The organism is Gemmata sp., assembly GCF_051859125.1.
Classification (GTDB): Bacteria; Planctomycetota; Planctomycetia; order Gemmatales; family Gemmataceae; genus Gemmata.
The window spans coordinates 1-47658 of the sequence record NZ_JBHYGG010000256.1; the positions used below are offsets into that span (position 1 = coordinate 1).

The 47658-nt window shown below is 70.6% G+C and carries 46 protein-coding genes and 3 pseudogenes; 30 read left to right on the top strand and 19 right to left on the bottom strand.

All coding sequences use genetic code 11. The annotated features are described in order from the left end of the window. Positions 1 to 264: 264 nt before the first annotated feature. Both ACTIGN_RS23205 and ACTIGN_RS23210 read left to right on the top strand, forming a co-directional pair. The gene (locus tag ACTIGN_RS23205) at positions 265 to 675 is read left to right on the top strand and encodes a hypothetical protein (RefSeq protein ID WP_439628292.1); all 411 of its coding nucleotides are present in this window, start codon (positions 265 to 267) and stop codon (positions 673 to 675) included. 138 nt (positions 676 to 813) lie between these two features. Then, entirely contained in the window at positions 814 to 1086 is a 273-nt protein-coding gene (locus tag ACTIGN_RS23210) for a hypothetical protein (protein ID WP_439628294.1), read from the top strand. A gap of 407 nt (positions 1087 to 1493) precedes the next feature. Here the strand turns inward: ACTIGN_RS23210 and ACTIGN_RS23215 are convergent, their stop codons facing one another. Then, positions 1494 to 2567: a WD40 repeat domain-containing protein gene (locus tag ACTIGN_RS23215; protein ID WP_439628296.1), complete on the bottom strand. Its 1074-nt coding sequence runs from the start codon at positions 2565 to 2567 to the stop codon at positions 1494 to 1496. 586 nt (positions 2568 to 3153) lie between these two features. Here ACTIGN_RS23215 and ACTIGN_RS23220 point away from each other — a divergent pair. Both ACTIGN_RS23220 and ACTIGN_RS23225 read left to right on the top strand, forming a co-directional pair. Then, positions 3154 to 3363 (top strand): hypothetical protein, encoded by a 210-nt coding sequence (locus ACTIGN_RS23220; protein WP_439628298.1) that lies wholly within the window; start codon positions 3154 to 3156, stop codon positions 3361 to 3363. A gap of 39 nt (positions 3364 to 3402) precedes the next feature. After that, on the top strand, positions 3403 to 3594 hold the full coding sequence (locus ACTIGN_RS23225; protein ID WP_439628300.1) for a hypothetical protein: 192 nt from the start codon (positions 3403 to 3405) through the stop codon (positions 3592 to 3594). 444 nt (positions 3595 to 4038) lie between these two features. Here the strand turns inward: ACTIGN_RS23225 and ACTIGN_RS23230 are convergent, their stop codons facing one another. The 3 genes from ACTIGN_RS23230 to ACTIGN_RS23240 all read right to left on the bottom strand — a co-directional run bounded on the left by ACTIGN_RS23230 (position 4039) and on the right by ACTIGN_RS23240 (position 7392). Then, the gene (locus ACTIGN_RS23230; RefSeq protein ID WP_439628302.1) at positions 4039 to 4407 is read right to left on the bottom strand and encodes a hypothetical protein; all 369 of its coding nucleotides are present in this window, start codon (positions 4405 to 4407) and stop codon (positions 4039 to 4041) included. 335 nt (positions 4408 to 4742) lie between these two features. Further along, positions 4743 to 6593 (bottom strand): response regulator, encoded by a 1851-nt coding sequence (locus ACTIGN_RS23235; protein WP_439628304.1) that lies wholly within the window; start codon positions 6591 to 6593, stop codon positions 4743 to 4745. Between the two features lie 199 nt (positions 6594 to 6792). Then, positions 6793 to 7392, bottom strand: coding sequence for a hypothetical protein (locus ACTIGN_RS23240; RefSeq protein ID WP_439628306.1), 600 nt, complete (start codon positions 7390 to 7392; stop codon positions 6793 to 6795). Between the two features lie 1337 nt (positions 7393 to 8729). Here ACTIGN_RS23240 and ACTIGN_RS23245 point away from each other — a divergent pair. Then, on the top strand, positions 8730 to 9104 hold the full coding sequence (locus ACTIGN_RS23245; RefSeq protein WP_439628308.1) for a hypothetical protein: 375 nt from the start codon (positions 8730 to 8732) through the stop codon (positions 9102 to 9104). Positions 9105 to 9261: 157 nt separating this feature from the next. On the opposite strand, the gene ACTIGN_RS23250 is transcribed toward ACTIGN_RS23245, so the two are convergent. The 3 genes from ACTIGN_RS23250 to ACTIGN_RS23260 form a co-directional block, all read right to left on the bottom strand. Next, positions 9262 to 12489 carry a PAS domain S-box protein gene (locus ACTIGN_RS23250; RefSeq protein WP_439628310.1) on the bottom strand — a complete coding sequence of 1076 codons (3228 nt, stop codon included), beginning with the start codon at positions 12487 to 12489 and terminating at the stop codon, positions 9262 to 9264. A 731-nt stretch (positions 12490 to 13220) separates the two neighbouring features. After that, positions 13221 to 13514, bottom strand: coding sequence for a DNA alkylation repair protein (locus ACTIGN_RS23255; RefSeq protein ID WP_439628376.1), 294 nt, complete (start codon positions 13512 to 13514; stop codon positions 13221 to 13223). 53 nt (positions 13515 to 13567) lie between these two features. Continuing rightward, positions 13568 to 13825 (bottom strand): hypothetical protein, encoded by a 258-nt coding sequence (locus tag ACTIGN_RS23260; RefSeq protein WP_439628312.1) that lies wholly within the window; start codon positions 13823 to 13825, stop codon positions 13568 to 13570. Positions 13826 to 14557: 732 nt separating this feature from the next. Between ACTIGN_RS23260 and ACTIGN_RS23265 the strand changes: the two genes are divergently transcribed. After that, on the top strand, positions 14558 to 15148 hold the full coding sequence (locus tag ACTIGN_RS23265) for a hypothetical protein (protein WP_439628314.1): 591 nt from the start codon (positions 14558 to 14560) through the stop codon (positions 15146 to 15148). A 303-nt stretch (positions 15149 to 15451) separates the two neighbouring features. Here ACTIGN_RS23265 and ACTIGN_RS23270 read toward each other — a convergent pair whose 3' ends face one another. The 5 genes and pseudogenes from ACTIGN_RS23270 to ACTIGN_RS23290 all read right to left on the bottom strand — a co-directional run bounded on the left by ACTIGN_RS23270 (position 15452) and on the right by ACTIGN_RS23290 (position 18360). Next, positions 15452 to 15985: a hypothetical protein gene (locus ACTIGN_RS23270; RefSeq protein ID WP_439628316.1), complete on the bottom strand. Its 534-nt coding sequence runs from the start codon at positions 15983 to 15985 to the stop codon at positions 15452 to 15454. 1 nt (position 15986) lies between these two features. Further along, a complete protein-coding gene (locus tag ACTIGN_RS23275) occupies positions 15987 to 16118 on the bottom strand; it encodes a hypothetical protein (RefSeq protein ID WP_439628318.1) in 132 nt (43 codons plus the stop codon). An 86-nt stretch (positions 16119 to 16204) separates the two neighbouring features. Continuing rightward, positions 16205 to 16279: pseudogene (locus ACTIGN_RS23280) on the bottom strand (hypothetical protein); the annotation flags it as partial. A 225-nt stretch (positions 16280 to 16504) separates the two neighbouring features. Beyond that, entirely contained in the window at positions 16505 to 17791 is a 1287-nt protein-coding gene (locus tag ACTIGN_RS23285; RefSeq protein WP_439628320.1) for a hypothetical protein, read from the bottom strand. After that, a complete protein-coding gene (locus ACTIGN_RS23290) occupies positions 17788 to 18360 on the bottom strand; it encodes a hypothetical protein (RefSeq protein WP_439628322.1) in 573 nt (190 codons plus the stop codon). Before ACTIGN_RS23290 ends, ACTIGN_RS23285 begins: the two co-directional genes overlap by 4 nt. A gap of 285 nt (positions 18361 to 18645) precedes the next feature. Here ACTIGN_RS23290 and ACTIGN_RS23295 point away from each other — a divergent pair, with 285 nt between their 5' ends. The 19 genes and pseudogenes from ACTIGN_RS23295 (at position 18646) to ACTIGN_RS23385 (ending at position 34541) form a co-directional block, all read left to right on the top strand. Continuing rightward, a complete protein-coding gene (locus ACTIGN_RS23295) occupies positions 18646 to 19161 on the top strand; it encodes a hypothetical protein (protein WP_439628324.1) in 516 nt (171 codons plus the stop codon). Next, positions 19158 to 19733, top strand: a complete 576-nt coding sequence (locus ACTIGN_RS23300) for a hypothetical protein (RefSeq protein ID WP_439628326.1) — start codon at positions 19158 to 19160, stop codon at positions 19731 to 19733. Before ACTIGN_RS23295 ends, ACTIGN_RS23300 begins: the two co-directional genes overlap by 4 nt. Positions 19734 to 19926: 193 nt before the next feature. Then, positions 19927 to 20523, top strand: a complete 597-nt coding sequence (locus ACTIGN_RS23305; RefSeq protein ID WP_439628328.1) for a hypothetical protein — start codon at positions 19927 to 19929, stop codon at positions 20521 to 20523. Between the two features lie 186 nt (positions 20524 to 20709). Continuing rightward, positions 20710 to 21003, top strand: a complete 294-nt coding sequence (locus ACTIGN_RS23310) for a hypothetical protein (RefSeq protein WP_439628330.1) — start codon at positions 20710 to 20712, stop codon at positions 21001 to 21003. Between the two features lie 690 nt (positions 21004 to 21693). After that, positions 21694 to 22131, top strand: a complete 438-nt coding sequence (locus tag ACTIGN_RS23315) for a hypothetical protein (protein ID WP_439628332.1) — start codon at positions 21694 to 21696, stop codon at positions 22129 to 22131. A gap of 111 nt (positions 22132 to 22242) precedes the next feature. After that, on the top strand, positions 22243 to 22641 hold the full coding sequence (locus tag ACTIGN_RS23320; protein ID WP_439628334.1) for a response regulator: 399 nt from the start codon (positions 22243 to 22245) through the stop codon (positions 22639 to 22641). Between the two features lie 33 nt (positions 22642 to 22674). Continuing rightward, positions 22675 to 22932 (top strand): annotated as a pseudogene (locus tag ACTIGN_RS23325) (class I SAM-dependent methyltransferase); the annotation flags it as partial. A gap of 121 nt (positions 22933 to 23053) precedes the next feature. Further along, entirely contained in the window at positions 23054 to 23290 is a 237-nt protein-coding gene (locus ACTIGN_RS23330; protein WP_439628380.1) for a hypothetical protein, read from the top strand. A 286-nt stretch (positions 23291 to 23576) separates the two neighbouring features. Then, complete coding sequence (locus ACTIGN_RS23335; RefSeq protein WP_439628336.1) at positions 23577 to 26813, top strand: efflux RND transporter permease subunit; 3237 nt, start codon at positions 23577 to 23579, stop codon at positions 26811 to 26813. A 35-nt stretch (positions 26814 to 26848) separates the two neighbouring features. Beyond that, a complete protein-coding gene (locus ACTIGN_RS23340; protein WP_439628338.1) occupies positions 26849 to 28528 on the top strand; it encodes an efflux RND transporter periplasmic adaptor subunit in 1680 nt (559 codons plus the stop codon). Between the two features lie 54 nt (positions 28529 to 28582). Further along, positions 28583 to 30145 carry a TolC family protein gene (locus ACTIGN_RS23345; protein WP_439628340.1) on the top strand — a complete coding sequence of 521 codons (1563 nt, stop codon included), beginning with the start codon at positions 28583 to 28585 and terminating at the stop codon, positions 30143 to 30145. Positions 30146 to 30188: 43 nt separating this feature from the next. Then, entirely contained in the window at positions 30189 to 30578 is a 390-nt protein-coding gene (locus ACTIGN_RS23350) for a hypothetical protein (protein WP_439628342.1), read from the top strand. Beyond that, positions 30578 to 30841, top strand: coding sequence for a DUF5985 family protein (locus ACTIGN_RS23355; protein ID WP_439628344.1), 264 nt, complete (start codon positions 30578 to 30580; stop codon positions 30839 to 30841). Before ACTIGN_RS23350 ends, ACTIGN_RS23355 begins: the two co-directional genes overlap by 1 nt. A gap of 49 nt (positions 30842 to 30890) precedes the next feature. Continuing rightward, a complete protein-coding gene (locus ACTIGN_RS23360; protein ID WP_439628346.1) occupies positions 30891 to 31166 on the top strand; it encodes a DUF5985 family protein in 276 nt (91 codons plus the stop codon). 32 nt (positions 31167 to 31198) lie between these two features. Next, positions 31199 to 31474, top strand: a pseudogene (locus tag ACTIGN_RS23365) (hypothetical protein); the annotation flags it as partial. Between the two features lie 298 nt (positions 31475 to 31772). Next, positions 31773 to 32849 (top strand): AI-2E family transporter, encoded by a 1077-nt coding sequence (locus ACTIGN_RS23370; RefSeq protein ID WP_439628348.1) that lies wholly within the window; start codon positions 31773 to 31775, stop codon positions 32847 to 32849. Further along, the gene (locus ACTIGN_RS23375; RefSeq protein ID WP_439628350.1) at positions 32821 to 33243 is read left to right on the top strand and encodes a YidH family protein; all 423 of its coding nucleotides are present in this window, start codon (positions 32821 to 32823) and stop codon (positions 33241 to 33243) included. Before ACTIGN_RS23370 ends, ACTIGN_RS23375 begins: the two co-directional genes overlap by 29 nt. 305 nt (positions 33244 to 33548) lie before the next feature. After that, positions 33549 to 34202: a hypothetical protein gene (locus tag ACTIGN_RS23380; RefSeq protein WP_439628352.1), complete on the top strand. Its 654-nt coding sequence runs from the start codon at positions 33549 to 33551 to the stop codon at positions 34200 to 34202. A gap of 162 nt (positions 34203 to 34364) precedes the next feature. Continuing rightward, positions 34365 to 34541 (top strand): hypothetical protein, encoded by a 177-nt coding sequence (locus ACTIGN_RS23385; RefSeq protein WP_439628354.1) that lies wholly within the window; start codon positions 34365 to 34367, stop codon positions 34539 to 34541. A gap of 242 nt (positions 34542 to 34783) precedes the next feature. Here the strand turns inward: ACTIGN_RS23385 and ACTIGN_RS23390 are convergent, their stop codons facing one another. The 6 genes from ACTIGN_RS23390 to ACTIGN_RS23415 form a co-directional block, all read right to left on the bottom strand. Continuing rightward, positions 34784 to 36271, bottom strand: coding sequence for a hypothetical protein (locus ACTIGN_RS23390; protein ID WP_439628378.1), 1488 nt, complete (start codon positions 36269 to 36271; stop codon positions 34784 to 34786). 5 nt (positions 36272 to 36276) lie between these two features. After that, positions 36277 to 37599, bottom strand: coding sequence for a DUF1501 domain-containing protein (locus tag ACTIGN_RS23395; protein ID WP_439628356.1), 1323 nt, complete (start codon positions 37597 to 37599; stop codon positions 36277 to 36279). A gap of 92 nt (positions 37600 to 37691) precedes the next feature. Next, complete coding sequence (locus ACTIGN_RS23400; RefSeq protein ID WP_439628358.1) at positions 37692 to 39230, bottom strand: DUF1549 and DUF1553 domain-containing protein; 1539 nt, start codon at positions 39228 to 39230, stop codon at positions 37692 to 37694. 39 nt (positions 39231 to 39269) lie between these two features. Then, complete coding sequence (locus ACTIGN_RS23405; RefSeq protein ID WP_439628360.1) at positions 39270 to 40253, bottom strand: DUF1559 family PulG-like putative transporter; 984 nt, start codon at positions 40251 to 40253, stop codon at positions 39270 to 39272. A gap of 10 nt (positions 40254 to 40263) precedes the next feature. Beyond that, positions 40264 to 40692 carry a hypothetical protein gene (locus tag ACTIGN_RS23410; RefSeq protein ID WP_439628362.1) on the bottom strand — a complete coding sequence of 143 codons (429 nt, stop codon included), beginning with the start codon at positions 40690 to 40692 and terminating at the stop codon, positions 40264 to 40266. A gap of 38 nt (positions 40693 to 40730) precedes the next feature. After that, positions 40731 to 41744, bottom strand: a complete 1014-nt coding sequence (locus tag ACTIGN_RS23415) for a DUF1559 family PulG-like putative transporter (protein WP_439628364.1) — start codon at positions 41742 to 41744, stop codon at positions 40731 to 40733. Between the two features lie 275 nt (positions 41745 to 42019). On the opposite strand from ACTIGN_RS23415, the gene ACTIGN_RS23420 reads away from it, so the two are divergent. From ACTIGN_RS23420 to ACTIGN_RS23440, 5 genes are all read left to right on the top strand, one after another. Next, positions 42020 to 42634 (top strand): DinB/UmuC family translesion DNA polymerase, encoded by a 615-nt coding sequence (locus ACTIGN_RS23420; protein WP_439628366.1) that lies wholly within the window; start codon positions 42020 to 42022, stop codon positions 42632 to 42634. A gap of 187 nt (positions 42635 to 42821) precedes the next feature. Next, a complete protein-coding gene (locus ACTIGN_RS23425) occupies positions 42822 to 43124 on the top strand; it encodes a hypothetical protein (protein ID WP_439628367.1) in 303 nt (100 codons plus the stop codon). Positions 43125 to 43327: 203 nt separating this feature from the next. Next, positions 43328 to 44140 carry a hypothetical protein gene (locus ACTIGN_RS23430; protein ID WP_439628368.1) on the top strand — a complete coding sequence of 271 codons (813 nt, stop codon included), beginning with the start codon at positions 43328 to 43330 and terminating at the stop codon, positions 44138 to 44140. Continuing rightward, on the top strand, positions 44121 to 46217 hold the full coding sequence (locus ACTIGN_RS23435) for a hypothetical protein (RefSeq protein ID WP_439628370.1): 2097 nt from the start codon (positions 44121 to 44123) through the stop codon (positions 46215 to 46217). The genes ACTIGN_RS23430 and ACTIGN_RS23435 overlap by 20 nt, the downstream gene beginning before the upstream one ends. Further along, positions 46214 to 46843: a hypothetical protein gene (locus tag ACTIGN_RS23440; protein ID WP_439628372.1), complete on the top strand. Its 630-nt coding sequence runs from the start codon at positions 46214 to 46216 to the stop codon at positions 46841 to 46843. The genes ACTIGN_RS23435 and ACTIGN_RS23440 overlap by 4 nt, the downstream gene beginning before the upstream one ends. Before the next feature lie 299 nt (positions 46844 to 47142). Here the strand turns inward: ACTIGN_RS23440 and ACTIGN_RS23445 are convergent, their stop codons facing one another. After that, a complete protein-coding gene (locus ACTIGN_RS23445; protein ID WP_439628374.1) occupies positions 47143 to 47397 on the bottom strand; it encodes a hypothetical protein in 255 nt (84 codons plus the stop codon). Positions 47398 to 47658: the final 261 nt, after the last annotated feature.

Sequence of the window (47658 nt, forward strand, 5' to 3'; positions counted from 1 at the left end):
AACCTGTCGCCGCGAACCCGGGCGGTCGCCCTGTGGGGACTTGAGGGGCTCGACCCCCGAGCCGCCCTGGGGGGCTCGCGGCCGCCGGTCTCCTCCCGATGCCGGTGGGCGGGGCCTACGAGGCCGGTCGCAAGTTCCAGCACCAAGAGACGGGTCCACTCGACCCGACCCTGGCTCGGTCCGCTGCGCCCTGGACGCCGCCGGCCTCCTGGTCTCGTTCGACGCCGGGTCCGACGGGCGGCCGAGCCCCCACGACCAGTTGTGGTGCGGTTCGGCCGGGACTCCCGCGGCGGGTTCGCGCCCGACTGCGCGATCCGGACCCCCGGCGAGGAAGCGGCCAACGAGGACGAGGACCGGGACGGCGGAGAAGGCGAAGACCCGGAGGCGGATTCTGGAGCCGACGACGGGTTCGACCCCGACGGCTCGCTGCGGGTGCAGATCGTTCACGCCGGGCGGGTGTGCGAGTTCGACCCGGAGAACCTCGGGGACTGGTACAACATGGCTGCTGCGGCGGCGGTGAACCTCGCGGTGGCGGACGGCGGCCGGCCGGAGCGGTTCCTGGGCATCGAGACCGGCGGCCAGGCGGCGGAGTTCCTCTTCGCCGACCCGGCCCGGTTCCTGCCGGTGGCCCGCCGCCTCGCGCTCCCGGTCCGGCGGGACGCAGTCGTGGAGTAGTCGGCCCCCGGTGGGGTGCGGGACGTGAGGCAATCTCACCGGAATCCCGGGATCGTCATTGACCCCCGCCGCGGCACCTGCAATCTTACCCCGGTCGCCAGGACGGCGACGCCTGCACCAGCCACGGAGGGTACCGCGATGCTCATCACCACCGAGTCCAAGGCCCAGAACTGGCGCGCCGTGGTCGTGTTCGACGACCGCCCGGACGCCCTCATCTTCGTCGGCCGCTCGTCCACCCAGGTCCGCCAGGAGTACGTCGAGTCCTTCCTCGAGTTGCTCGACGACGAGGAGCGGGGCCACGCGTCCACGATTCAGATGCAGCAGTGGTCGGGTTCGCCCGACGCCGGCCGGCGGCTGTTCAAGTCGGAACTGAAGGTGCCGGCCCCGGCCCGGGTCCGGCTGGCGGCCTGACCCCGACGGACGCGCCGGGCGCGGTACACGGGCCAACAGGAGCACCCCGGGCAACCGGGTGCCGTCGGAGACGCCCACCCGATGGCGGACGGGCGGGCTGTGGCGAACCGGGCACCCGGGTTGGCCCGCGGTCCCTCCCCGGCATGCCGCGGCGGGTCGGGCCGGCGGTGCTGACTGGCCGTCGAAGACCGCGGGGGTGGTGCCCGCTGCCGCGGCCGTGCCCGGACGACATCTGCCACCTCGACGGCCGGGACCGGTCCGTCACCCCGGGGCGGCCCGCGAGCGGCAACCACTTGCGGTCGCGCCCTCCGCTGCCCGGGTGGTGCCTTGAGGACGCCGGCCGTCGTGCAAGGCCCCTGGGGGCCTGCATTCGGGACACCGCGAAGGGATGCGGCGCGACCGTTCCACTACCGCATCACGTTCTCGCTCCCCGCGGCCAGCAACTGCTTCGCGTCCGGCGAGAACGCCAGCCACTGGAACCGCACGTTCCCGACCTCTGCCGACGCCCCCTCCTTGCCCGTGGCCGCGTCCCGGACCGTGACGACCTGGGCCACCTGTGACGGCGAGATGCCGTACGTGACCTCACCCGGCGGAACCTTTAGCGGGCCGGCGGTCGCCACCTTCTTCCCGTCGGCGGAGATGCCCACCGCCGTCAGTTCGGCGTGCCGGTGCCTGAGCACGGCCCTCGTCCGGGCGACCGGGTTCCAGACGACCACCTCGGCCGGGTCCGTGCCCCGAAGCACGACCACCGCGTCGTTCCCCGCCACCGGGGGTGCCCCCTCGATCTCGGCGACCGCCCTACCGTCCTGGCCCCACACCCGGACGGTCCAGACGCCGCCCGCTTTCGCCGGCCACTTGCCCCCCACGACCCGGCCGCCCGCGACCGCGAACACGGTGCTGGCGTGGGGGACGCGGAAGACCTCCGTGCCGTCCGCAACGGACAGCACCAGGGTGGCGGCGTCCCGCTTGCTCGGGAAGGTCGGCCCGGCCAGGAACCGGCCGTCCGCACTGAACACGACCCGCTCCAGGCGGAACGTGAACAACTCGGCCGGCTCCTTCCGCCCGAGCGTCCACGCGACGCACGCCCCGCGCGAGGAGGGGTCCGAGTTCCCGACGTCGGCCGTCACCACCTCGCCCGTCGGCCGGAACGCGAGGGCCGCAGCCTCCCCGAGCTTGATCGCCGGCTTCCCCGCCGCGACATCCCACACTGCGGCGAAGGCGTGGCTTCCGCCGACGGCGGCGAGCTTCCCGTCCGGGGAGAACGCGACCCCGTTCGCCGGGCTCCCCTCCCGGAACCCGTTGGTTCGCTCGACCAACGTGTGGACGCGCGTGAGGTCGGCGGAGGTGAGGAGTACGGCCGAGGTGTGCTTCGACGCCACCGGGGGCGGGATCGCGGCGGCCGGAACGGCGACGAGCGAGGCGGCCGCGACCGGGCCGAGGGCCAGCGCCTCCCGGCGGGTCAGGTGACGACTGTGGGGCATGCCTTCGGCTCTGGGACGGGGTCGGACACCGCGCCGACCATACCCCCGAAGTGGCGGGCGCACCACCCGAGCCGGTGCCGGTGCCGCCCGGCTCCCGCCCGTGCGCCGAGACAGGGTGGAGGGCGTGGGCGGCGAACTGCTTCCGGCGTCGAACGCAGCCCGGAAGGCGTCGGACCGCCTGCCGAGCGAGCTCCCGAGTCGCCACTTGTGCCGGCTGAAGGCGGACTCGGCCTCCGATCGCTGGCCGCACACCCCCGTGTGCCGGCCCCCGTCCGCCCTGGCACCGGAGTGAACAGCGCGTGCCCATTCCGGTGAACCCGACCCGGAGCGGTGATAGATTGGACGGGAGCCATTTCAGTACGCGTTCGACTCCCAAGGAGGACCGGTGCGACGAGCCGCCCTGCGCCTGTCGCTGGCAGCGGCGGTGGCCGCCGGGTGCGGTCGAGGCAGCCGTGACGAGACGCCCGCCCCACAGGTACCCGTCCCGGCCGCCGCCGGAACGGTGACACCGCCGCCAGTTTCGGCGGCACCCCCGCCCCGGGCGGCCGGCCCCCGTCGGGAGACGATCGAGCGGGTCCGGCCGGGGATGACCCGGGAGGAGGTCACCCGGGCAGTCGGCGGACCGCCCGGTGATTACGTCCCGGACGCCCTCAAGGGCTACGTCCTCGTGAACCCCCGAGGGGTCGGGTACGAGGGGTACGACCGGTGGGTCACCGACGAGGTCGAACTCCTCGTCCTCTTCGGCCCGGACGGGCGGGCACACGACATCCGCATCTGGGACGTGAGCGTCCGGTGAGCATCCCGACCCCGTCGCCCCCGCCCGATGGAACCGGACATGGACGCCCTGTTCGACAACTCGCCCGATGCCCTCACCCGCCTGGAAGCGGCGGCGCGACGTGTCGAGGAGACGCGGGCCGCGATGGAACGGGCGGCGCGGGAAGCGGCCGTGTGGGATGCCGTGTACGATGCGGTCGTGCGGCGTCGGTCGAAGGGCGAGCGGGCGGTCGGGTCGGCGGGCGGCGCGTGACGTGGTGGGGCGAACCGGGGTCCGTGTCGCGCACCCCCGCCCCTGGACCCGGACCACATGGTCAAGGTCCGCAGCAGTCCGCGAAGGCCGGCGGCCCGGTCGCGTTCCCGTTCCGCTCGCGACGGGGCCGGGGTATCATCGGGGCCGGTCCAGGGGGCGAGCGATGACGGAAGCGGAGTGGCTTGGCGCATCATCGGACTGGTTTCCGGTGCGAGGACGCCGCCGGCCCCGACCCGGTGTCGCCACCACCCCGCCAGGGTGCCTGAGCCGAGGGCGGCGGAGGGTGCCCTGGCCGGCCCGATGCGGCGGGGGACGAGTGACCTCGGCACCTGGCCGTACTGCGGCCAGCGCGGAGGTGAGGGCACTACCACGCCCGCAGGCGCATCGCGCGGCGGCGGCCACGGGCACGCCGCCGGCAACGGAACGCGTCGGGCCGTCCCCGGCTCACTTCACCGCGCGGGCGATCCGGCCGGCGAGGTAGGCGGCCGCGTCCCCCTCCGCCTCGGCCGCGTTCTCCAGCGACCACTCCTTGCAGCCGGGGAAGAACCACACGGGCGCGGACTGCTCCCCGTCCTCCGACTCGAACACGCCGCCCTCGACCTTGGCCAGGGCCGCCACCGTGACCGGCTCGTCCGACTCGGCCCCGTCCTCGCCCTCCAGGGTGAGGGCGACGGCGATCACCGTCCCCGACTCGAACGCCTTCACCACCCAGGCGTCGGGGCGGACGTGGGCCGGCAGGTGCCGCGTGATCCGGTCCCGCCACTCGTCTTCAAGGGCTTCGTCGTCCTCGCTGTCCAGGCCGTCCGCATCCATCCGAGGCTCCCTTGGGGTGGTTCCCAACCGGATGTTGTCCTATCGCGGCAGGTCCGGGGCGTCAAAGCCCGGCCCGCCGGGCATCCGGACGGCGTCGGGAGTGGGGCCGGCGGTTCAGGTCCGGCTCACCTCGGATTCGCCACTATTCGCAGTGGGTTCCGGGCGAACGAACAGCAGGCGCACGCGCATCCCCCCGAACGGGCGGATCAGGACGTGTTGACCGCAAGTTCGACCGCCCGGCAGGCGCGGGTGTGCGTGCCCCGCTCCGACGGTGAGCCCGCACGGCCCCGGCACTCGCCCGGGCGAGCCGCAAGGCCGTCGGCCCCGCCCGCACCTCAACTCGGCCGCGCGTCCAACACCTCACGCACCTTTCTCACCAGCGCCGGCGGGGAGAACGGCTTCTGCAAGAAGGCGTCGACCTCCCCGATGATCCCGTGCCGCACGACGGCGTCGTCGGTGTAGCCGCTCATGTACAGCACCCGGACCGACGCCCGGAGCCGGCGGACCTGCTCGACCAACTCGCGGCCGCTCATCTCCGGCATGACCACGTCCGTGACGATCAGGTCGACCCCGTCGCCGTTGGTCGCAAGGAGCCGCAGCGCTTCCGCCCCGCTCGCGGCGGTCAGCACCCGGTAGCCCTGGGACTCCAGGGCCAGCCTGGCGAGGCCGCGGACTCCGGCCTCGTCCTCGACGAGGAGGACGGTTTCCGACCCCCGCGGCGCGGGGGCGTCGCGCACGGGCACGGGCCCCACGTCGTCCGTTACGGCCGGGAACAGAATCCTGAACCGGGTGCCGACGCCCACCTCGCTGGAGACGTCGATGAAGCCGCCGCTCTGCCTGACGATTCCGAAGACGGTGGACAGGCCCAGGCCGGTGCCCTTGCCGAGTTCCTTCGTCGTGAAGAACGGCTCGAAGACGCGGGCCTGCACCTCGGCGGGCATTCCGCAACCCGTGTCCGACACCAGCAGGGCGACGTACGCCCCGGGCGGTGCGCCCCAGTCGCCCGGGGTGCCCTCACGGGTCAGGTCGAGGTTCGCGGTCTCGATGGTCAGGCGGCCGCCCGCGGGCATCGCGTCGCGGGCGTTCACCGCCAGGTTGATGACGACCTGCTCGAACTGGCCCGGGTCGACCCGGATGCGGCCCACGCCGGGCCGCAGGACCGTGGCGACCCGGACGTCCTCCCCAATGAGGCGGGTCAACAGGGCCTCGACGTTGGCCACCGCGGCGTTGGGGTCGAGCACCTGCGGGGCGAGCACCTGCCGCCGGCTGAAGGCCAGCAGTTGCCGCGTGAGGTTCGCGGCCCGCTCCCCGGCGTCGCGGACCTGCGTCAGCATCTCGCGGTGCCCGTCCCCGTCCGGGAGCGCGTCCCGCACGAGTTCGCTGTACCCGTTGATGACGGTCAGGAGGTTGTTAAAGTCGTGGGCCACCCCGCCCGCCAGTTGCCCGACCGCCTCCATCTTGCGGGCCTGGACGAGTTGACTCTCGAGCGCCTCGCGCTCGCGCACCTGCCGGTCGAGCGCCGCGTTGGCCGACACCAGTTCCGCCCGCTCGCGCTCGAGGTCGTCGCGGGCCTCGCCCTCCCGCCGGGCGATCCGCTCCAGCGTCGCCAGCACCACCCCGACCGCCAGCACCAGGACGAAGTTCACCAGGACGAAGTTCATGGTGGTGACGACCCACGCGACCGGCCCCGTGGGGTGCCAACTCACGGCCATCGCCGGCGACCCGTGCCCGGCGAGCCCGACGGCCATCAGCGAGGTCGCGTTCAGCACGACCGCGAGCATGCCGACGCGGACACCCAGGAGCAGCGTCGCGATGATCGAGAAGCCGAACAGGTAGATCTGGCAGATCGGTCCGACCTCGACCAGCAGCGCGACGCCCACGGCGTACAGCACGAGGGAGAAGGCCACGGCCCGCGGCCGGTAGCCGCGCGAGCGGAGGCGGTGGAGCGCGACGACCGCCACGATGGCGGCGGTGTCGACGGCGGCGACCACCCATTTCTCGGACCGGACCGCGACGGCCACGCTGGGCACGTAGACGACCGAGCCCAGGACGGCGCAGACCTTCAGCCCCAGTTCGAGGACGCGTTCCCGCCACGTCTCGGCGTGCGGCTCGCCGACGAGCGCGGCGAACGACCACCGGCCCAGGAGGCGACCGAGGCGGCCCGGCGGGCGGCAGTCCTCCAACATGGCGTCCCTCGGTGCGGGTGCCGGGCGAGTAGACCCCGTACGCTCCCGGCACTCGTCGGCGGCGGCCGCGGCCCCGGAGTGCACCTGCCGGTCGACGGGTGCGGGACGACCGCCGGCAGTGACGGACATCGTATGCGGCGGGCCGACCGCCGGTCACGTGGGGGCGATCCGTGTTCCGGTCGCCACGCGACGGCCGGGATCACTCCTTGCTGTCGCCCGAGAGTCCGGTCGCCTCGGCCGCGGCCCGCTCGCCCGGCACTGTCGAGCCCCCGGCGTCCAGGCGGACGCCGTCTTTGGAGAACAGGTCCGGCGTGTCGGCGGCGAGTGCGAGCAGGTCGTCCGTCGGGGTCTTCTCCCCGGCCGTGACCCCGGCCGCGGTGGTGTTCCGGGCCTCCACCCGGTCGGTCCTGGGGTCGAGTCGGTCGATACTCCCGGCCACGCGGACGGGCGTCGCGCTGGCCCGCACGAGTTCGGCCCCCGGCGCGCCCTTGCGGATCGCCGCGACCAGTTCGGGGATCGCCTTGGCGTATTCCACTTCCGTTTCCGTGTCGCCTCGCCGTGCGTCCCGTTTGTTGAAGTGGGCCACGTCGAACGTCGCCCGGCCTGGTACCAGCCGCACCTGGTCGAGCAGGCCGGGGTCGCCGAGGCTCTTGCTCGTCGCCGGCCGGAGGACGACCGCCCTGCCCCCGCGCGCGCCCCCGACGGACCCGTCGTCGGCCCGGAGAACCGAGAGGCCGACCCGGAGGGCGCTCTCCCGTTGGACCGGCCCGTCGTGAGAAGGGGCAGGGATAAACTCCAATAGTGGCTTTAAGAGCCGCGGCCGTTGTGTTTGCGTCGGTCGGGCCGCACAAGGCGCTGCGCCCGCCCCGGGGCGTCGCCAACGAAGGAGGTCGTCGTGAGGTGAAGTGGGCCTGTGCGTCGCCAATAACCACTTATTGACCGTCGTGCGCGGCGCACCCGTCGGCCTAACGGTTCTTCGAGACCCCCCCGAGCGGAGCGACGGGGGGTCGTCTACTAACCTATGGTTATACAGAGTAAAAGAACCCTTATGGACGCTGCGCACAACGCGAGCCACGACGATTCTGGGCACTCCGACGAGTCACACAGGCCCTCCGGCGTGATTTCACCTGTACCGTGACGGGGCCGAGCAGAACGGCGGAGCGTCGACCGACGCGGGGGTAGCCGGCAGCCCCCCTCCCGGGTGGCCCCACCACAATCGCTGCGTCGGTCCAGGGTGTGCGTCGGGGTGAACCCCGACGCATCGGATGCGAGTGCGGGGATGGCTCGACCGACCCGCTCACGGAGGAGTCGCATCAGTTCGGCACACATGTACTCGTAGTCGCCGGGGACGTCGAGGCACACGACGCGCTTGCCGCGGAGTGCGGCGGGGAACAATCGGGCGAGCTTCGCCCGGTGCGCCGGCTCCATGACCAGGACCACGTCGGCCCAGGCGAGCAGTTCGGGCGTGACGGGGTCTCGGCGTCGGGTGCGACGCCCGCGGACTCGGCCTCGACGCCGGGCACGGCCGCGAACACCCGCGAACACCCGCTCGGCGGTCGGGTTCCGCAGGCGGTTCCGGGCGCACGCGAACAGCAGGCGCACGCGAGATGCCTCCGATTCGGGTGACGCGAGTCCGAGCCGGTGACAGTCGAGCACGTCCGCGTCGAGAGTACCCGTCGCACGATCAACTCAACCCAAAAGGTGGATTTGATAATACGCACCGTCGGCGAGCAAGAGACCCTCCGCTCGTGACTTGGGGTCGGCTACAACCGCTTCTTACTACCCCACTGCACCCAGGCGGCGACGTGAGGAGTCGCCTGGTGTGTCTTGATCTTTAGATTAGCAGGGAGATTAAAATGCCTTGCGGCCGACTCGTAGAAGCGGAGTGGGCAGCGTGATCGCCAACAGGGCCGACACCAACGTGGTCTCGGGCGGGTTGAAGCGGGTGCCGTGCTCCGACGCTACGGGGTACAATCGCCGGTCCCGCCCCTCACCGGCGAGAACCCGTGCGTCAGCCACACATCCCGTCACGCCGACCGCCGCACGTCCTGAAACTCGCCCCTTGCCCTCGCAGGCGGCCTCAGCCGACTCGCAGCCGGCGTCCCGGTCGCAAGTGTGGAGCCGAGGCTCGACCCGATGCCGGCCGTGCTGAAGAAACTCGCGGCCCTCAAGCCGAACCAGGCGGTGCTGCTGGGTAAGGCCGACGTGGTGGGCGTGTTCAACGGCACGGCCAAAAAGTATGACCTGCACAGGACGGGGCCGAAGGGCTGCGACTTCACGATCAAAATGTGCTGGGCACCGGACCGCAAGCGGGGATTGTTCTGCGGGGCCAACCACGGCGTCCCGCACCGGCTCAACGACGTGTGGGAGTTCGACCTGCCGTCGCTCTCCTGGGCCATGCTGTACGCCCCGGACAATCCCCCCTCGGGTACGGCGACCTGGGCAAGGACACCTCCGACTGCGAGTTCAAGGACGGCGTCCTCGTCACGGAGCGGGGCGGGCCGGCGGTGATCGCGCACACGTGGTGGGCGTACCGCCACGAGGCAGCGACCCTGCCGGGCCACTGGCGGGAAGTCGTCCTCGTGTCGGGCCGCGAAACGAAGCCCACCGGGTCGGGAACCGGGCGTCGAGGAACGGACTGCTTACCCCGTGTCGGCACGACCGACGCTCATGCCGTCGCGGGCTGTAACCCGGCCAACAACCTCTCCAGAGCCGCCGGGTCCACCGGCTTGACCATGTGGTGGTCGAAGCCCGCCTCCTTCGACCGCCGCTTGTCGTCGTCCTGACCCCACCCCGTCAGGGCAACAATGTAGGCCGTCCCGCCCCACGCCTGCTCCCGGATGCGGCGGCACGTCTCGTACCCGTTCAACCTCGGCATCCCGATGTCGAGCAGGATCAGGTCGGGCCGGAAGTCCCCCGCCACCGCGACCGCCGCCAGCCCGTCGTTCGCCGTGCGGACCTCGTTCCCGAACAGTTCGAGCAGTTGGCCCAGCGAGTCCGCCGAGTCCACGTTGTCGTCGGCCACCAGGATGCGGCGGGCGGACGGGCGTGCCGCCCCGCCGTCCTCGGCCGGCGGCTCGACCGGGCGGTCCGCCGCCACCACCGGCACCCGGACCACGAACTCGCTGCCCTTGCCGTGGCCGTCGCTCCTGGCCTCCACGGTCCCGCCGTGCATGTCCACCAGTCGCCGCACCAGGGACAGGCCGATGCCCAGCCCGCCCTGCGATTTTTCCAGGGACCGGTCCACCTGCGTGAACAGGTCGAACACCTTCGGCAGCATGTCAGGCGGGATTCCCACCCCGGTGTCCTTGACGCTCACCACCGCTTCGTCGCCTCGTCGCTCGGCGGTCAGCGTGATGTGCCCGCCCCGCTCGCTGTACTTCGCGGCGTTGTTCAGCAGGTTGGCGACCACCTGGGCGAGCCGGGTCGGGTCGGCGTCCACGAACACCGGCTCCGGCGGGATGACCACCGTCAGGTCGTGGCCTCCGGCCTCGACCAGCGGGCGGCTGGTTTCCACCGCACTGTTCACCACCGCCGCCAGTTCGACTCGCTCCTTGCGGAGTTCCAGCTTCCCCTGGTTAATGCGGCTCATGTCGAGCAGGTCGTCCACCAGCCGGACCATCTGGCCGAGTTGCCGCTCCATCATCGAGCGGGCCTTCTCGACGGCCTCGCCGTTGCCCCTCGCCAGCCGCATGACCTGGAGGCCGTTGCGGATCGGGGCCAGGGGGTTGCGGAGTTCGTGGGCCAGTATCGCCAGGAACTCGTCCTTGCGGCGGTCGGCGTCGGACAGGTCCGCGGCGATCACCCGCAACTCGTCCTCCAGCAGCTTCCGGTCGTGAACGTCGAACACGCACCCAACGAACCCCCGGAACACGCCGCCGTCGAAGCGGGGGAAGGCGGCATCGACGGCCCAGCGGTACTCGCCGTCGTACCGCCGCAGGCGGTAGTCGATGGCGAGCGGGACGTGCTTGCCGGCGGCGTCGAGGAACCTGTCGTTCGTCGCCACCGCCTCGTCCGGGTGGACGGCATCCACCCACCCCGACCCGACGTCCCCGCCCGCCGGCCTGCCGGTGAACTCGTACCACCGCCGACTCCGGTAGGTGCAGGAACCCGCGGCGTCCGTCACCCACAGCATCGCCGGGGCGTTGTCGGCCATGTTGCGGAAGTGGGCCTCACTCTCCCGGAGTGACTCCTCCATCTCCCGGCGGGCGGTGATGTCGCGGGACGCCGCCAGGAGCCGCACGACTCGCCCGTCCGGGGTGTCGCGGACGGGCGTGACCGCGACCTCCCACCACCGGGGGGTTCCCTTGGCCGTGGGGCAGAACGCCTGAAAAGCATACGGCGTCCCGGCGGCGGCACTCGCCACGCCCCGGCGGATTTCTTCCGCCGCCGCCGGGGGCCACAACGCCTCCCACGGCTGACCGCAAAGCGGCCCGAAGTCGTCAATCTCCATCGAGCAGAGGCCGGGGGCGTTCATGTGTCGCAGCCGCCCGTCCAGGTCGATCACCTTGATGCAATCGGTGCTGCTGTTCATGAGGCTGCGGTTGAACTCGTCGCTCTCCCGGAGGCTGGCCTCGGCCAGTTTGCGACGGACGTACAGGGCGATCTGGTCGGCCACGGGAGCCAGTTCGGTCAGGACCCCCTCGCTGAGCGGGCGGCGGGCGAACATCGCCACCACCCCGACCGCCCGGCCCTCGGCCATCAGCGGGTAGCCGGCGAACGCGACCATGCCTTCGCGTGCCGCCCACTCGTGGTCGCTCACGTTCGGGTCGCCCGGCACGCCGTTGGTGAGATGGGGCCGGCGGGTGCTTGCGATCCGCCCGATCTTGAACTGGCCGACCGGGACCCGGCTGTGCGGCCCGTCCAGGTGCGTGTACATCCCCGCACTGGCTCGCAACTCCAGTACGGCGTCCGCGTCGTCCGCGGTCCAGACGCGGGCGAACGCCACGCCCAGGTGCCGGACGAGGGCTTCGCAGCACTGGTGCAGGGCGTCCGGCGTCGGCCGGGCCGAGGTGAGGGCCGTACTGACATCGGCCCGCAGGCCGACCAGCCGGGTCCGCTCGGCCTGGGCGACCTCCTCCCGCTTCCTCTCGCTGATGTCCCGGAACACCAGTACGCACCCGACGATTTCACCCGCCTTGCACCGGATCGGGGCGGCACTGTCGTCAATCGGTCGCTCCGTGCCGTCCCTGGCGATCAGGACGGTGTGGTTCGCCAGCCCGACGATTACGCCCTCCTTCAACGCCCTCGCGGCCGGGTTCTCGACCGGCCGGCGGGTGGACTCGTTGACGATGTGGAACACTTGCACCAGCGGCACGCCCGCCGCGTCGTCGTTCGTCCACCCGGTCAGTGACTCGGCCACCGCGTTCAGGTAGGTGACGTTGCCGCCGCGGTCGGTCGAGATGACGGCATCCCCGATGCTGGCGAGCGTCGTCCGCAGCCGCTCGGCCTGCTCGCCCCGATCTTCCGCCGCCCGCTGCAACTCGTCCCGCCGAACGACGGCCTCGGCCAACAGGCGTGCGGTTCGGCTTCGGGCCACCCGCACGGCATGGCCCATTGCGACGATCACCCCGCCGACCGCGAGGAACAGGACCATCCCGACCAGCACGCCGGGTCCGGTCAGGGCCAGCGTGTGGTGGGGCGGGACGAACAAGTACAACGCGACGAACCCGCTGGCGGCGAGGGCGACGGCGGCGGGCCGGGTCTGGCCGTACCACGCCATCACCGCCACGGCCCCGAAGTAGGTGGCGAACGGGTAGTTGTCACCGAGGGCGGGGTCGAGTGCCAGCCGCACGAGCGTGGCGGCGACGACGGCGACGGCAGCGGCGGCGTAGTCGAGCCACCGGAAATGTGGGCGATCCCCCCGCCTCAGTTCGTCCGGCGTCGAGTCGTTCATCGGCCCCCATCAAAAGTGACACCCACTCGGTCAACCACACGCCGGTCAGGATGACGCCGCAGGCCGGGGCGAACCCGACGACCGCGGCGGTCGAGTCACCGGAGACGTGTGAAGAGGCGGTCGCGGCTCGTTAGGAGGGTCCGTCACGACCGGGTTCCGTCCCCGAAAGGTGGGGCAGGCCCGAACCGGGGCGAACCGCTCTTGCCTGCGGGCCGGGGGAAAGTCTGGAGCAAGCAAGAGTTGCGGACGGCATCTTAAGGATTCAGCCGTCCTTCGTCAAATCCTGACACGCCACCACGAGCCTCTCGACCTTGAAATGCGGGCGGCGTCGGTCCTCAAGTCACCGTCCGCCGGACTCGGGGGTCACCGAACGTGAGGGGGCACAGGCCGCCGCACGCCACACCCTGCTCCCGGCTACGTGCGACGGAAATGCCCCCCAAATTTGCTCCGGGTGACATCGACGCCGGCGTAGACGGCGTGGATTCCAAAAGTGGATTCGAGAAGTGCCGGCTCGCGTGGGGGTGCCGGGAACGCGTCCTGCTTCAACTGACGAGGAATCTGCACTTGAACGAGGCCGGCCCCGTGGCCCGTTCTAAGGCCGCAATGACCCCGTGGCGGGGCGATCGCCCGCTCAACGGCTCCCCCTCCCCCTTCCGCCCACTGGGCCGCGTGAGGGCCACGGAGACGATTTCGCGCCTGGCCCGAATTCCTCGCGCTTCAGATGAACACTCTCAGGAGCAGCTTTCACGGGCCGCCCCGGGCGTCGCGGTCGGCGAGGGCTCGTCAACGGCCACCGACGGCACCCCACTCGGGTTCGACTTCCTGTGAAGGTACGCCCGCCGCCGGTCGGGCGGGAACCTCTCGATGGCGTACCGCAGCATCGTCCGGGGCATGACGGCCCCGTGCCGGTCGAGGAACCCTTCGAGGACGGCCTGGTCCTTCTTGCCGACCTCCCGGAGCGTCCAGCCGGTCGCCTTGTGGATCAGGTCTTCCGTGTCCCCCAGGAGGAGTTCGCTGACCGCCAGCGTGTCGGCGAGGGGCCGTGTCGTTCGGGGTCCGGGCGGGGCCGGTCAAGCGTTCACCCGAGCAGCGTCCGGGCTTCGGGCTTGGTGAGCGGGTGCTGGTCCCTCCGGCCGCCCGCGACCACGGCGACCCGCTCGTCCAGCCGCCCGCCCAGGAGCCGGCACGCGTCCCGGACATCAGGGTCACGCGGCTCCTTCGCGGCCACCGCCCCGTAGTGGGCGTTCATCGTCTTGCCCGCGTAGTCGGTGACGCCGAACACCAGGAACCGAACTGATGCAGCGGGCTCAGGAGCGGGCGAGCGGCCGGGGACCACCTCACTCGTGTGATTGCGGGCCTCGACGATGGCCGTGAAACGTGGCGGAAACTTCGAGCGCTCAAGCAACTCGGTGTCACACGGGGAACACTCAACCTGCTGTAATCCCGTTAACGCACGGAGCGTTGCAGTCGCTCGCCAATTCGCACTTTTCGCCGATAATAGCGCCGCCGACCGAAGCCCCACCCCTTCCTCATTCCCACGCTGCCCCGATGGTCCTCCCACGAATTGCGAGCGGTCTCCTCGCCGCACTCGCCTGCACGCTGCTTCCACAGCAAGCCAGCGCCGACGTGAAGTTGCCGCCCGTTCTCAGCAGTCACATGGTTCTCCAACGCGAAACAACGGTGCCCGTCTGGGGCACCGCTGCCGCCGGTGAGGAAGTCACCGTCAGGTTCCGCGACCAAACCAAGACCGCAACTGCCGACAAGGACGGCAAGTGGCTCGTCAAACTCGATGCCCTCAAGGCCGGCGGCCCCGACACACTCACCGTTGCCGGCAAGAACACCCTCACACTCGAAGACGTGCTCGTCGGCGAAGTATGGGTCGGGTCCGGTCAATCGAACATGGCAGGCACCGTCGGCGGCTATGCCAAGGGCGACGAAGTGCTCGCGAAACTCGCCACCGGTTCGTACCCGACGATTCGTCTCAGCCAGAGTGGCCGGGGGTGGCAAGAAACCAACGACAAGACGGTGAACAGTCACTCGGCGATCCTGTTCGCGTTCGGCGTTCGGCGTGCGGCTCCAGAAGGAACTCGACGTGCCCGTCGGCCTCATGGTCGGTGCCGTCGGCGGCACGCCCTCGGGCTTCTGGCTCAGCGACTCGGCCTACCGCAACGACGAAGCCTGCAAGACCGTCGTGAAGAAGTTCGCCGCAACCTACGACCTCGATAAAGCCAAGAAGGATTACGAGGAGAAACTCGTCGCGTGGGAGAAGGCCACCGAGCAAGCGAAGAGGGACGGCAAGAACCCGCCCGGCAAGCCGCAAGCGCCCGTGGCCGCCGGCGAATCGACGGGCAAGATCGGTCACCTGTACGAGTCCCACATCCGGCCGATGCAACCGTTCGCCATTCGTGGCGTGCTGTGGGATCAAGGCGAGAGCGGTACGGCGATCAACGGCGTCGATCAGTTCACCCTGATGGGCGCGCTCATGTTCCACTGGGCCGACGCGGTCATCGACGGCGACACGGTGGTCGTGTCGAGCGCCGCAGTGCCGAAGCCGACGGCCGTGCGGTACGCGTTCTCGTCGAAGCAGCCGTGGGCGAACCTGTTCAACAAGGACGGCCTGCCCGCCCTGCCGTTCCGCACCGACCCTGAAGGGAAGTAAACGGCCCGATAAGCTGTGAGGGAGCGGGGGTGGATGAAATACCACCCAGCTTGATGCTCGGGGTTCGCCCCGTCGATGCGCGAAACTGACTTTGAGGGCAGCCCCGACTTGCTCCGGCGTGCTGCGAACCGGGTACGGGGCCACCTCGACGCCTCGAACCCCGCTCTCGCGGCGACTGTTGCCCGCGGCACTGCGGGGTCAGACCGCCGACGCCCCTCGGCCTCGTCATCTCGCAACCGCGACGCCGATCCCCGCTCCGATTCCGCGCTCTTTCCCGACGCTCCAGAGCAGGAAATCGAGCGCCTACTCGTCGCTGACCCGGGAGTCGTAGCGGGCCTTCAGTGCCGCGACCCGGTGGGCGACGCCTTCGTCTATGAGGAGTTGGCGCTGCACCTCGCGGAGGTCGTCGTAGGCGGCGACGCACGCGTCCACGTTGGCGGTGAAGTCCTTCCCTTTCTTCACCGGCAGGCCGAGTAACTCGGCCACCTTGGAGTCGTAGATCGGCTGACGGGGGTCGAGCGTGTGGAGCAGCTTCGTGGCGAAGCTGAACTGGAGGCTCTTCACGTTCCGCGCCGTCGGGACTTGGTACAACCCCTCCAGGATCGTCCCCAACCCGCCCTCCCGGCGGCCGAGGAACTCGAAAGACCGTGCCTTCCAACGGGCGGTCAGCCCGGCGCTGTCGATGCGGTAGTACGAGCGGAAGACGAACTGGAAGACGGGGTTGTTCGGCTCCCCCTTGTGGGCTTCGAGCCACTCGTACACTCTCACGCTCTCTTGGAGCCCGAGCAGATCCGCGTCGCGGACACGAGCGAGTGCGTCGGCACTGACCCGCTTCACGTCATTCTCCGGGGAGCGGGATGTCGACCCCGTCCTTGGGCGCGACCGCCAGCAGCTTCTCGATCTCGTCCCTCGTGGGCGGGGCGGCGGTCGTCGCCCCCTCGGCCAGCGGCCCGCCGACCCCGAAGACCATCGGCTCCGCCCCGGCCGGGCGGCGGAGACCAACATCCTCGATAGCTCGGTGCTTTCGTTCTTGAACGAGTGGGGCGTGCCGACCGGCATGTTGGCGAACGCCCCCGCCGTCGCCGCGACCCGCTCGCCTTCGACGGTGAAGGTGATCTCGCCGTCGGGGACGTAGAAGCCCTCTTCCCCCCGGCTGTGGACGTGCGGCGGTGGTCCGGGCGTCCGCGGCGGTCATGTCTCACTGTGCCCCGCACGCGGCAACGTCGCCCGCGGCTCCGGGTCGACGAGCCGGTGGTCGCTCCCGACCTATCAGCGCCCCACTGATTTCGGCCAACTCTTTGGATTGGGTGAACGGGATCACGTTCACGAGGAAGCCGCTCGCCCGGGACCACGACCTCACTTCTTGTGCCGGTACGCCCACACCACGCCGTCGTCCCTGCTGTCCCCGGCGACGTGGCAGACGTAGGCGTTCAACTCCCGGTCGTAGAAGGTGTTGGCGGCGGACGGGAACTTGGGGCCGTTGGCCGGGAGCGGGAGCGGGTCGGCCCACGCGTTGGCCCTCGGGTCGTACACGAAGACGCCGGGCGACTTGCCCTTGAAGTGGATCGCCACCACGACGTCGAGCCGGGCGTCGTACTCGTAGAACGCACCGTTCGTATTCGCCGGCGGCGGGGCTGTTCCCGTGGGTTTCAGGTGGCTCCAGGCGTTCTCCCCGATGTCGTACGCCATGAGTCCCTCGCCCTTGGACCCGTCGCCGTCGTGGCGGTAGAACCGGCCCCGCTTGGCGTCGTAGCACCCGCAGGCGTCGTACCCCTTGGGGCTCGGACCTTTCGGCTTGAGGTCGGCCCACCGGCCCTTCGCCGGGTCGAACACCGCCACGGTGTCGGACCCCACGGCGAAGAACTGCTTCTTGGACGGGAGGTAGTGGAACTGCGGGAACCCCCCGGCGTTGATGGCCGTCGTGTTGTCCGCCGGGGACCGCTCGAACTTCCCCGACGCCACGTCGTAGAACCACGGCGAGAAGACCCGCTTCTTCTTGTCCTTCAGTTGTTCTTCGAGCAGCTTCAGCCCCTCGTCCATCTGCTTCTCGCCGCCCAGGAAGTACCGGGGGACCGGGCCGCCCGCCGTGCCGTTCCAACTCAGGAAGGCGAACTTCTGCCGGTCGGAGTCGTAGGCGAGGTAGCCCCAGGCGTGGACGAGTTGGTGGACCGGGACGGGCTGCTTGTCCTTGTCGACCACCTGCCCGTCGCCGCCGATGACGAGTTCCTTGTCCTTGACCCGCTGCGTGAACGTCTTGGTGTCCGTGCCGGGGTGGAGACAGGTCCAGGCGTGGGCGTTGAGGTCGTAGAACCACAGGTCGTCCATGGCGTGGCCGTCCGGCTTGACGTAGCCGTGAACGCCCTCGCCGAAGAGGAACGCCCCCCGCTTGTCGGTTGCAAGGATCAGGGCTTTTGCGCCCCACGAACTGCCCCGCGCCTTGCCCCACTTCGGGTCGGCGGCGGGCGCACCCAGGTTCAGCCACTCGTTGTCGCCCAGCGCCTTGATCTTCTCGACGTGCGGCCCCGGCTTGCTGGGGAGGGCGGCGAGCGGCCCCTTCTCGTCCCGGGCAAACCCGGTCGGCGGCCTGCCGGCCACGGCCACGAGAGCCAACCAGATCGCCGCGAGCCCGAAGGCGTTCGTCATGTTTCTGCTCCTCGATGAAGTGACCCCGACCGCGCGGTTCCCGACCACGGTGCGAGACCACGGAGGCCCGGCGCGCACAAACTCGACCTCCGGTTGCGGGACGGGACGCGGGTCGAGTCGTTCAGCTTACGCGGCCCGCCGACTGGGCCAAGTGACCCGGAGGCGTGCGGGCCGCGGCACTCGGCCCCGCCGAGCGACTTGTCGAAGGCGAGTTGGTCGTCAGGTCCGGTCAGTTTCAGTTCAGATTGGAGCACCGTCATCAGGCGTTGTTGACATTCGTCCGGCGTCCGCCAGGAGAACACTTGGAGGCGGTCCGACGGGCCGAACGTGTTCAACTGGGCGAACAGCTCGTCCTCGCCGGGGCCTGGGTCGCCGCCGGCGAACCAGCCGGCCAGAGCCGCCTGCTCGGCGGCGTCGTCCCGCTCGGCCCCGATCCGCTTGAGCACCAGGCAGGCGGTGTTGGCGGTCGGGTCGTCGCACACGGTGCCGGCCCAACCGGCGTCGTGCCAGGGCACGCGGATCGACAGGTGGCGGAGCGGGGCAGTGACGGAGGGGGCGCTCGGGGGCATGGGGGCACTCGTCGGTGGGAGGTTTACTCGTCGGTGGTCGGAGCGTCCGAGGCGGTGCGGACGCCGGGTAACAGGAGGCACGTCAGCGTCACCTCCGGCACCTGGAACGGCGGGTCAGGGCTTCGCGAAGACCGTTGAGCACGCTGTTCGCGGCCTGAACCCGGGTCCGAATCTCGGACTCGATCGCGAGTGCGGCGGCCCCGTCACCCCGGTGCCACAGGGTGTGCACGGCGTCCGAACGCATCTGGTTCGACAGGGCGAACGCGAACCGTCCACCACGGCGGGGTGGTTCTGCGGGCCGGCGAGACGAAGGCCGGGACGGTCAAGGAGGTGCGGTTGCACCGCTCGACCTCGACCGGGCCACCTGTTCGGGCGGCGATCGACCGGAGCGTCCTGGCCCGTGCCCTCGCCCTCGGATGCCGGACCGCCCACCTCACGCCCGACAAGCCCGTCGTGTTCGAGGGCGAGGGCACGACCCTGCTGACCGTGACACTCGACCCGGCCCTCGCGGTCGGGCCGACGCCCGAAACCGACACCCTCAAGACCGACCACAACACCACCGAGAGGAGAGCCGTCGTGAAGCACGAGATGAACGGGCACCCGCCCAACGGCCGGCACGACCCGCCGGACGCCGATCCCCTGCTGCTCGCCGAGGAGCTGCGAGCCGCTCTGGGCGACGCCCTGGCCGCGGCCGCGCGGCTGGTGGCCTCGCTCAAGCACCAGAAGAAGGAGAAGAAGGCCCTGACCCAGGTGTGGTCGAGCCTGAAGGCCCTTAACCTCGGACCTGGGGCTCAGCCGTGACCAAAGTCGTGAAGACCCAACTGGCCGGGCTGGCCGGCACGGTGGCCGAGCTGAAGGAGCGGGTCCGCGTCGCCGTCGCGGGCGAACTGAGCCGTGCCGTCGGCGACGCCGTGCGGCAGGTGGTGCAGGCGATGGTCGCCGGCAGCACCGGGCCGCCGGCACCACGCCCGGCCGCGTCCCGCTGGGACGCGGGCGAGGAAGAGGACGACCGCGACGGCTGGGGGCGCACCCGCGAACCGTGGGCCGCCGGCCGCGATGACGAGGACGATGATTACAGTCGCGGTGCACGCCGGACCGCCCCGGGGCGGCACGAGGCCCCGGCCGATGAGCCGCCCCCCGTGAACGCGGGCGTGACCGCGGCCGTCGCCGCCGGGGTGTACGTCGCCCGGTGGTGGCTGGTCCGCCGGGGCACCCTGCTGGCCGCCGCCGGGCTCGGTCTCGGCGTCGGCCTGCTCGGCGTCATCGGCGGGCCGCTCGCCCGCACCGCCGTCGCCGTCCTGGCCGCGGCCGCCGACGTGCTGGCCGCCACCGACGCCCTCGGCGACGGGGCCGCCCGGCTCGAACACTTTTGACCGTCCGCCCGGGTCCGCTCACGCCGCCCGCCCGTCCCCAGCCCCAGGGCCTTCCGCCCGTGGGTCACAGCCGGGGTGCGCGCAGGAGCGGGCCGGGGCACACACAACGCAACGAACCGGATCACTCGTACCGCCTTTGATCACAACTACAGAACCCCGAACTAACCCCTACTCGCCCCGAAGGAGAACGGCCATGACCGCGACCGCCACCATGACCAACGGCAAGCCGGCCCGCAAGCAACTCGCCGACCAGCTCGACCGCCTCGACGGGATCATCGACTGCATCGCCGACCGCCTCCCGGAGGCGGTGGCCGACGCCACCCGCGAGGGCGCACGCCAGGCCGTCCGCGACGTCATCCTCGAACTGCTGACCAACCCGGAGCTGCGGACCCTGATCGCCGGCCTGGCCCCGGCGGCCCAGCCGGCCGTCGCCCCGGAACCGTCGGCCACGCCCGCCCCGTCGTCCGTGGCCGGCCCCGCGAAGTCCGAGTTCTGGGGCCGGGTGAGGGAGAAGTGCACGGCGGCGAAGGACGCGACCGTTCGCAAGTGCCGGGCCGCGAAGGCCGCGGTGGTGAACACCGCCCGCACCCTGTCGGCGATCATGCCGCTGAAGCAGATGCTGGCGGTCGGGGCCGGCGTCGGCGTGGCCGTCGCCGCCGTCAGCTACGCGTGCCCGCACACCGTCTCGGCGGCGGTGAGCGGGGTGTGCGGAGCGGCCACCGCGGTCGCCGTGCAGGTCGGCCGGTGGTTCCGCCGCTCGGCCGGACTGTTCGGCTTCGGCCAGGGCTGAGTTGGACGCGGCGGATGGGTGAACGGAGGGTCGGCGTCAAGCGAAGGGTACGGCCGGTCAAGCACCCCCGCGTGGGGTGCGTCAGCCCGTGCGAACCCGGACCTCGGCTCCGACAACCCGCTCACCGACCCGCCGCTCGACCCCGCGCAACACGTCTTCAACCAACCCAAACAGAGGGCACCCGCCGTGCCGTACCTCGTCGCCTTGCTGATCTTCGTCGCGCTCTCCGCGGCGTGCTGGTTCGTGTCCGTCGCCCTGTACCAGAACACCCTCAACGACACCACCCTGACGGCCTCGCCGGACTTCACAACAACCACCGCACTCTCCGTGGGGGTCGCGGCCCTAACCAGTTTTATCCCGTTCCCGGGTGTCCACCGGCGGGCGACACCGATGATGGCCTGGTCTGTGCAGTCGAGCGGGAGAAGTTCCATCCATTGCCTCCGCTCGCCAATGCGGGACGACCAGGTCATGGGTGAGTAGTCTACCCGCGAAACCCAGGGCCGCAAGGTGCGCGGGCTACCCCGTCTTGCCTCCAGACCTGGGCGGGAGGACTACGACTCTTCACCTGCATGGCGGGCAACAAACCCGCGCTGTAGTGTTAACCAGTTCGGACGAACTGAATTGCGAATGGGGATTGGTAAGTGGCAGTCGAGGGTACTCGGCGGAGCCCCATCGCCCGTGTGGAAGTCCTTGCGGAGGAATCACAACGAAATTTGATGTCTCGAGGCGTGTGGCTGTGGTTCCCGTCGTACTTGGAAACGGTGGGCCTGATCCGATGTTCGGCACCGGACTTGCCTACGATGCGACACGACGTCCCAGTTCTCATGCCATTAAATTCCTCCGTTCGCACTGCACGTGGCGGTTGGCAAAACGGCGCGAGTGCCCAAAGGATACGGTAGTTACTGCGATCCGTTTCCTGGTCGGGCTTCCATCAACAGTCCTACAGTGGGCAAATGCGTGGTGCCGCGACTTGGTGGCTCGCGTGTTAGTTAGCGAGCCTGGCCATTTGGTAATTACGTTCGCCGAAGCTAACCCCTCCGGGGCTTCCGTCGCCGCTCGCGGTTCGCGTCTGGTTGTTGGAGTGGCGAGGAACGGTTGGTCGTCCCCGGACGGGTCAGGTGGTCGCCGGGGTCGTTGAGCATTACGACCCAAAAACACGGGAAGATTGTCATGACGCCCTTTGACGCTGGCCCGACTCATCAGCCGGGCATTCTTGTCCTCGATCCAGACGTCCGGGCTGGTGCCGACCTGGCCCGCGGGATGGGGGCGGGAGGCTGGAGAGTATGGGTGGCCGAGGACGTGGCCTCGGTGATTGAAATTTTTCGTGTCTGCCGACACCAGATTGCCGTCGCCCTCGTCGATCTCCAGTCACCCACCCTTCATGGTGGAGTGGTCCTTGCCGAACTGGCACAGTGCGCCCCTTCCCTGATTCGCTGCGCGATGTCGGGCGAGATCAATCCCCCCGCCGCGGCTGGGTTCCGCCGTACGAGTGACGTCCCGCTGTTCACCAAGCCACTGTCCGCCCAATCTCTGGCGTTTACGCTTCACGTAATGATTTGCTCGTCCAACCGATCCCCACGAACGCAAGGGAACGGCGAGGCCGCATGAGATGGTCGTCCACATCGCACAACGGTTGCCCCACTGAGCGGCAAGTCAGTCACTGCCATCCCGATTGCAGATAGTAGAGGTCGCGTTCATCTGGAGGTTTTGGGGGCGAACATGCCGCGGCTTATCCTTCTTGTTGTCGATGACGAACCTCTCATCTGCCACGCTCTCCGACGTGTGTTTGCGTCCCCCGAGGTGGAGGTACGCACAGCAGGATCCGTCGCCGAGGGAGTCGGCCGGCTCAACGCCGAGCGGCCGGACGTGGTTGTGCTCGACTTACACTTGCCGGACGGCTCCGGGCTCGACCTGCTCGACCAGATTCGTGCGACCGACCCGAAACTGCCGGTCATCTTGTTCAGCGCACAAGAAGCCGGGGCCGCGACGAGCGAAGCGTCCAGGCTCGGGGCATTCGGTTACCTCGCCAAGCCGGCCGATTTAGACCGGATGAGCGATCTACTGGGGAAGGCATTCCAGGCGGCACGGTCGCTCCGTGCAGCGGCCGGGAAAAGCTAGATTGGGCGTCCGCCAGAGAACTGGAGGGGCGCGATGTGGGACGATCGCTATTCTCAGCACATTTTTGCGTACGGCACGAAGCTCAACGGGTTCTTGGCTTTCGTGGCCGGACGGATTCCGTCCGGCTCGGTGTTGTCCCTCGGCGAAGGCGAGGGGCGCAACGCAGCGTACTTCGCATGCCTCGGCCACCGAGTCGCCGCGGTCAATCAGTCGGAGGTCGGCCTCGCCAAGGCGAAGCGGCTGGCCGCCGACCGCGGCGTGACGATCGAAACGGTCTGCGCCGACCTGGCGAACTATCCGATTGAGCCGGCGGCGTGGTCCGGCATTGTGTCGGTCTTCTGCCACCTGTCCCGTCGGGGCAGGGGCTCTCTACGCGGCGGCCGTCCGTGGCCTGCGGCCGGGCGGTGTCCTCGTGCAAGAGGCGTACACCCCGAAACAGATCGGCCGCGGCACCGCCGACCCGCAAGACCCCGACCTTTTGCTGTCGCTCGACGACCTGACCGGCGAACTCGCCGGGTTGGACCTCGTCCACGCCCGCGAGTTGGACCGGGAGGTCCGCAAGGGGGCCTACCACACGGGTGTTGCCTCGGTCGCGCAGGTCATCGTGGTGCTGCCGCCCGCCCTCACGACGCCCCGGTCGGACGGGTAAGTTGATCACGTGATGAGCCACTCCCACCCCGCTTTGGAAGTCGAGTGTTCACCGACATTCTCGACTTGGCTACCGTGCGGGCAAGTTGCCCGCGCCGACGTTGCTACCGCGATGAATGCCTTGCAACGCGAGCGGCACGCTGTGTGCGGTATTTTGCACAACCTGTGTCTTCCTCACAATAGTGGCCTCGCGTGTTCAGTTATTGACCACGATCGGATCCACTGTGACCGGGTATTGTTCAGGTAGACTCTGCGTTTCCAACCGCACGCACCATCCGGGACGCGACATGGGACTGGTTAAACTCGCCCTCGGCAACATCCACGGGGTGATCGTCTTTGCCCTCTTTATGACGGTCCTCGGGGCGCTCGCGATCGTCTCGATTCCGGTCGACATTCTCCCCGCGTTCAAGGTGCCCGCTGTCCAGGTTCTGACCTACTTCAACGGCATGCCCGCGCGGTCCGTTGAGCGGACGCTGACCGACCGCATCGAGCGGTGGGTGAACCAGGCCCCGGGCGTGGCGAACGTCGAGAGCCGGTCCGTGTCCGGCGTCAGCGTCGTGAAGCTCTACTTCCGCGAGGACACTGACCCGACGGCCGCACTGACGCTGACCAACTCCCTCGCCGGCGGCGCCCAGGCGTACCTCCCCACCAACACGCTCCCGCCCGTCGTACTGCCGTTCGACCCGACCGGCACGCTGCCCCTCGGCATCCTCACGGTCAGCAACCCGAAGATGGCCGAACAGGAGGTGAAGGACCTCGCCCGCGTCGAGGTCCGCAACCGGCTCGGCGCGATCAGCGGCGTCGTCGCGCCGGTGGTCGTCGGCGGCAAGGACCGCCGCATCATGATCTACCTGGACCCGAAGAAGCTGGAGTCCCGGAACCTCTCCGCGGTGGACGTGGTGGCCGCCCTCGACCGCGGGAACGCGATGGTCTCCCCGGGGACCGCGTACTTCGGCGAGAACCAGGTCTCCCTCGACACCAACATGATGGTCCGCACCGTCGACGAGTTGAACGACATGCCCGTCACGTTCGACGCCGGCCGGCAGATCCTGCTCCGCGACGTCGGGGTGGCCGTCGACGACGCGGTCATCCAGAAGTCCCGCGTCCGGGTGAACGGCAACCAGCAGGTGTTCGTCCCGATCTACCGGCAGTCCGGGTCGAGCAGCCTGGCCGTGGCCGACGGGGTGCGGGCGGCGGTGCCCCAGATGGAGGCGGAGCTGCCCGAGGGGAGCAAGCTCGCCTTCGTCATCGACCAGTCGGAGTACGTCCGCAAGGCCATCGAGAGCCTGATCCACGAGGGGATCATCGGGGCCATCCTGGTCTCACTGATGATCCTCATCTTCCTGGGCAACTGGAAGATGACGCTGATCGCGTCGCTGTCGCTGCCGCTGGCGATCCTGGGGGCGGTCATCGGCCTCCAGACGACCGGGCAGACGATCAACGTGATGACCCTCGGCGGGCTGTTCCTTGCGATCGGCCCGCTCGTCGACAACGCGATCGTGGTGCTGGAGAACACGCACCGCCACCTGGAGATGGGCAAGACCCCGCACCAGGCGGCGTCCGACGCGACGACCGAGCTGACGATGCCGGTGATCGTCGCCACGCTCGCGCTCATCATCGTCCTGTGCCCGGTGGCCCTGACGCCGGGCGTCAGCGGGTTCCTCTTCAAGCCGCTGACGATGGCCGTGGCCTTCGCCATGCTCGCGTCATTCATCCTGTCGTGGACGTTCGTGCCGGCCCTGTGCTCGAGGCTGCTGACGGGCCACGGGCACGGGAGCCACAACCCCGGCGGGCACAGCCCCCCGGAGCGCGCCCGCGGGTTCTTCACGCGGGCCTACGGGGTGATCAACGGCGGGATCAACTTCGTCGGCCGGTGCTACGCGGGCCTGCTCGCGGTCGCGCTGCGACACCGGATCCCCGTGCTACTCGGGGTCGGGCTGCTGTTCGTCGCGTCGCTCGGGCTGGCGAAGTTCATCGGCCAGGAGTTCTTCCCGGCCGTGGACGCCGGGCAGATCACGATCCAGGTCCGCGGGCCGTCGAACATGCGGCTCGACGCGACCGAGCGGCGGATCATCGACGTGGAGGCCGCGCTGCTCCTCGACCCGGAGAGGCCGGACCTCGGCGGCATCCCGGGGAACGAGCTGCAGATGGTCGTGTCCGAACTCGGGCTGAACAACGACTGGTCGGCCGCGTACTCCGCGAACGCGGGCCAGCAGGACTCCGTGATCCGCCTCCAGTTGGCGCCCGAGCGGACCAGGTCGGCCCAGCAGTACGCCGTGCTCCTCCGCAAGAAGCTCGCGGCCGACCCGCGGTTCGCCGACCTCGAGTTCAGCTTCGACACCGGCGGGATGGTGTCAGCGGCCCTGAACTTCGGGGCGTCGTCGCCCATCGACATCCAGATCACCGGCGGCACGCCCGAGGAGAAGTTCGAGGCCGCCGCGAAGATCAAGGGCCTGGTGGCCGGCGTGCCGGGCGCGGCCGACGTGCGGGTCCTCCAGCGGAACGACTCGCCCTACCTCGTTCTGGAGGTGAACCGGGAGAAGGCCCAGGCCGTCGGCCTGTCGGCGAAGGACGTCGTGCTCCAGGTCGTGACCGCCATGAACTCCAGCATCGCGCTGACCCGGAACTTCTGGATCGACCCGAAGAGCGGGAACCAGTACTTCATCGCCGTCCAGTACCCGGACAACCCGTACTTCAAGATCGAGGACCTGCAGAACATGACGGCGACCGGGACCAACCAGAGGCACCCGGTCCAACTCGCCACGCTCGTCACGGTCCGCACCACCGCCCAGCCGGTCGAGTTCAACCACGACGGGTTGAAGCGGGTGGTCGACGTGCAGGTGAACACGGAGAACCGCGACATCGGGAGCGTCGCGGCCGACATCAGTAAGCGGCTCAAGGGGCTGGACCTGCCCAAGGGGATGAAGGCCGAACTCCGCGGCGAGTACGCCCGGATGCGGGAGTCGTTCGACAGCCTGGCCGTCGGGCTGGCGCTGGCGTCGGTGCTGGTGTACCTCCTCATGGTCCCGCTCATGCGGTCGTTCGTCATGCCCCTCATCATCATGGCGACGGTCCCCCTCGGGCTGATCGGGGTGCTGGTGATCCTGTGGGCGACCGGGAGCACCCTGAACGTGCAGTCCGAGATGGGCGTGATCTTCCTGGTGGGGATCATCGTCTCGCAGGGCGTGCTGCTGATGGACTTCGCGAACCAGCTCCGCAAGCAGGGGCGGACGGTCCACGAGGCGATGGTCGAGTCCGCGGTGATCCGCTTCAAGCCCATCCTGATGACGTTCCTGGCGACGTTCCTAGACCTGCTCCCGATGGCGATCGGGCTGGGCCGCGGGAGCGAGGCGCTGACGCCGCTGGCGCGGGCCGTCGTGGGCGGGCTGGTGTCGTCCACGGTCCTGACACTCTTCGTCGTACCGATTCTGTACACGCTCCTGATTCGGGACAAGCGCCACCCCCGCGGGCACCACGACGGCCACCCCACCGACCACCCGAACGCTGACCCGGTCCGGGGCTGAACCCAGCCGCGAACGGACGACACGGAGCCGATGCGATGAGCGACTCTCCCGATACCGAACGGCCCACCGAACCGACCGCGGGCGGCCCGGTCCAGTTGCACGGGCGGCCCGCGCACCGCGCCTCCGGCCGCACGAGGCGGCAGCTCGTGGGCGGGCTCCTCGTCCTCGGCGCACTCGCCGGGGGCGGGGCCGCGGCCGCGCTCCTGATGGGGTTCCTCCCCAACCCCACCGTCGCCGGCGACCCGAGGGCCACGGGGCTGGACGAGCCCCGCGACTCCGGGCCGCTCCAAGTGAAGGTCGTCGGGCCGAAGCGGGACCCGAACTTCCGCATCACCATCCGCCGGGTGGCGGTGATCGAGCCGTACTTCCAGGCCGGGCTGCGGGCGCGCGTGTCCGGGGTGGTCCGGAGCGTCACCAAGGACATCGGGGACGCGGTCCGGGCCGGCGAGGTGCTCGCGGAGATCGACGTCCCCGACCTCACGCAGGCGGTGGAGCAGAAGGACGCCCTCATCCACCAGCGGGAGAAGGAACTCGCGGCCGCCCGCGCCGACCTGGCCGTCGCCCGGTCCGCGGCCGACGCCGCCGCGGTCGCGGTCAAGTTCAAGGCGATCGAGGTCACCCGCGCCCGGGACCTCCGCACCGCCCGCAAGCTCGAACTGGACCAGTGGGCGATCCTGTTCAAGGGGGACGCGGCCGTGCGGGCCCGGGTGGACGCGGCGACGCTGGAGCACCAGGCCGCCGACCGCGCGTTTGAGATTTCCGAGGTGGACGTCGAGAAGGCGCGGGTGGAACAGGCCGGAAAGGCCGCAAGTCTGGAAAAGTCGGCCGCCGATATAGAGCTCAAGCAGGCGCTCGTCGCCGTGGCCCAGCGGGACCGCGACGCCGCGCTCGTCCAGCTCGGGTACACCCGGCTCTACGCCCCGTTCGACGGGGTGGTCGTGGCCCGGAGCACCGACCCCGGGCGGTTCGTGTTCGGCGGCGCGAGCGGGTCGGCCGAGGCGCTCGTGACCGTGGCCCGGACCGACCTCGTCACCGTGGTTGCGAAGGTGCCCGACAGCGCCGCCCCGTTCGTCTCCTGGGACACCGAGGCGCTCGTCGAGTTCGCCCAGCTCCCGGGGGTCACCGTCCGCGGCCGGATCACGCGGTACAGTCACGTGATCGACCCGGCCGACCAGACCATGCGGGTCGAGGTGGACGTGTACAACGGCACCCAGGCCGAGTACCGGGCCATGCTCGCCCGGTCCGCGGCGAAGGGCTCGATCGCGCCGCTGATCCCGCTCGACACGGCGGCCGCGGTCGTCGCGGCCGGGGCCGGCCTCATCCGGAGCAAGGCCGAACACAAGGGCTGGCACGAGGGCGACGCGCTGACCCCGGACTGGGGCCGCGACGGGCACTACCGCCGGATCGTCGCGGGGACGACCGCGACCGTGCGGCTGGACCTGGAAAAGTTCGGCGACTCGCACCTGCTCCCCTCCGGGGCCGTCTACGGCCGGGCCGGGCAGTCCTACATCCTCGTCGTCGAGAACGGGGTCACGCGGCAGGTGCCGGTGGTGGTGCAGATGAACGACGGGCGACTGGTGAAGGTGGCCCTGGTGGCCTCGTCGGGCGGCCAGCAACTGCTCCAGGAACTGACCGGCACCGAGGTCGTCGTGGCCACGCGGCAGTTGGAAGTGGGCGAGGGACGCAGGGTCGCCCCTGTGGCCGAAAAGTGGTGAGCGGCTCACCCCGCGCGGGACGCGCGGGTCGGGTTCATGACGCAAGGAGACGCGATGATTTCCCATAACGACTGCCGCGGGTGGTGCGTGCGAACGGCACTCGGCATGGGCCTCTCGCTCGCGGTCGCCGCCCCTTCGCGGGCCGAGCCGCCCGCCCCGGCGCCCCGCATGTACGCCCCGGCGACCCCTCAGCCGTCGGCTCCGGCGCGGCCCGCTCCGCCCGCTCCGCGGCCCGCGACGTACCCGATCGACCTGCCGACCGCCCTGCGGCTCGCCGACGCCAGCAACCCGACCGTGGGGGTCGCCCGCGCGCGGGCCCGTGAGGCCGTCGCGCAGCTCGACCGCGCGCGGGTCGCCTGGATCCCGAACCTGTCGTTCGGCCCGACGTTCTTCTACCACGACGGGGTCGACCAGAACCGCCGCGGCGACATCTTCACCGTCGCCCGCGGCAACTACACCCTCGGGGTCGGCCCCACGGTGCGGGTGGACGTGTCCGACGCGCTGTACCTCCCGCTCGTCGCCCGCCAGCACGTCCGCGCCGCGGACTCGCACGCCCGCGCGACCGCGAACAACATCCAGCTCGACGTAGCCGTCGCGTACCTCGACCTCGTGGAACTGCACGGCCTGATGGCGATCAACGCCGACATTCTGGACCGCACCGAACAGATCTACCGGGCCGCACAGCTCGGCGCAAAGGCCGGGCTGAACAAGACCGCGGCGGACGTGAACCGCGCCGCGACCGAGGTGAACTTGCGCCGCGAGGAGGGCATTGTGCTGCGGGGCCGCACGGACGCCGCGGCGGCCCGCTTGGCCCGCCTGTTGCTCCTCGATCCGACGGTCGAACTGACGCCGTTCGAGGTCGCCGTCGTCCCGGTGCTGCTGGTGCCGGGCGAGTACACGCTGGAACAGTTGGTGCAGACCGCTCTCATGGCCCGACCCGAAGTCGTCGTGGCGCAGGCCGGGGTGGCGGCGGCGGACGCCCTGGTCCGCCAGGCGAAGGTGGCCCCGCTCCTGCCGCGGGTCCAGGGCGAGTTCATCTTCGGGGGCCTCAGCGGGGGCCGGGGGAACGACTTCAGCCCGTTGCAGAGCCAGTACAACACCGGCGTCGCGCTGGTCTGGAACTTCGAGAACTTCGGGCTCGGGAACGCGGCGACGGTCCGCGGCCGCCGGGCGGGTCAGGACGCCGCTGTCTTCCGCCTGCGGGAGACGGAGGCGCTGGTGTCGTCCCAGGTCGTCGAGGCCGCGCATACGTCCGCCGCCCGGTTCGAGACGCTGGAACCGGCGCAGGAGGCGGTGCGGCAGGCGCAGGAGATGTACCGGAAGTTCCGGGAGGCCTCGTTCGGCGTGGTCGGCGCGAAGGCCCAGTTCGACGCGCTGGAGCCGCTCACCGCGGTCCAGGCGCTGAGCGCCGCCCGGGTCCAGTACCTCCAGCAGGTCGTGGAGTTCAACCGGTCGCAGTTCCGGCTGTACACGGCGATCGGCCAGCCGGCCCTCGGCGGGCTCAACTGCGCGGTCCCGAACCCGGTGGACGTGCCGGCCGTTCCGGGCGCGCCCGCGGCCCCGCCGAAGCTCCCCGACCCGCGGCCCGCCCCCGCCACCCCGCCCGCACGGCCGTAACAGAGGCACCGCCATCATCTTCAACCGGGTGAGGGTCCGGGAAGTGGAGCCGTTTCCCGACGACATCGCCCGGTTCCTCGACTCGCACGTCGAGTCGGTCGACCAACTGGAGATCCTCCGCGTTCTCGCGAAGGACCAGAGCCAGGAGTGGACCGCGGCCGCTCTCGCCGGGTACATTCAGGCCGAGCCGCACGCGACGTCCGCGCACCTCACCGCCCTCGGCGCGCGGGGGCTCGTGCGCACGGACGCCCGCGAGCAGGGGGTCGTGTGCCGGTACGCCCCCGCGACCCCAGAGCTCGCGGCACTGCTACACCGTCTGCTCAAACTATATAACGAGCGTCCGGTCAGCATGATCAGGCTGGTGGACGCCCGTCGCGCCGACCCGGTGCGGGCGCTGGCAAACGCATTCCGACTGCGACAGGAAGGCAACTGATGGAAGGGGCCGTCTACCTCTTGTGCGCCGCGACCGCCCTGACCTGTGGTCTCTTGCTCCTGCGGGGCTTCCTGCGGACCCGGACGCGACTGCTCCTGTGGTGCGCGGTGTGTTTCCTGGCGCTGTTCGCCGAGACCGTGACCTTGTTCGCGGACCGCATAATCTTCCCGGACGCCGACCTTGTACTCGTCCGGCGGTCACTGGCGCTGGCCGGCGGTACCGTACTCGTGTACGGCCTCGTCTGGGACACGCCGCGGCGCTAACGGGCGCGCCGGGGGGACGGGCGGGTCCTCGAATCGAACGGGGGCGGCGATGGACCAGGTCATGTCGGGGGCGATCGCGATGGTCTTCGGCGTCGCCGCCCTGTTCTTCCTTCGCTTCTGGCGCGACACCGGGGACCGCCTCTTCGCGTTCTTCGCCGTGGCATTTGTTCTGATGTCGGTGAACCGGCTCCACCTGGCGCTCATCGCGCCCCTGGACGTCCGGGAGGAGCGGTACTGGGTCCGGTTCGCCGCGTTCGCCCTGATCCTTGTGGCCATTCTGGACAAGAACCGGGCCTCCCGAGCCTCGGCCGGGAAGCGTTGGTAGAGGCAAGTAGAGCAGTTTCAGGACGCGCGCGTGGCGAGAAGTTCGGGGAGGACGACCGCCTCGGCAAGACGATCATCTTCGCGAAGAACGAGAAGCACGCGAAGTACATCGCCGAGCGGTTCGACGTGACCTACCCGCACCTGACCTACCCGCACCTGAAGGGGCAGATCGCGCGGGTCGTCACGTTCCAGACAGAGTACGCCCAGAGCCTGATCGACGACTTCTCGCAGAAGGACAAGGCACCACACATCGCCATCTCCGTGGACATGCTCGACACCGGCATCGACGTGCCCGAGGTGGTGAACCTGGGTAACGGCCTGGCGAAACACGTCGCGTGCCGGAGTGAGGGCGGAGCGAGGTATCTCCCACTGATTCGCGATCGCCAGGCCGGAAGTGATACCGAATCTCGTCGATCAGTTTCGGTAGCTTCGCATGCAAACCCCGGAGTTCGCGGCTGATACGGACCAACCGGACGCAACCGATCCACGAGATTCGGTATGACTCATGGTGTGGAGGTTTTCCCGGGGGCGTGTGCGGACGGCTTCCGCGGCGGTACGAAATTTGCGTGCGCCTCGGGGACTCCAACTCAGGACGAGGGACACGGCGATGAACGACCCGAGGGCCGACTCCGATCCGGGCGGCCTGCCGGACCTCGCCGTGCAGGCCGCAGTCGTGACGGGTGTCGGCCTCCTGTTCGTCGTGCTCGTCGTCGGGGCCGGATACGCCTTCGACGTGCTCATGCTGGCGTTTGCAGGGCTGCTGTTCGCCATCCTACTCCGCACCGTCACCGACTTCGTGAAGCGGCACACCCGGATGGGGGACAAGCCGGCCCTCGCCGCGGCGGTACTGGTGGTCGTCGGTGTCGTGGTCGGCGTCGGCTGGTTCCTGGTCCCGCAGGTGACAGAGCAGGGCGACGAGTTGCGGCGGACCCTGCCGAAGTCCCTCGACCGGCTGACCGCCGAGACGAAGAAGTACGAGACGGGCCGGTGGGTGCTGGAAAACGCCCCGGAGCCGAACGACCTGATGCCCCGGCGGCGTGACCTGCTCGTCCGGATCACCGGCGTCTTCTCGACCGCCCTGAACGCGGCGGGGGCGGTGTTCGTGGTGTTCTTCATCGGCCTCTACCTGGCCGTTCAGCCCCGGATGTACTTCGACGGGATCACCCGGCTGGTGCCGCTCCACAACCGGGATCGGGCCAGGGAGGTCATGGGGAAGATCGGGACGGCGTTGCGGTGGTGGCTAATGGGCAAGCTGGTGGCGATGGTGTTCGTCGGGGCGCTGGTGTGGCTCGTGCTCCTGGTGCTCGGCTTGCCGTTCGCCCTGACGCTGGCAGTGATTGCCGCCCTGCTCACCTTCGTCCCGAACTTCGGGCCGATCATCTCGGCGGTCCCGGCGGTGCTGATCGGCCTGCTGGACAGCCCGACAACTGCGGTGTGGGTGGTCGTCCTGTTCACCGCCATCCAGGCCGTCGAGAGCTACGTCCTCACCCCGGTCATCCAGCAGTCGGTGGTCGCCCTACCCGCCGCCCTGACGATCACCACCCAACTGATGCTCGGGTCGTTCGTCGGCGGGATCGGGGTGGCCCTGGCGACCCCGCTGACGCTGGTCGCCCTCGTGCTGGTGCGGACGCTGTACGTCCGCGACCTGCTGGGCGATGCGGACGGCGAAGCCGAAGTCACCTGAAGCCGAGCCGGGCATCCCCGGCAACCCGGGGATGTACTTCGCCTCCGAGATGTACTTCGCCGCCGAGCGGCCCCTCCTGGCGTGGGTGCGGACCGGGCTGGCGATGACGGGGTTCGGGTTCGTGGTCGCTAAGTTCGGGCTGTTCCTGCGGGAGATCGCCCACGTCCGGGGGTTGCCGCCGCACCGCCAGTCCGGGACGGCGTTGATGGTGTTCGGGGTGGCGGTCAGCCTGGGTGCCGCCGTGGGTCACCGGCGGACGGTGCGGCGACTGGAGCGGGAGCGACCCCTCCGGTTCCGCCGGCTGTCGCTCGCGGTCGCCACCGCCGGGTTGCTCGGAACGCTCCGCCTGTCGGTGGCGGTCTACCTGCTCGCCGGCCTGGGCGATTCGGGCTGAACGTCGCGGTCGCGGGACGGCGAACCGGGTGGCCTGCGGCACGTGACGCAACGTCGCGATTTCTCAAGTTAACGGGTCAACCCACGGTACCCGCACGACCGATTAATCCGATACAGGACGCGTCGCACCGAGATCGGCGTGAGGGATGCTCCGTGCGAGTTCACCGCGTACTTCGGTCGGCGGCATTATTCGCCCTGATCGGGGCGGGCGGTTGCACCCACCACAGCCTGACCCGGAACACCGTGCGGACCACCACAACGGTGATGGACATCCAATATCAGAGCGTCCTGTCCAACTTGGCCCTTATGTCCTGCCAGCCCGAGGGACTGCCGAACCACGTCCACCTGGCCGACGGGGTGGTGCAGATCAACGACCGGGCCGGGTTCGGGCAGGGGGGCGGGTTCAGCGCCCTGGGCGGTGACTTCGGGATCGACCGGTTCGGCCCGTCCGGGCAGCGACAAGTGACCGAGCAGTGGGGGACCGACGCCACCACCGACCCGGAGCGGCTGTACGACCTCCAATGCCTGTACCGGGTGGCCCTCGGAACAACCCCGATGCCGCCACCGAACTCCATCGCCTACCTCCGTAGAAACCCGCCTTCGGAGCCGCAGAAGGGCAAGTCGGGGAGAGACTCGTCCGGCGGCACGACCTCGACCGGCGGGGGCGGCTCGACCCCATCCGGCGGCGAGTCGGGTAGCAACGACGCGAACCGCCGGGTGCCGCTGGACGTGATGTTGACCGACGTGCCGCCGCCGGGGTGGTACCGGGTCGGGTGCAAGAAGGACGTGCCCAAGGACGCCTGCTACGTCGGGCGGTGGGGAGACCGGTACGCCTGGGTGACTGCCGGCGGGGTGCCGGAACTCGCCCGGTTCACGACGACGGTGTTGCTGGTCATCAAGCTCAAGCCCGGCGAGCGGGCCGGCGGCAAAAACGGCCTGGCGATCACCGGGGGCAACTGAAGCCCAGCGGTCCGTTACGAGCCTGAACGCGGTGACCGAGACGCCGATCGGGTGGGTGAAAACCGTGGCACGTGGCCAGCCGCTCGATGCCGTGTTCAACACCGTGAACGATACGACCCGGCGGCCGTTCGGGTGGGCATCGCGGGTTGGCCGGTGGAGCGGGTGACCGTCACCGACGCGCCAGGCCTCACGTTCGCCGGCGAGCGGCTCGCAGCGGCCTGGCGGCTGGAGTCCCGGCTGCGGCTCGGCGGCCGGCGGGTGCCGATGTCCGGGGCGTCGGTGCTGCCGTTCGGGATGTCCGCGGTCCCGGTCCTCAACAACGGCCCGGCCGAGTGGTGAGTCGAGGAGCGGTTCGGCGACCGAGCCGCGCTGGTCGGTGGCGTCGTCGAAGCATCGCGGGTGCTGGTTGCGGACCTGCGGCGGATCGCCGGGAACCGGTGGCCCCCGCCCCGGAAGCGGAGGTGGCCGCGGCCGTCGTGATCGTCCGCTCACGTCGCAGCGGCTGACCTCGGGCGGGGTGCCCGGAGCGTGCCCGGCCCCCGGGCGGCCCGCCAACGACTGACGACCTCGGCCGAGCGGGCCTACCTCTTGACCTCCGCCTTGTCGGCCTCGGCGGGGCCGAGGAGCCCGTCCCGGTCGAGGTCGAGCCGGTCGAACACGTCGGCCGGGCCGGTGAACTCGCGGCGGGACACGTCGCCGTCCCCGTTGCGGTCCATCGCCCTGAACCACGCCGCTCCGCCCCGCAGGTCGGTCCCGAACGCCACCGGGTACCCGCGGCTCGCCGCGATCAGGACGAGGTGCGGAATCCTCGCCGTGTCGAGCACCCCGTCCCGCAGGCACCCGACCTCCTTGAGTCGGTCCGCGGCGCCGCGGAGTTCGCGGGGCGACAGCGCCCCGTCGTGGTTCGTGTCGAGCAGCTCGAACAGCCCGTTCCCCGCGTCGAGCACGCTCAGGAGCACCTGCCCGCGGGCGAGGTGCTCCTGCACCGCGAGCCAGGCGTCGAGTTCCTTGGCGCTGAGCGTGCCGTCGCCGTCGCGGTCGGCGGCGGGCACAAGCCACGCGAGGCCGCCGGTCCGCCGCCCGCCCTTCGGGGCCGGCGCCTTCGGCTCCGGCGCGTCCGGGGCGGCGAGCTGCGCCCGGAACTGGCCGCGGGCGGCCGCGAACGCCTCGGTCACCTTCCCCTCGGCGACCCAGCCCTCGACCCGGACGGTGCCGGCGGCGACCGCGAACGTATCAGTCGGGCCGGGCTTGCCGCCGAGCTTCACGACCACGCGGGCGTCGGGCTCCCGTGCGCGCCACGCGGCGAGGTCCGCGGCCGACCGGGTGTCGGGCGAATCCTTCGCCCGGCGCTTCACCACCTGGGCGGCCCAGTGCGTGTCCCGCGCGTCGGCCGGGAGCAGGACGAGCGGGAGCTTCGCGAGCACGTCCGGGAGCGGCTCGGCGGTCGGGGCGGCGAGGAGCGTCGTCCCCGCCGCCCCGGGGTACAGCACCTTCGGCACCAGTTCGCCGGCCCCGATCAACTCGTCGTCGTTCTTGTCGAGCGGCCTCAGTGCGTCGGCCGCGGCCCTCAGCTCCTTCTCGGTGACCTTGCCGTCGGCGTCGGCGTCGAGGTGCTTGAGCAGCGCGGCGGTGAGGTCGGCGCTGGCGGGGAGTCGGCCGGCGCCGACCAGCGCGTTGCCGAGCCCCGCCCGGCGGTAGAACGCGGCGAACTCCTTCTCGGTGACCTTGCCGTCGGCGTCGGCGACGAGGGCCGCGAACTCCGGGGCCGCGCCGGTGGGCGGCGCGAACCCGTTGCCGAGCGCCTGCCGCAGCGCGAGCGCCGACGGAGCCGCCGCTGCCTCCTTCGCGTCGAGCGCGCCGTCGGAGTTGCGATCGAGGAACGCGAACAGCTTCGCGAACGTCTCGTCCCACACCGCGGCGACGGGCCTGCCGTCCACCTCCACGCGGAGTTCGACGCGGGCCAGCTTGTCGCCGGTGAGGACCAGTTCGAGCGGCGCGGCGGGCGCGGTCGGGTCCGCTGCGGGGGCCAGGGCGGCCGCGCCGCCGATCAGGAGCGAACCGAAGAGCATGCGGGTCACAGGACCTCCTTGATCGGCTTGGCAGCGGGGTCGGCGATGCGGATCGGCCGGCTCACGTTCGACAAGTTCTGTTTGGTCGGGTCGATACCCACGGCCTTCACCACGGTAGCGATCAGGTCCGGGGTGCGGGTCGGCTCGCCGTCCACGGCCATGCCGTCAGCGGTCGTCTTGCCGACCGCCTGGCCGCCCTTGATGCCGCCGCCCGCGAGCACCGCGGACCACGTCGCCGGCCAGTGGTCCCGGCCCTGGGTGCCGTTGATCTTCGGGGTCCGGCCGAACTCCCCGTGGCACACGATCAGCGTGTCGTCGAGGAGCCCGCGGTCCTTGAGGTCGGCCAGCAGGGCCGAGAACCCCTGGTCGAGCGTCCCGCTGAGCCGCTCGACGGAGGTGAAGTTGTTGTTGTGCGTGTCCCACCCGCCGAGGGTCACCTCGACGAACGCGACGCCGCGCTCGACGAGCCGGCGGGCCAGGAGGCACCCCTGACCGAACGTGCCGCGGCCGTACTGGTCGCGCAACTCGGCCTTCTCGTCTTCGTGGCGGAACGCGGCCGCGGCCTCGGGCCGCATGAGCCGCACGGCCCGGTCGGTCGCGGCCCTGAGGGTCTCGGCGACCGGCGCTCCGCGGCCCGGGGTGAAGTCCTTTTCCAACCCGGCGAGCAGGTCGAGCCGCTTCGACTGGTTCGCCTCGCTCACGCCGCCCGGCCGCTGGAGGTCGGGCACCTTCAGGTCGCCGCCCCCGTCACCCCCCCCGCCGTTCGCCCGGCCGCCCCCGCCCACAACGAGCGGCGAGTACTTCGGCCCGAGGAACCCGCCGCCGATGGAGCCCTCGCGGCCCCCGATGCTCACGAATCCGGGCAGGTCCGCGTCCGGGTCGGACAGCTCGTGCGACACGAGCGAGCCGATGGCCGGGAACTGGATCGCGCCGACCGGCGCGTACCCCGTGAGGCCCACGAGGGTGGCCCGCTGGTGATCGCCCTCCTTCGTGCCCATCGAGCGGACGAGCGCCACGTCCTTCATCTGCCTGGCGAGCTTCGGGAAGTGCTCGCTGATCCGCACCCCGGGCGCGGCGGTCTCGATCTCCTTGAACGGGCCGCCGTTGGCGTGGCCGGGCTTGAGGTCCCACATGTCGATGGTCGCCGGGCCGCCGGCGAGCCACAGCAGGATCACGGACTTGTGCCGCTTCGGGCTCCTGGCCGCGTCGACGGCCAGCGCGCCCATCCAGCCCGACCGCGACGCGCCGACGGCACCGACCGCCGACAGCCGCAGCCAGTCTCTTCGGGAAGTGCGGAGTGCGGAGTGCGGAGTGCGGAGTGAAGACATGAACGTCCCCCAGGTGAAATGATTCAGTGGCGAGCGGGGCGGGTCGGAGCGGGTTTCATTCCGCACTCCGAACTCCGCGCTCCGCACTCGGGTCAGTGGTTCGTGTTGAACTCGGTGCTGTTGACGAGTGCCCAGAACACGTCGCCCAAGGCGCGGCGCGGGTCACCCTCGGTGCCGCCGGCGTCGACGTACTTGACGAGCGCGTCGGCCTCCTTGGCGGTCGGCTTGCGGCCCAGCACGGCCAGGAACAGGGTCTCGACCTTGCCGCGGGTGTCGAGGAACGGCGCGTCGGCGGCCCCCGCGAGGGTCGGGTTCTTGGCCGGGTCGGTCAACTCGCTCGTGAGCCGCCCGTTCATCAGCGACAGCGCCTGCACGATGGACCGCTCGGCGGTCACGGCCCGCTCGACGTGGAACTGCGCCGCGAACCGCTTGCGGGCCTCCAGCCCGAGCCCGCGGCCGGTGTCGTCGCGCTCGGGCGGGAGCCCGGCCGCGGTGCGGAGGCTGTCGTAGAGTTGCTCGCCGGTGAGCCCGCGGACCGGCATCCGGGCGAACAGCCGCGAGTCGGTCGCCCCACCCTCGGGGAGCGTCGCCGAGAGCTGGTACGCCTTCGTCTGCACCAGCGCCCGGGTAAGGAACTTGGTGTCGTACCCGCTGGCGACGAAGGCGTCGGCCAGTTCCTTGAGCAGGTCCGCGTGCGGCCCGGTGCTGCCGCTCTCGCCGCTCAGGTCGTCGAGCGGCTCGACCAGGGCCGTGCCGTACACCTGTGCCCACATCCGGTTCACCGCGTTGCGGGCGAAGTACGGGTTGTCCCTGCCGGTGAGCCACGCCGCGAGCAGCTCACGGCCGGTCTCGGGTGCGACCGCCGCGGGCCACTTCGGGGCGGTGCCGTCGAGCAGTTCGGCCCCGAGCACCCGCTTCGTGTTCGGGACCGGTAACTCGGGCCGTGCCGCCACCCCGTCCTTGTTCTGGGGCGGGGCGAAGAACGCGGCGGTCTGCCAGAACTGGTCCCGGGTCCACCGGGCGAAGGGGTGGTCGTGGCACTGGGCGCAGTCCAGGTTCACCCCGAGGAACGACCGGGTGGCGTTGGCCGCGAGGTTCTCGGGCTTGTTCTCGCTGGCGAGGAAGAACGACACCGGGCTGACCGCGCCCCGCGGCGGGGTTGCGGTCGCCTTGAGGGTGAGCAGTTCGCGGACGACGCGGTCGTACGGCACGTTCTCCTGCACCCGCACGGCCACCCACGCCTCGAAGTCGTCGGCGAGCCGCGCGAACTCGGACGTGTCGGCCTGCGGTACCATCGTGCGCCGCCAGAACGTCGCCATGTGCCGCGTGTACCCGCCCGAGTCGATGAGGCGGTTGACGAGCTTCGTTCGCTTGTCGGGCGAGGCGTCGGCCAGGAACGCGCGGGTCTCGGCGACCGTGGGCACGCGGCCGACGAGGTCGAGCGACGCGCGGCGGAGGAACGTCGCGTCGTCCGCGACCGCGGCCGGCTTCGCCCCGGCCTTCTTCCACCCGGCCTCGAGCCGGGAGTCGATCACCGCGGCGAGCTTGGCGGGGTCGGCCGACTCGGCGGCGCAGGCGACCGACGGGGCCGCAGCCGCGGCTGCGAGCAACAGGGTTCGGAGCAGTCTCATGGGGTAGCTGTCCCTGCGGATGATTCGAGGGGGACGGGATCAATAGTCGTTCGGCCCGATCAGGTGCCCGTCGTCGCGGTTGACGAGGTAGATCAGGGTCAGCGGGTCGAGGTTCTTGCCGCAGAACCGGACCGAGCCGTCGCAGAGGAGGACGTGCGCACCGGCGGCGTGGAAGGCGTACACGCCGCTCTGGTTGTTGCCGTTGACGGAGGTGTCCGTGCGGTCGCCGCAGGGCGGGCCGCCGTCGGCCCCGGTCGGCCCGAACACGATCGAGCCCCACCCGGCCCACATGCCCCGGGCGTTCGCGGCCATGCCGAACTGCGCCCCGTCCCCGTCGCGCCGCTTGCCGGCCTGCCAGAGTTGGGGCCGGCCCGCCTGCTCGGCGACGAGCAGCGTGCAACTCAGCCCGTCGGAGATCTTCGTGAGCGGCATGGGGACGTTGTCGGTCATCGCTTGCCGCTGGTTCCCCCCCATCGCGTCGGCCACGGTCGCGTTCAGCCCGTACCCGGCCGCCGGCGCGCGGACCCCGTTCGAGGTGATGTAATCGTTCACCCCGCCCTCGACCTTGAACGGTGTGTCCTTGTTGGGGTTGTCGGCCTTCGCGCTGGCCTGGGACTGGATCGGGGTCGTCCGGTTCGGGGGCGACGCGGGGCATAAGAACGCCTTCACCTGCGTCTCGACCACGGGCTTGTTGCCCGGGTCGAAGCAGTCGAGTTTGAAGTTGTACTTCTTCGCGAGTTCGGGCTCGTTGATGTGCGGGAGAATCTGCGTGCCCCAACCGCCGTACGGCGCGCCGTCGTTGAACCCGGTGCGGCGCGGCGGGAACCCGCCGTTGACCTTCTCGTACCCCAGGCACCCCTGGCCGATGGTGCGGAGGTTGTTCCGGCACTGTTCGCGCGCCGCGTCCGCCCGGGCCGCCTGCACCTTCGGCAGCACGAGCCCGGCCATCAGGGCCGCGAGGCCGGCGGCGACCAGGAGTTCGGTCCTGGCCGCCCCGGTGCGCGAGAACGAGTCGGTTCGCATGGCTCCCCTTCTACTTTCGCTTCAAGTTAATGGGCGGGACCTTATTGTCCCCCGCGGCGACGTTCACCTTCGCCGCGGGAGTCTCGACCCGATCGTACCTGCCCTTGAGCCGATCGCCGCCTTCAATTTTCTCTTCGCCGGGCCTGGTCGGGACCGTCTCCGGCCAGAACACCGTGACCGCGTACTCGCCGGTTCCCTGGACGGACATCGCGAAGGTGCCGTCCGCCGCGACTTGCGCGACCGACGGGCGGTTCACCTTGTTCAGGTCGGTGAGGGAGTGAAACCGGATCGTGGCACCCTCGGGCGGAACCCCGTCGACTTTCAACGTCCCGGACACCGGGTGCCACGGGTCCTCGGGCGGCGGTGGGCCGCAGCCGGCGGCCCCGGCGAGGGCCGCGCCGACTACCCAGAGGCCGACCGGCCTGACGATTTTCAACATCCACCCCACTCCGCGGTCGGTGATTGTCTGGGCCGCCGTCAGTCGCCGGCGATCACTTCCCCGCCGTTCTTCGTCGCCATCGCGAACAAGGTGGTCACCGGGAGCGAGGTCGTCAGGTAGCGGACGCTCCCGTCGCACATCGCGACCCCGGCGGTGTTGTCGTGGAACCCATAGAGTCCCTGCGAGTTGTTGCAGTTGACCGCACAATCCCAGCCGGCGGGCGTGGACCCGTTCGGGTGCGTCCCGCCGTTCGCGACGGTGACGTAGTTCGCGGGCTGCGTGTACTGCGCGCCGTACCCCTGGAGGGTGAACGAGCAGATCCCCACCCACGCCCCCCACCACCCCGGCTGGTCCATCGTGAAGTCCGTGTCGGGGAGCTTCTTCGTTCCGACGTAGTGGTCGGGGTAGCCGGCGTGCTCGAACAGGATGATCGTGTTCGACAGCCCGTCCGTAACGGTAACCATGCGCCGGTCGACACTCGCGCCACCCCCGAGGACGGTGTCCTTCGCGCCGGTGGACGGGGTCGCGTACTGGGAGTTCAGGGCGTGGCAGACCCAGTAGTCGTTCGAGTACCCGGTCATGATCGTCGGGTCGTTCGGATCGGTGGTGTCACCTGTCGCGGTGTAGTACTTCCCGTAACTCGTCCCGGTCGAACCCGACTTTCGCAGTTTCATCAGCGGGGCGACGGGCGACGCGGGGCACCGGGCCACCTTGAGCGGCGTGTTCGCGGCGGCCTGGTTGGCGGGATCGGCGAACGACTTGGTGAAGGTGAACACCACGTTTCCCTGCTCCAAGAAGGGCAGGAGCTGGGGCATGTGTCCCTGGGCCGCCGCCGCGGACGTGATGCGGCTGTAGACGAACTGGTTGTTCGCATCGTGGTGCGTGTGGATCGCCAGCGCGACCTGCTTCATGTTGTTGGCGCACTGCGTCCGGGCGGCGGCAGCGCGGACCTTCTGGACCGCCGGGAGCAGGAGCCCGAGCAGGATCGCGATGATCGCGATCACGACCAGCAACTCGATCAGCGTGAAGGCGTGGCGAACCGGGCGGTCCATCGTGGTCTCCGCGGTGCTGGGAAACGGGCCGCGTCCGTAAGGAGGACGAAACAGGGAGCGAAGCGCGTGGACACCGCCTAGCAAACTCCGCGCCCAAGTGGCCGACAACGCCCCAGGCGTGGTTTGGGAGGACGAATCTCCCTCTGCGACAGGCCACGAGGAGGAGGCAAGACCACCGTCTTGCCAGCGCTGGCCACGGCATTGCCACCGGGCCGCCCAGCGGCGGGCGGCCCGGCTCGCTCCGTACGGCATCCGCACCTGCCTCGACTTCGCGCTTGGCCGACGGGAGACTCATCAAGCAGTTGCTGACCAAGACCGGCTACGAACTGTGGTTGGAGTTGAACGGGCACCCGGTCACGCCGATCCGGCCCGAGCGGTACCCGCATCAGGTGTTGGCCCGCGGCGGGAGCCTCATGGGGAACGTCGAGGACCCGGCGGTGCTGTGGGCGTGGTGCGTGCGGCACACCGAGCGGCTCATCGAGGAGCTGCACTTCCACCACGTCCGCACCGACGCGCTGGGCGTCCACTTGAGCTGGAAGGACGGCGCGTCCACGGCCGGCCTGTGCAAGCTGCCGGTCCCGTCCGACCGGCTCGACGAGCTGCTGGACGCGGCCCGCTCGGCACTGCGGCGGGCGTACCGGCCCGACCAGCCGGCCACGCACATGCACGTCGTCGCCCCGAAGTTGCGTCGGGCGCGGGGGTTCCAGCTGAGCCTATTCGACCCGCCGGACCCGAAGCGGGAGGCGGTCGCGCGGGCGAAGGCCGCGGTCAACGAGCGGTACGGGCGGTTCACGCTGCGGAGCGCGGCGACCCTGTACCTGCCGGCCGTGTACGCGGGCCCGGCGAACAACTTCGACATCTGCGACGTGCGGGGCAAGGTGTGCTTCTGAGGTGGGGTGGGGGGCTCGGCCGTGTGTTCCGCGATCGCCCTCTCCACCAGTGACCTCCCGCTCGCGCTCCTCGAGCAGCACGGGCTGGGGGACCGGGTCCACGACCGCGGCGGCGAGCGCGAGGTCCGGTTCTACTGGCAGGCGAGCCCGACCGTGCTCCCGGTGTGGGTGGGACGGGCGGCTCCGGGTGGTCCGGTGGGGGAACCGGGACCGGGCCGAGCGGAAGCTCCCCCCGACCGAGTGGACGTGGAAGGAGCCGGTGGAGGAGGGCAAGTGGTCGGCGCTGTCCCCCGAGCCAGTGCTCGTGCCGGCGACGTACGGGTACGCCAACGGCGTCTGGTACCGGGTCAAGCAGGGCGTGCAGGGCGTCCTCGTTCACGACCGCACGGGCTGTCCGGTCGTGTTCCTGGTGACCGAGCCGGCCACGCGGTACTACCGGGTCATGACCCGGGCCGAGTGGATGCCGAGCCTCGTCGGCGAGGTCATCTGACCCGTGTCGGGCGTGACCGCCCGACCTGCCGGGTCGCCAAATGTTCAAATCGTGTCCCGCCTCTTGCGGCGAGCGAACCAGCGCCCGACAATCGCTCCCGTCAACCGCACCAGATCCCGCCCGGCGTCCCGTTCGCGAAAGGTCGAGTCGTGGCGAAGGTGAAATCAGCAACCGACCCCTTGGCCGCAGGGCTCCGGGCTGCCATGCAGAGCCTCCCCGCACTGCTCCCTCTCGTGGGAGCCAAGGGGAGGGCTCTGTTCACGAAGGGCGATGCGGCGGCCGCGGAGCAGGCCGTTGCCGCGGGCTACCTCGTCAAGCGTGAGGTCGCCCCGCCCGCCGCGAAGGGGCGGAAGAAGGCCGCGGTCGCGTACGGGGTCATCACCGAGTCCGGCGCGCGCAAAGCCGCCCTCGGCGGCGGGGGCGACGAGATCCAATCGACGCTGACTGACCTACAGGGCTCGGTGGTGCGACTCGGCGCCCTCAGCACGGCCGCGGCGGAGGGCGTGGCCGCAGCGATCGACAGCGCGGCCGAGACCTGTGCCTCCGCGCTTCGGTCCGCGGTCGCCGACCTGCGCGCCGAAGTGCTCGCCGCGGTGGCGACAGCCACAGGGTCTTCCTCCGCTGACCCCGCCCCGCTGCTCGCAGCCATCCGGAGCGCCCTCGACCGGGTCGTGGCAGAACCCACCGTCATCAGAGTTCCGGTCGTCGCGGACGCGCCACCCGCCGCCCCCCAAGTGGTCGGCGGGGATTCCCTGCCCGACGAGGTTGTCGCGTTCGTCACCGCCGTCGCGCGGGAGCGGTCCGTGGGGTGCGGCTTCGTCGAGTTGTACGACCACCTCCGCGCGCGGCACCCGGGCCTGACGATCGGCGCGTTCCACGACGCCCTCCGGGGGCTCGACGACGCGGGCCGGGTCCGCCTCAAGGACTGGCCCCGGATGCTCGACGAGTTGCCCCGGCCCGAACTCGCGCTCTTCGTCACACACACGGTGATGTACCATGTCCAGCCCGCCCAGTGACGCCCCCAGGGCCGCGACCGAAGACGCCGTGTTCGCCGCGGCCCTCGCCGCCGTGCGCAAGGGGGTCAACCCGTTCGCGGCCCAGGTGGCGGCGGTCGGCACGGCCGAGGAGAGCCTGCTCGGGGGCGTGCCCGAGTTCGCCGAGGCCCAGCTCCAGGAGCTGCTCGACGTCATCGGGACGTACCGCGACGGCCGGCCCGCGACCCAGGTGTTCCCGGTCCTCGGGGAGCGCGGCGCGGGCAAGACGCACCTCTTCTACTCGCTCCGCAACGAGCTGAAGCAGCTGGCCGGCGAGCGCGGGGAGGAGACGCTCCTCGTGGTCGTGGACCGGCTCTCGCCCGGGATGGACGCCACCGACTACCTGCTCTGGCAGATCGCCAACCACTTCCTCGCCCAGAAGGGCGAGGGCGGCCGGATGCTGAACGTCATCGCCGGGCGGCTCACGGCCCGGTTGCTCGGCGAGGCCCTCCGGCAGCTCGCGCCCCACCAGAAGGCCGAGCTGGTCCCGTCCGGGGGGTTCTTCTCCTCACTCGGGTTCGGGGCGTCGAAGGTCCAGGCGCGGATCGACGCCGTGGACGACGTCGCCCGGCAGTGCGATGCCAAGCACCCGACGGCCGCCCAGGTCCGCTCCGCCGTGGAGGGCGCGGGGGTGAAGCCCGAGACGGCCAACGACGTGGTCGCCCGCCACCTCGACCGGACCGAGTCCAACGACGTGGTCGGGTGGCTCCGGAAGGAGCTGTACAAGCGGCTGGCCCGGGTCGCGCTGCTCGGGGACCGGGAGCCGTTCGAGGAGCTGCACATGGGCGGCTTCGACGACGCCCGGGCCAACGTGAAGAACGCGGGCAACCTCGGGCGGCGGATGCTGGAGACGTGGCTCGAGTTGCTGGCGGTACTCGGCGTCCCGGTGGTGATCGCGTTCGACCAGCTGGAGGACTACGTCAACGCCCCCGACAAGGAGCAGGAGCGGCTGAACCGCAAGTTCTTCACCGACGCGACGGCCAAGTTCATCAACGAGCTGCGGAGCGTGTGCCTGCTGGTGTTCGCCAACGAGACGTTCTGGATCGACCTCATCAACGCGGCCGAGCCGTTCGTGAAGGAGCGGCTCACGCAGCCGTTCACGCTCCCCGGTCGCCCGGCCCGCGCGCACCTGAGGATGCCCGACTCGGTGCCCCCGGAGTTGATCGAGAAGGTGGTCCAGCGCCGCCTGCGTCTCAAGTTCCCGGACCTGGACCTGACGGGCCTCCCCCCGACCTTCCCGTTCGACGCCGGGGCCGTCAAGCAACTCGCACGCGAGCGCACCATTCGGACGCTCCTCAGGGGCCTGGCGAAGCGGTACGACGAGATCGTCTACCCTCTACCCGTGAAGCCGGGCGCACCGACCCCGCCACTGGTGGTCTCCCCGCCCAACTTTCGGAAGCGTCTCGAGGACTTGTGGCGCGAGAAGGTCGCCGCCGCCGCCCGGTACCTGGAGTCGGAGGTCACCGTCGGGGCCGCGTTCATCCCCGAGGTGCAGAACGCGCTCGGCGGGTGGCTCCAGGCCCTCCACCAGAACCAGCTGACGGGGGCCGGGCCGTGGCACCGGGTCGAACTGGTGACCGACACGGCCCTCGGGGCGTACGGGTACCTCAGCGTGGTCCGGACCGAGGGCCGGAACGCGCCCGGGGTCGGGGTGGCCGCGTGGCTCGGCCAGCGGCGGGGCTTGCCCCAGGACCTGCGGCAGCGGCTCGAGTTCTTTGACGCCAACCCGTGCCCGATCCGCACCCTGGTCATGCTCCGGGCCGAGGGAGAGGCGGTGTTAAGCGGCGCCGAAACGAAGCGGGTGTTCGACGCCGCCCGGGGCAGGAAGCGGGACGTGCGGGTCCAGGCGTACGAGCCGCGGCACCTCCACGCCCTGCTGGCCTTCACCCCGTGGCAACAGACGGCGACCGAGGAGCTGAAGGCGGCCGCCGAGACCGACCCGACGGCCGGGCAGGTGTTCCGGGACTACCTGGCGGACCTGTCGAAGGAGTTGCTCGGGTGGGTGGACCAGTGGCGGCTGCCCCGCGAAGGGGGCGGGGCGAAGGGGGCCAAGTCGTGACCCCGACGGCGCCCGCCGGTGAGGGTGCGGTCCCCGCGTGCGACGATCCGCCGAGTCTCCGCCGCCGGGGACCCGCCCGACTGTACCTGAGGTTGCGGAACGGGAACACGCCGCGGATCGCCCGCGGCCGGGTTCACGTCCGTGCCGGGCGCACGCTGATCGTCACCGTGACCCCACCGACCCTTGAGGCCCGGGTCGAGATCAGCTCGGCCCCGGGCCTGTACACCGAGGTGAGCCCGACCCGCGTCGCGGCCGGGCCGGTTTCCGAGTACCACGCCGAGTACGCGGGGCACTTCTACAAGCTGTCGCTCCCCTGGCCCTACACGGTCAAGTTGTGCGTCGCGGTGCTCGACGGACGCCCGAACCCGTACCGGGCGATGGTTCCGGTGACCGTGTGGCCGTCCCTAGGCCGGCTGGTGACCTGGTGGCTTGCGGTGTCCGTCGGCGTCCTCGGGATCCGGTGGCAGAACGCCCTGGCGCAGAGCGCCTCCGTCGGGTCGGTCTTTACGCAGGTGGCCGACGACCTGTCCTTCGCCGGCGGGGTTCTGCTGCTCGGTGTGCCCGTGCTCGGGGTGCTCCAGGCGCTGTGGCTCCTGATGACCCTCAGGCCGCCCGAGGACACCTGATCGAGTCCGAACCTGCGAGCCGCCGGCAGCGTCTTCCCGCAACCCGGAGGAATTTTCGGCTTGGCAGCGGGGTCGGCGATGCGGATCGGCCGGCTCACGTTCGACAAGTTCTGTTTGGTCGGGTCGATACCCACGGCCTTCACCACGGTGGCGTCGCGCGTTCACGCACCTCGAGCGGCCCCGCGACCCCCACCGCGGCCCGCGGAACTTCCCGCTCGCCTGAGCGGCGAGCCCCCGCGGCCCGCCCCCGGGCCGCCGACGACACGGCCGGGGAGGTCACGCGCTTCCGGACCGGAGCGTCACCGGGGGGCGGTCTCGCCGGCGATGCGGACCGCGGCGATCGCCCGGGCCAGGGCCTCGATCGCGGCCGGGTCGGCCGCCCGGGTCACGGCGATGTGCAGGTCCAGGGCCAGCCGGGACCGCTCGCCCGGGGCGAGCCCCGGCCCGATGCCCTCCAGCACCCCGCCCAGCACCGCCTGGCGCGGGCCCGAGCGGGTGCCCGCCAGGGCCGCGGTGACCCCGCGGGCCGCGGCCGCACCGAACGCGACCAGCACCTCGGACAGGGCGGCCCGACGGGCGGGGCCCGGGTCCGGAGCAGTGCGTCGACGACCGCCCCGACCACGACGGTCACGGTGCCTCCGGGCTGGTCTGTCGCGAGCCTTGGAACGTGCTCGCGGCGCCACTCCGGGGACTCGGCTACGAGCCGGTCGATCAGCACGTCCAGGGCGGCCGCGGTCGCGGGGGCGGGGCCGGGCGGAGCCGGGGCCGGGCGGGGCGGTCGGCGCGTCGGCCGGCCCGTCCACGGCCCGCAGATC

Coding starts and splice junctions, on each gene's coding strand:
- ACTIGN_RS23210 (WP_439628294.1), top strand. CDS start 814: ATGCTCATCACCACCGAGTCCAAGGCCCAGAACTGGCGCGCCGTGGTC.
- ACTIGN_RS23215 (WP_439628296.1), bottom strand. CDS start 2,567: ATGCCCCACAGTCGTCACCTGACCCGCCGGGAGGCGCTGGCCCTCGGC.
- ACTIGN_RS23220 (WP_439628298.1), top strand. CDS start 3,154: ATGACCCGGGAGGAGGTCACCCGGGCAGTCGGCGGACCGCCCGGTGAT.
- ACTIGN_RS23225 (WP_439628300.1), top strand. CDS start 3,403: ATGGACGCCCTGTTCGACAACTCGCCCGATGCCCTCACCCGCCTGGAA.
- ACTIGN_RS23230 (WP_439628302.1), bottom strand. CDS start 4,407: ATGGATGCGGACGGCCTGGACAGCGAGGACGACGAAGCCCTTGAAGAC.
- ACTIGN_RS23235 (WP_439628304.1), bottom strand. CDS start 6,593: ATGTTGGAGGACTGCCGCCCGCCGGGCCGCCTCGGTCGCCTCCTGGGC.
- ACTIGN_RS23245 (WP_439628308.1), top strand. CDS start 8,730: ATGCCGGCCGTGCTGAAGAAACTCGCGGCCCTCAAGCCGAACCAGGCG.
- ACTIGN_RS23250 (WP_439628310.1), bottom strand. CDS start 12,489: ATGAACGACTCGACGCCGGACGAACTGAGGCGGGGGGATCGCCCACAT.
- ACTIGN_RS23275 (WP_439628318.1), bottom strand. CDS start 16,118: ATGGTCTTCGGGGTCGGCGGGCCGCTGGCCGAGGGGGCGACGACCGCC.
- ACTIGN_RS23285 (WP_439628320.1), bottom strand. CDS start 17,791: ATGACGAACGCCTTCGGGCTCGCGGCGATCTGGTTGGCTCTCGTGGCC.
- ACTIGN_RS23290 (WP_439628322.1), bottom strand. CDS start 18,360: ATGCCCCCGAGCGCCCCCTCCGTCACTGCCCCGCTCCGCCACCTGTCG.
- ACTIGN_RS23305 (WP_439628328.1), top strand. CDS start 19,927: ATGACCGCGACCGCCACCATGACCAACGGCAAGCCGGCCCGCAAGCAA.
- ACTIGN_RS23315 (WP_439628332.1), top strand. CDS start 21,694: ATGACGCCCTTTGACGCTGGCCCGACTCATCAGCCGGGCATTCTTGTC.
- ACTIGN_RS23320 (WP_439628334.1), top strand. CDS start 22,243: ATGCCGCGGCTTATCCTTCTTGTTGTCGATGACGAACCTCTCATCTGC.
- ACTIGN_RS23335 (WP_439628336.1), top strand. CDS start 23,577: ATGGGACTGGTTAAACTCGCCCTCGGCAACATCCACGGGGTGATCGTC.
- ACTIGN_RS23340 (WP_439628338.1), top strand. CDS start 26,849: ATGAGCGACTCTCCCGATACCGAACGGCCCACCGAACCGACCGCGGGC.
- ACTIGN_RS23345 (WP_439628340.1), top strand. CDS start 28,583: ATGATTTCCCATAACGACTGCCGCGGGTGGTGCGTGCGAACGGCACTC.
- ACTIGN_RS23355 (WP_439628344.1), top strand. CDS start 30,578: ATGGAAGGGGCCGTCTACCTCTTGTGCGCCGCGACCGCCCTGACCTGT.
- ACTIGN_RS23360 (WP_439628346.1), top strand. CDS start 30,891: ATGGACCAGGTCATGTCGGGGGCGATCGCGATGGTCTTCGGCGTCGCC.
- ACTIGN_RS23370 (WP_439628348.1), top strand. CDS start 31,773: ATGAACGACCCGAGGGCCGACTCCGATCCGGGCGGCCTGCCGGACCTC.
- ACTIGN_RS23375 (WP_439628350.1), top strand. CDS start 32,821: ATGCGGACGGCGAAGCCGAAGTCACCTGAAGCCGAGCCGGGCATCCCC.
- ACTIGN_RS23380 (WP_439628352.1), top strand. CDS start 33,549: ATGTCCTGCCAGCCCGAGGGACTGCCGAACCACGTCCACCTGGCCGAC.
- ACTIGN_RS23390 (WP_439628378.1), bottom strand. CDS start 36,271: ATGCTCTTCGGTTCGCTCCTGATCGGCGGCGCGGCCGCCCTGGCCCCC.
- ACTIGN_RS23395 (WP_439628356.1), bottom strand. CDS start 37,599: ATGTCTTCACTCCGCACTCCGCACTCCGCACTCCGCACTTCCCGAAGA.
- ACTIGN_RS23400 (WP_439628358.1), bottom strand. CDS start 39,230: ATGAGACTGCTCCGAACCCTGTTGCTCGCAGCCGCGGCTGCGGCCCCG.
- ACTIGN_RS23405 (WP_439628360.1), bottom strand. CDS start 40,253: ATGCGAACCGACTCGTTCTCGCGCACCGGGGCGGCCAGGACCGAACTC.
- ACTIGN_RS23410 (WP_439628362.1), bottom strand. CDS start 40,692: ATGTTGAAAATCGTCAGGCCGGTCGGCCTCTGGGTAGTCGGCGCGGCC.
- ACTIGN_RS23415 (WP_439628364.1), bottom strand. CDS start 41,744: ATGGACCGCCCGGTTCGCCACGCCTTCACGCTGATCGAGTTGCTGGTC.
- ACTIGN_RS23430 (WP_439628368.1), top strand. CDS start 43,328: ATGCAGAGCCTCCCCGCACTGCTCCCTCTCGTGGGAGCCAAGGGGAGG.
- ACTIGN_RS23435 (WP_439628370.1), top strand. CDS start 44,121: ATGTCCAGCCCGCCCAGTGACGCCCCCAGGGCCGCGACCGAAGACGCC.